Below are 56,039 nucleotides of genomic sequence, written 5' to 3'. Positions count from 1 at the left end.
GGACGGCAAGTGCAAGCATATTCCGTCGCAGGAAGGCGGCACCATTCCCGACCGTCTGCGCCTGACCACTTACGCGGTGCAGGAAGCCTATGGCCTGATCTGGGTGTCGCTCGGCGGTGGAGAGCAAGCGCTGCCCGATTTCCCCGCATGGAACAGCGAAGGGTTCCAGCAGATCTTGCCACCTTCGATCGACATCAAGGCATCCGCGGGACGTCAGACGGAAGGCTTCATCGATGTCGCGCATTTCGCGTGGATTCATCATCGCAGCTTCGCGGACCGGCGCAATCCCGTGGTGCCGAGCTACACGGTCGAGCGGCGCGGCAACGGCATGCGCGCGGAGTATGTCAGCACCGTCAGCAACTTTCCGAAGTCGATGCAGCATCGTGCGCCCGAAGGCTTCTTGTGGCGCCGTATCTTCGAAGTGGATGTGCCGTTCTTTGCACGTCTCACTGTGCTCTTTCCCGAAGGCGGCCGGCTCTCGATTCTCAACGCCGCGAGCCCGGTATCCGCGCGTCTGACGCGTCTGTTCGTGCCGATTGCGCGCAACTTCGACAAGGATCTGCCGCTCGATGATGTCTACGAGTTCAATCGCCAGGTGTTCGAGGAAGATCGCGCGATCGTCGAATTGCAATGTCCCGAAGATCTGCCGATAGACCGCGCCGCCGAAGCGCCGATTCTCGCGGATCGTTCCTCGGGCGCATATCGCCGCGCGCTAGCCGAGATCGGTCTCGGTCAGGCGTACGTCCGCTGATCGCCATGGCGGATACGGAGAGCATCATGAGAATCTGGGAATGCGTGATCTGCGGCTTTCGCTATGACGAAACGCTGGGCTTGCCGGAAGCGGGTCTTGCCGCCGGCACGCGCTGGGAAGACGTGCCGGACGACTGGCTCTGTCCCGATTGCGGAACGGGCAAGCAGGACTTCGAGATGCAGGAGGTGTCGGCATGAGTCACGATATGGATCTACCGGTCATTATCGTGGGAACGGGGCTCGCCGGTTATACGGTGGCGCGGGAGTTGCGCAAGCTCGACGCGCAAGTGCCCATCACGCTCATCAGCGAGGACGACGGCAGCTTTTATTCGAAGCCGACGCTTTCCAACGCGCTTGCCATGAACAAGGCGCCGCACGCGCTCGTCACTTTCGATGCGCGCGCCATGGGCACGCAGCTGAACGCGAGCATTTTGTCGCACAGCAAGGTGGAGCGCATTCTCGCGGATACGCACGAACTCATCGTCGATGGACAATCTTTTCGTTACGGCAAGCTCGTGCTCGCATTGGGCGCGGATGCGCGGCGCATTCCGCTCGCGGGCGATAGCGCAGGCGACGTGCTGTCGGTGAACTCGCTCGACGACTACGTGCGCTTCAGAAAGCGGCTCGAAGGCGCGCAGTCGGTCGCGCTGCTCGGCGCGGGCCTGATCGGCTGCGAGTTCGCCAACGATCTCGCGCTCGCGAATTACAAGGTCACGCTGATCGATCCCGCGGCCACGCCGCTGTCACGGCTGATGCCCGAACGCGCGGGTCATGCGTTTGCACAAGCGCTCGAACGACATGGCGTACGGCTGCGTCTCGGGCGTTCGGTGGCAACGGTGAATCGCGCGGAACGCGGCTACGCGCTCACGCTTTCCGATGGCGAGGAAATCGATGCCGACGTCGTGTTATCGGCGATAGGTCTCGCGCCGCGCACGCAGCTCGCGGAACAAGCGGGCATCGCGATAGAAGGCGGCATACGTACGGACGCCTATTGCCGCACGAGTGCGGCCGATATTTACGCACTCGGCGATTGCGCGGCTATCGAAGGAAAAGTGCAGCCGTATGTGTTGCCGATCATGCACGCAGCACGCGCGCTTGCCCGCACGCTCGCGGGCGAGGCAACGCGCGTCGCGTTTCCGATCATGCCGGTGACGGTTAAAACGCCCGCATCTCCAACGGTAGTCGTGCTGCCCGAGGAAACCGGAACATGGCGCTATGCAAGCAACATATCCGACGAATCGCTCGACGGTCTGCACGCGCTTTGCGAACATGCCACCGATGGCCGGCCACTCGGATTCGCCTTGCTGGGTTCGGCCACGCAAGCCAAGGCCGCGCTTCTCAAGGCGATGACATCGGGCAGTTTCGAGTCCGCTCTACAACGATAACGACGCAGCTTGCCTCTGACCGACCAGCGTCGCGCTTGCCGGTGGCTTGAAGAACCTGTCGCTTCGGTGCCGCACGGTAGACGTTTCGACGCCGCAGCCAAAAGCTTGCGGCGTCGTTTTTCATGGTGCTTATGCGCCGGGTGTGGCCGCGAGCTTGCGCGCAACGTTCGTGACGAGGCGGCGAAGCCATCGCGTGGCCGCGCTGCGATGCGTTCTCTCATGCCATAACTGGTAATACGTGAGTGCGGGCGTTGCGCCGGGAATCGGCTCCATCTTCAAAGGCAAGAGGCGCGCGTAGTGGGAAGCGAGCGCGCGTGTCGTCGTGAAGATGAGGTCCGAGCGCACGAGCACATAGGGCGCCATGCCGAAGTAAGGCAGCGTGGTCGTGACCGTGCGCGTAAGACCGTTGCGCGCGAGTTCCGTATCGATGGTGCCCCACGCGGTCGTGTTGTAGGTCGTGACAGCGAGATGCTCGGCTTTCTCGAAGGCGTCCTTCGTGAGTTCGCCCGGCTTGACCGGATGATTCGCGCGCATCAGGCAAACCAGTTCGTCCTGACACAGCGGTTGCAGATGCAGATGCGCGGGCGGCGTGCGCCAGTTGCCGATCACGAGATCGAGCAAGCCTGTTTCGAGGCCGTTTTCGTAGCCGCCATCGACCATCATGAGATGCTTGAATTCGAGCTTCGCGGATGGCGCCGCTTGATGGAACGCGTCGATCACGGCGGGCACGAAGAACACATCGAGATAATCCGGCGAACCGATTCGAAATGTGCAGTTGCTCGACGCCGGATCGAATTCGGTGTTGGGATGAAGGATCGCGTCGATATGACTGAGCGCCTGCGCGGCAGGCTCGATCAGCGTGAGCGCATGACTCGTCGGCACCATGCGGCTGCCGCTGCGCACTAGAAGCGGATCACCCGTCATTTCACGCAGCCTGCGCAGCGCAATGCTCACAGTCGGCTGCGATTGCCCGAGCAGCTTGGCGGCGCCCGAGACGCTCGACTCCGTGAGGAGCGTATGCAGAACGCGGATCATATGGGAGTCGATGCTTTCCCTGGACATCATGCGGCGTCACCTTTGACATGGGGGATGCGCGGGCGATCTTGTGATTCGTTATGGCGCCCGGCTGCGCAAAATATACGGACGGATATAGCGAAGGTCAACGCTGGGGCAAACGCGTATGTCGCCGCGAAAGCCTTGTGCCGTCTGACTCATGGCACCGCGTTTATGGCGAGAATGGTCGCAGGGTTATGCAAGGCGCGCCGCTGTGTGCACAACGCGCCAGCGCCATGACGTGAAGGATCAGAACGGCTTGTACGGCAGGAACTTGCCGTCGAGCGTGATCACGGCGCGTGATCCGCCTTCGGGATCTTCCACCTTCTTGATGTCGATACGAAAGTTGATCGCACTGATAATTCCGTCGCCGAATTGCTCATGCACGAGCGCCTTCAACGTCGTGCCATACACCTGCACCATTTCATAAAAGCGGTAGATGGTCGGGTCCGTCGGCACGTTGCCCGGAATGCTGCCGCGCAGGGGAATGGTCTGAAGCAGCGCGGCGGCGTCGTCGCCGAGTTCGAGTTTGTCCGCGACGCTCTTTGCGGCTTGCTCCGGCAACGGGTGCTGGCCGAGAAGCGCGGCTGTCACTTAGGGCACGCTGAGGCTCGTTCCTTCCGCGAGTTCGGCGTACGTGAGTCCCTTGCGCGCCTTGGCATCGACGATATGTTCGGTCAGCGTGGAACGCGACAACTGCGAAATCTGCGATTGCATGACGACTCCTTTGCCCGGATGGCCGGTCGGTTGAACAAGCCGACAGTTGACCACGGCAAAAAAGCTCAATCCAGCGGCGGCACGACGCCTTCGTTCAAGGTTTTGAGCAGACGCGCGCGGCGCCGTTCCAGATCGGCGATCTGACGCTCGATCGACACCAGGCGTTCGCGTTGCAATGCGGTGGTCTCCGGACACGTCACCGCGCCTTCGATCAGGCGCATGCAGTCGGGAAACGCGAGGATATCGGCGAGGCTGAAGCCGGTCGCGATCATGCGCTGTATCTGCCTCACCTGAGAGATGGCCGCGTGCGGGAACACGCGATAGCCGTTGCTCGCGCGAACCGAAGTAAGCAGGCCATGCTCGTCGTAGTGGCGAATCGAACGAACGCTCGCGCCGGTTTCGCGAGATAGCTCGCCTATAGTCAGTAGCGTGTGTTCAGCGGATCGTGTCATGCAAAAAGACTAGCACTTTTTCGCTTGACCCTGACACTAGTGTGAGGCGCGAGACTCAAGACTTTCGAATGAATGAGGAGTGTCATCGTGTCTTTTCGCATGGTTCGTTACCTTGTTTCCACGTTGATCGCGACGGGCGCGTTGAGCGCCGTATCGCCCGCTGCGTTCGCGGAAGAGAAAAGTTATACCGTCAATGCACCGGATGGCGTCGCGCTCGCCGTGCAGGAATCCGGCAACCCGGACGGCCCCGCCGTCGTGCTCATTCATGGACTGCTGGGCAGCCGCCTGAACTGGGATGCGCAGGTGAAAAGCGCGCGGCTGAAGGGCTACCGTCTCATCACTTACGACATGCGCGGTCACGGTCGCTCAGGGAAGCCCACGAATGCCGATGCGTATACCGACGGCCGCCGCTGGGCCGACGATCTTGCAACAGTCATCGAAACGTCGCATGCAAGGAAGCCGGTGCTCGTTGGCTGGTCGCTCGGCGGCGCGGTCATCTCGAACTATCTGGCGGCCTATGGTGACGGCAAGATCGCGGGCGCCGTGTATGTGGATGGTGTGATCGAGCTTACGCCCGAGCAGATCGTGGCGCATCCCGATGTCTATCGCGACATGACATCGGCCGATCTCAAGACGCATCTCGACGGCGAGCGCACCTTCCTGAGCCTTTGCTTCGACACGCAGCCGGACAAGGTCACGTTCGAGCGCCTGCTCGCCAATGCCGCGATGGCTTCGTGGGACATGCAGGCTGCCGTTCAGTCGATGAGCGTAGCCGCCGCCGATGGTCTCGGTCAGGCGCATGTTCCGGTGCTGCTGATCTACGGCGCGCGCGATGCGCTCGTCAAGGCGCAACCGGCTATCGCGCGGGCGCGTCAGATCAACCCGAACCTGCGAAGCGTGCTGTATGCGAAGTCGGGCCATGCGCCTTTCATCGAAGAGCCGAAGCGATTCGATAACGATCTTGGTGCGTTCGTCGATTCCGTATCGGGTAAATGAAAAGTTCCCACTCGTGAATAAAAATCTGCACTCTACAGTACGGATTGTTGACACGAAGCACAGCGCAGTTAAACTGTTCCTCTATATGAACGAGGAGCAGCGCATGCGTCGTGAGGAAATCGAAGCCAGCAGCACGGTCAAGTCGGCGGACCGCACACTCGATCTCTTCGAGTTGCTCGCGCGCTGGGGCCGCGAGATGTCGCATGCGGAGATCGCCGAGGCGCTCGACATTCCCAAGAGCAGTCTCACCAAGCTCATCCGCAATCTGACGGATCGCGGCTATCTGCGTTTCGTGCCTGAAACGAAGGGGTATCGGCTGGGCGATGCCATTTTGAAACTCGCGCAGCAGTCGAATCAGTTGCGCAGTTTGATTGCATGCGCCGAGCCGGTCCTCGGCGATATTACGCAGCAAACGGCGGAATCGTGCGCGCTCAATCAACTCAAGGGCGAGCAGGTCGAAGTCGTTGCAACGGTCGTGAGTCAGCAGCGCCTGCAATCGCATATGCGGCTCGGCGACCTCGCGCCCTTGTATGCGGTATCGGGCGGCAAGGCAATACTCGCCTTCCTGCCCGATGTCATGCGCGCCGAATATATGCGCTCGGTGTCGTTCGAGCGCTTCACGAAGAACACCATCGGCACCAAGAAAGCCTTGCTGAACGAGTTGGAATCCGTGCGTGCAAACGGCTTCGCTCATTCGCTCGAAGAATTCACGCCGGGCATCGTGGGTCTTGGCGTGCCCATTTTGTCGTCCACCGGGTTCCCGCTCGGTTCGCTCAATCTCGCGATACCAGCCGTGCGTTACTCGCCGGAAATAGGCGAGCGGTCGATTGCGATACTCAAGGCATCCGCGGTGCGCATCCAGCGTCAATATCTCGCGGAATAGAGTTACTGCGCTTTTGCAAGGAAGCGCTTCATGCTCGACATGATCGTGCGTGCTTGCTCATCGAATGGTTGTCCGCGCAATGCGAGCGTGGGCGCTTCGACGGCGAGCGTCAGGTCGGCGGGCAGCTTAACCAGCACATCGTGCAACGGGAGTTCGCCATCGCCGGGAAGCAAACGCGCGGTGCGTGCTTCGGTTCGCCGGTCGGCCACCGCAACCGGCGAGGCACGCGGTCCATCGCATATCTGCATGTATTCGATAAGCGCGGGGTCGATACTATCGATGTCCTCAACCTTCGCGCCCGAGCGGAAGTACTGCAAGGCATCGATCAAAAGCCGCGCGTTCGGCTGACCGCTTGCCTGGATGGTGGCGAGCGCATCGTCCAGCGTGCCTATGGCGCAATACGTGATCAGCTCCAGGCCAACCGTCATTTCGAAGCGTGCAGCCGCTTCGCACAGCGCCCGAAAGTTACGCATGAGACGCTCGCGGTCCTGATCGAAGCCAACGGTAAGCACATGCTTCGCGCCAAGCCGATGCCCCGCTTCGAGCGCGGGCAAGAGAAGGTCTATGTTCGTGCTCTCTTGCAGCCAGATGGCTTCGATATCGAGCAGGCGAACGCCCGTCGCTTCCATGCGCGCGGCGAGTTCGCGGATGAGCGCCGGATTGCCCGCGACATCGACGATGCTATCCGCCGCCGTGGGCGCCACGACGCGCAAGCCGTAATAGTCGAAGCCACCGGCGTGCGCGGCATCGACGAGTTGCAGCGGATGCGCATCCAGCATGGTGAGGTGATGCAAGGACAGTTTATGCATTGTCGTCTTCGTAAGTCTTTAGCGCCTTGCGGGCAGAACAAAGGGATAAGCAAGGAGGGCCGTGCCCGGCGTGACTTCATGTCCGGCCGGGCTCATGCTGCCTTCTATCGTGTCGAGTCGCGCGATCAGGCCATCCTTCACGCCGAACACGACATCCGAATCCAGATAGCGGTCGCCTTCGATAAATACGTGCGTGACGATCGTTTCGAAGCCCGGCGCGCTGACCTTGAAATGCACATGTGCCGGCCGGTAAGGATGCCGCCCTTGCGCATCGAGCATCTTGCCTACAGGGCCATCGTTCGGAATCGGATAGAAGGCGGGCACGATCGAACGGAACCAGAAACGTCCATTTTCATCGGCGTGAAAACGGGCGCGCATGTCGAGCGCGGTCAGGCCCGCCTCGCGTTGTACGTCGTAGAAGCCGTGATCGTCCGCGTGCCATGTCTCGATGAGCGCGCCCGCAATCGGCTCGCCATGTTGATCCGACACACTGCCTTCCACGATCATCGCCGGCCCCTCCAATGCATGCGAAATGCTCGCGCCCAACGGAAGATCGCGCGCCTCTTCGACATAGAACGGCCCGAGCACGGTGGTCTCGGTGGCGTTGCCCGTGAAGCGATGATTGAGCGCATCGACGAGCATGGACACGCCAAGCGTATCGGAGAGGAGGATGAATTCCTGGCGCGTCTCCGAACACATTTGGCCCGTGCGCGTGAGAAAGTCGATAGCGCCGGCCCATTCCGCTTCGGTCGGTTCGATCTCTTTCAAGAACGCATGCAGATGCCGGACGAGTGCCTCGCTGATTTGCCGCGTCCGTTCGTTCTCGCAACCGCTCAAGCGTTCGAGCACGGCTTGCGTGATGTTGTCTTCGTTGAAATTTCGCATCGAGTGTCCTTATTCGACCAGCGCGGGCGGCAGGCCTTTCCATGCGCGTTCGAGCATGGCGCGAAGCGGTCGGCTTTCGGGCGCGCGCGGATTTGCATAGGCGTTGCGCGTGACGAGGTCGATTGCGTGATCGATGCCCGCTTCAGGCATGCCGATCGCTTCGAGCGAACGCGGCACGCCAAGCGATGCCGCGAGATCGTGGAGACCGGTCCACGCATGCTCCGCGTTCAATGCGCGGGCAATGCGCTTCATTGCGGGCGCGGCGGCATCGGCGTTGAAAGCGGCGACATGCGCGATCATGATGGCATGGGTCTGCGCGTGCGGCAGATCGAATGCGCCGCCAAGCACATGGCAGATCTTGTGATGCAGACCCATGCCGACCGAAGCCAGACACGTGCCGCACAACCACGCGCCATATTGCGCGGTGCGTCTTGCGTCGATCGATTCGGGCGCGCGCGCCACGTCGGGTAACGCCGCCGCCAGCGACGCGATACCTTCCTCCGCCATCAGCGATGTGATCGGATTGCCGTCCGCGGCATAGAGCGCCTCGACCGCATGCGCGACGGCGTTGAGCCCGCTTGCCGCGCTCATCGCAACGGGAAGACTCAAGGTCAGCTCGACATCGTAGATGACGATTTCGGGCAGCACCTTGAGCGTGCGCTGTGTGCGTTTCTCGCCGTCACGCGTCTCGCCGATGATCGGCGTGACTTCGGAGCCCGCATACGTGGTAGGCAGCACGATCTGCGGCAGGTCCGTCTGCAATGCAATGGCCTTGGACAGACCGACCGCCGAGCCGCCGCCAATTGCGATCACACAGTCGGCGTGCGCGCGGTCTACGGCTTGCAAGGCGCGCGCCGTGACGTCCCAGGGCGTGTGCATGGTGGCATCGGCGAAACGGTGTGTCGATTCCGGATCGAACTGCTGCGCGATGGCATCGCCCAATGCGGCCTGTTCGCGCGTCGTCACGATGAGCGGACGCGTACAGTCGAGCCGTGCGGCTTCGGCGGCCGTCTCCGAGCGCCGGCCCGCACCGAAGATCACGCGGGCGGGCAACGCGTTATAAACGAACTCTGTTGCCACGGCGTTCATCACAGCGTGCCTGTATCGAGCCACGCACGGCCACGCGCATAAAGTGCTTCGACCACGGGACCGGTTAGTCCCGGCATGTCGCGCTTGACCTTGTAGCCGATCTTCGTCTGAATGTACGCGAGATGCCGGTAACCCTCGGGAAAGAGCCCGAGTATCTCGGGATCGAGTTCGAGCCGCACACCCGTTTCGACGGGGTCCAGACGGTCTTTCTCGTAGATAGGCTGACGCAGGCGCAAGAGCCACTTGCCGTCCACTTTCTCGTAGAAGTCATAGAAGCGCCCGGTGCAGACGACATCGCAACGATGACCTTCGACCTCGCCGCGCTGCGAGATGGTCATCTTCGTCTGCGCAATGGCACGTGTGCCCTCGAGATCGATAGCCGTGCCGCCGAGGAAGTGAAGAATACTGACGCCGCGCGCCCAGCCTTCTTGCGTCACGCGGATGAATTCCGGCCCCGTGCCTTGAAACCACGTGGCCATCATCACGCCCTCGGGATGCCAGAGCGTGGCGAAGCGTTCCCAGTCGCCCGCGTCGCGCCACACGGCCCAATTCTCGATTGCCTCGCGTATTGCCAGCCGTTCCAGCAGTGTCTCGTTCATTGTGTGACCTCGTGTTCTCATATGGAAAGTGGTTTCCATGGTGAGTGAGCGCAGGCCGTGCCGTCAAGCGTTATCTGGGCTTTGTAGGGACTATCCCTAGTTTGTTCTCATACGGGAATTGTGCGTGAAAACGCGTTGACAGTTTTCGATGTGAGTTTCTAAGATGGAACGAAAATACGGATGAGAACACACTTACATCACCAATGGAGACATCGATGTCCAACGCAGCAGACCATGAGCCGCACGGACGGCATCAGTCGAAACTGGCGGCCGCGAGCGGCTGGATCGGTTCGGCGCTCGAGTACTACGATTTCTTCATTTACGCGCAGGCCGCGGCGCTGATCTTTCCGCAGATCTTCTTTCCGAAGGGCGATCCCAAGGTGGCGATTGCCGCGTCGCTCGCGACTTACGGCATCGGCTACGTTGCGCGTCCTATCGGCGCGGTCGTGCTCGGGCATTGGGGCGATACGCACGGTCGTAAGTCGGTCCTGCTCGTCTGCATGTTTCTGATGGGCTTCTCGACGATGGCCGTCGCGTTCCTGCCCACTTACGATCAGGTCGGCTTGTGGGCGCCCGCGTTGCTCGTCGTGCTGCGGCTCGTTCAAGGCTTTGCGGTGGCGGGAGAAATCTCGGGCGCGAGTTCCATGATTCTCGAACACGCGCCGTTTGGGCGGCGCGGTTATTACGGCAGCTTCGGCATGCAAGGCGTCACTGCCGGGCAATTGCTCGCGGCCGCCGTGTTCCTGCCGCTGAGTCACTTCATGCGCGAGGACGCCTTCAATTCATGGGGCTGGCGCGTGCCGTTCCTGATGAGCGCGCTCGTGTTGGTCGCCGGTTACTTCATTCGACGCAAGGTGCGCGAGACGCCCGCGTTCGCGCAGGAAGGCGAGCGTGGCGCGGTGCCGCATGCGCCCGTCAAGCTCGCGTTCAGGCATTGCTGGGACGACATGCTGCGCGTGATGTGCATGTCGATCATGAACGTCATTCCCGTGGTCACGACCATCTTCGGCGGCGCGTATGCGGTGCAGCAGGCCTATGGCATCGGCTTCAGCAAGAGCCTGTATCTGTGGATTCCGGTGCTCGGCAATGTCGCTGCCATGATCGTCATTCCTTACTGGGGACGTCTGTCGGACAGAGTGGGCAGAAGGCTGCCGATCATCGTCGGGTCGGTCGGTTCCGGGCTGCTTTCGTTTGCGTATCTTTATGCCATCAGCATTCATAGCGTGACGCTCGCCATCGTTTTGTCGATACTGATGTGGGGCCTCGTGTATCAGGGGCAAAACGCGGTGTATCCGAGCTTCTATCCCGAGCTCTTTCCAACGCGCATGCGCGTGACGTCGATGGCCATTTCGCAGAACGTGGGCGTCGCCATTTCGGCGCTGCTGCCGGCGCTGTTCACGACGGTCGCGCCGCCCGGCTCGCAAAACATCTGGCTGATCGTTGGCGGTATCACGTTCGGCATCACGGTGTTGTCCGCGTTTGCGACATACTCGGCGCGCGAGACGTATCGCATCCATATGAACGATCTTGGCCGGCGCGATGCGGTGCCGGTCCCCAAACACGAATACGAACGCCTGCGCGAAGAAGCGACGCAAGAGCGCGCCAATACGGCGAAGCCGCTAAGCGGACAGGAGCGCGGCGCATGACGGCGTTCGACACACAAGAGAAGGCCATGACGACGACATCATCCGGTTTGACCGAGGAAAGGCTGAGGCTCGATGCACCCGCCGACGCGCTCACGCGCCTCTTCCATATCTTCGGCTCGCCGATTGCGCATGTGCGCGCCCCTGTCGTGTGGAGCACGTTGATGAAGCGCTACGGCATCAACGCGCTGATGCTGCCCGCCGATGTCGATAGCGCGCACTTCGATGCCGCGCTCGCCGGCACCAAGGCCATTGCGAACGTGGACGGCGTCATCTTCACCATGCCGCATAAAGTGGCCGCCATGCGTCATGCCGATACGCTCACGGAGCGCGCCGAGCGCATCCGCTCGATCAATCTGCTGCGGCGCTGCGCGGATGGCGGATGGGAAGGCGACAACGTGGATGGCGCGGGCTTCGTCGCGGGCCTGCAGGCGGATGGCGTGCGTCTGGAAGGCGCGCACGTCTATATGCATGGCTGCGGTGGAGTGGGGCGCAGTATCGGCTGGTCGGTCGGGCTGGAGAAAATCGCGAGCCTGACTATCTTCGATATCGACACCGAGCGTGCGCGCGAATTGGCCGATGCCATCGCCTCGGTCAGCGATGCGCGCATCGAAGCCGGCACGCCGGATATGCGCGGTATCGATCTCGCCATTAATGCAACGCCCGTTGGCTTGCATGCGCATGACCCATTGCCCTTCGCGCTGGATGAACTTGCACCGCACGCAGTCGTCGCCGATGTAATCATGGAACCGCGCATGACGGCTCTGTTAAAGGCGGCTCAGGCACACGGTCTGAAGGTTCATCACGGACGCAACATGATGAACTACGCGATGCCCATTTCCGCGTCCTTCTTTGGCTTGCCTGCATCGTTCGACTGGAACGGCAAGTCACTGCAAGGATGAGCCATGAATCAAGCTGCGAATGATTGGTTCGAAGGATTTTCGAAGCTGGATGTCACGGCGGGCGATGTGCACTTCAACGGTATGATTGGCGGCTCTGGCCCACCTGTGTTGTTGTTGCACGGCTATCCGCAGACGCATTTCGTCTGGCGTTACATCGCGCCTGTGCTTGCGCGCTTCTACACGGTGATTGCGCCCGACCTGCCCGGCTATGGCGCAAGTGTCACGCTCGCGCACGAACAACGCTGGACCAAGCGGCGCGTGGCGCACGCTCTCGTCGAACTCATGAGCGCACTCGGTCATGACCGCTTCGCTGTCGTCGGACACGATCGCGGCGCGCGCGCGGGTTATCGGCTGGCGCTGGATCGTCCCGAGCGTGTGGCGGCGTATGCCTCGTTGACGGTGGTGCCGACCATCGACGCGTTCGCATCCGTGAATAAAGCCTTCGCCGTCAACGCTTGGCACTGGTTCTTTCTCGCGCAGCCGGCTGACTTGCCTGAACGCATGCTTGCCGCCGATCCCGATGCCTTCATTGAACGCGCGCTCGGCAAGATGGCAGGCGGCCTCGAACGCATGGATAGCGACGCACTCGATGCCTATCGCCGCGCCTTTCGCAACCCGGACGTGCGCCATGCAATGTGCGAGGACTATCGCGCGGCAGCCGATGAAGACTCGGCGCACGACAGCGCGGATCGCGCGGCGGGCCGCAAGCTCGTGTGTCCCGTCATGGTTCTCTGGAGCCTGGAAGAACGTAAAGGGCAGGCTCATACGCCAATCGAAATCTGGCGCGCATGGGCCGATGAAGTCAGCGGACGCGGCATCGGCGGCGGCCATTTGCAACCGGAAGAATCGCACGAGGAAGTCTTGCATGACCTCGTGCCGTTCCTGCGGCAACACACCTCATCGTGATAGATCAAAAGGTTGGATACATGGAGAAGATTGGAATAGCCGTTATCGGCGCGGGCGTGATTGGCCGGCGTCACGTTCAGGAGATCGCGCGTAACGAGTCGTGCAGGCTCGTGGCTATCGCCGATCCATCGCCCGGGTCGGCGAGTTATGCGGCGTCGTTGTCCGTGCCGCTTTATGCCGATTACCGCGAGTTGCTGAAGCACGAACGTATCGACGCGGCTATCGTGTGCACGCCCAATCACACCCATCTCGAAGTGGGACTCGCGTTTATCGAACGAAAAATTCCCGTGCTGATGGAAAAGCCCATTGCAGACGATCTCGAATCTGCAAACGCGCTTGCGGATGCATCCAAGGAAGCGGGCGTTGCCATGCTCGTCGGGCAACATCGGCGGCACAATCCGGTAGTGCGTGCAGCGAAGGAAGCCGTGGCAAGCGGAAAGATCGGCACGCTCGTCATGGCGAACATCATGTGCCTGTTGTACAAGCCCGATGACTACTTCAACGTGCCGTGGCGCAGACAGCCAGGCGGCGGTCCTATTCTCATCAACCTGATTCACGAGATCGACTTGCTGCGGTTCATCTGCGGCGAGATCGTGTCGGTGCAGGCGGTATCGTCGAACAAGGTGCGCGGTTTCGACGTGGAAGACTCGGCGGCCTGCACGCTGCGACTCGCGAATGGCGCGCTTGCCAACATCAGTCTCTCCGACACGACCGCGACGCCTTGGGGCTGGGACACGGCAGCGGGCGAGGACCGTGAACTCTTCGCTTATCGTCCCGTGCCCACGCATTTTTTCGCGGGCACGAACGGCGCGGTCACCATGCCGGACCTGACGATGTGGTCGTATCAAGGCGCGAAGGGACGCGACCAGCCTATTCACGATGCGCGCCTTGCCGTGCCCGAGGAGAACACGTATGCAAACCAGCTCGAACATTTCGTCGATGTCGTGAGAGGTTCGGTGCGTCCCGTCATAGACGGACACGACGCCGCACGCACGCTTGCGGCAACGCTCGCCGTGGAGGAATCGGCGCGGCTGGGGCGCCTGATCGAACTGAACGTGACCTGATGCGGCACGCTCCTTGCGCCAGACCTCTATATGTCACCACGCCAAGAGGATTGCGCCATGAACGATAAAACCATCGACGATACGAATGCACAAGCCGGCCCGTCCGACGACCCGAAATCGCACCCGACATCGAATGCCGAAAAAGACCCGAGCGATTGGGTTACGGGGGACGAAAAGATGACGGGCGCGCAGGCTTCCTATCTGAAGACGCTTTCCGAGGAAGCAAAAGAAGAGTTCGACCCGTCGCTGACGAAAGCGGACGCCTCGCTCAAGATCGAAGAATTGCAAGCGAAGACGGGGCGCGGCCAAAAGTCTTGAAGTATTCGAACGCTGCCATCTAAACAAAGCATGTTTTGTTGGTTTGCGCGTCGTGACTGCTGAGTGAGAATCGCGGAGTACGGTGCTGGTGTGAACCCAGCGCCGCCTCTAACCGTGCTCTCCCAGCGGAAATCATGATGGCGTCCCTTTTGCACCGCCGGCCCCGTCGCGCCGGAAAGATTCTCGTCGCGGCTTGCGCGGTTGCCGTACTCGTTCTGCAAAGCGGCTGCAAGCCGGACACCGAAAAAGTACAGAACTCGTCGGCATTGGTAGACAAGTCGGCGACGCAGGAAATCACCTACTTCAAGTATCCCGACAACCCCGCGTTCGACCTCGTCTATCTCGCCGACAAGCTCGGCTACTTCGAGAACACGAGCACACGGCCCAAGTACGTCGGCAAAATCTCCGCACCGCAGATCATTCCGCTCGTCGGCACGGGCGAGATCGACTTCGGCACGCGCATGGTGCCGCTCGTCATCTCGGCCATTGCGAGCGGCGCGGACATCAAGGTGGTCTCGGCTGGCGGCGAGACGCTGCCCGATGCACCGCACATGAAGTATTTCTCCCGCGCCGATTCGGGTATTCGCGGACCAAAGGACTTCGAAGGCAAGACGGTGGCGTTCAACAGCTTCGGCGCATGCGCGGAGTTCGTGACGAAGAAGTATTTGTCGCAGCATGGCGTGGATGTCTCGAAGGTGAACTGGCTCGTCGTGCCCGACAATCAGTCGCAGCAGGCGCTCGTAACGAAGAACGTGGATATCGCCATCATTCACCCGCCGTTTTCCGGCGCGGCGGAAGCCGATCCGCAATTGCACAAGTTATGGAGCGATTGGGACGAAGACGGTGGCCTCGGCGGAATGGCGCCGTATAGCGTGAATGGCGCGTTTGCGCGGGCGCATCCGCAAGCGGTGAAGGACTTCGTCACGGCTATTGCGAAGGCGGGGAACTGGGTCAACGCGCACCCTGACGAAGCGCGTCAGCTTACGGCGGAGCGGTTGGGTATCGACGTGAAGCTGGTCGAGCGTTATGCCTATGTGAAGGATCTCGTCGTAACCGAGCCGCCGATCCAGTACTACATCGACATTCTCGAACAGGCTGGCAAGATCCCGAAGGGCAAGGTTGCAGTCAAGGATGTCTACACGAACGACTACAACCCGTACGCTGGCAAGTCGTCGCAAGCGAGCGCCAGCACGCATGCGCAGGGCAATCCGTCATGAGCGAGAAGATCGTCGCGCGTGGCCTCGGCCTCACATATGAAAACGAGGCGACAGGTTCGAGCCTCACGGTGCTCGATAACTTCGATCTGAGCGTGCGCGAGGGAGAGTTTCTCGCCGTGCTCGGACCGAGCGGTTGCGGCAAGTCGACGTTCCTAAGCATTCTTGCCGGCCTCGTGCCGCAGACAGCGGGCGAGATTACCGTGGATGGCGAACCTGTCAGCGCCGCGCGGCAAAAGCTTGGCGTCGTGTTTCAGGGCTACGCGCTCTTTCCGTGGCGCACGGTGCGCAAGAACGTTGAGACAGGGCTCGAGATTCGCGGCGTGAAAGCCGTGCAACGACGCAGCGAAGCCGAACGTTTTTTGCGTCTCGTCGGGCTGCTCGACTTCGCCGATCACTATCCGCATCAGCTATCGGGCGGCATGCGCCAGCGTGTGGCCATTGCGCGCGTGTTGGCTTATGGTCCCGAGATACTGTTGATGGACGAACCCTTCGGCGCGCTCGATGCGCAAACCCGCGAGTCGTTGCAGCAGGAGTTGCTCGCCATCTGGGAGCAAAGTGCAAAGACGGTCGTCTTCGTCACGCACAGCATCGACGAGGCGATTTTTCTCGCGGATCGCGTGGCCATCATGGGACGCGGGCCGGGCCGCGTGAAGGAAATTATCGATATCGACTTGCCGCGTCCGCGCGATGCCTCTTTGCGCCATTCCGCCGCTTTCATGGCGTTGCGGCAGCGTGCATGGGCAAGCCTGAGTCTGGAACTCGGCGAAGCGCTTGTTCCGTCGCGCGAGCAGCACGATGAACTGAACACGGGGGCATTCCGTGCCTGAGCAAAACACCATCCGCAAGCTGCCGGGCCTGATCGCGCCGCAAACGCCGCAAACGGCACAATCGCCCAGGGTTCGCACGGCCGCGCCGCGGCGGAGTATTCGGCTTTCCATGGCCTTCGAACGATCCATCGCGCTTATCGTCTTCGTGCTGCTGTGGGAGTTGTTGCCGCGGCTCGGTGTCGTGAGCACGGCGTATCTGAGTCCGCCTTCGCAAGTGGCGGTTGCCATCGCGCATCTCGTCGATAGCGGCGAAGTGTGGAAGCACCTCGGCGCAAGCGCGCTGCGCTCGCTTAGCGGGCTCTTGCTGGCCGTTGTCGGCGGCGTGGTGTGCGGATTCGCGCTTGGGTGGTTCCGGCGCGCAGAGCGCATCGTCGATCCGCTTTATCAACTGCTGCGGCAAGTTTCCGCGTTCGCGCTCTTTCCGGTGTTCATGCTCTTTCTCGGGATCGGTGAATCGTCGAAGATCGCGATCATCGTATGGGCGGCGTTCTGGCCCGTGCTGCTCAACACCATCTCTGGTGTGAAGCAAGTCGAACGCGTGTTCATCGATTGCGCGCGTTCCATGGGCGCGGGGCAAGGCTTCATCTTTACCAAGGTCGTGTTGCCCGCCGCGTTGCCCGAGATACTGACAGGTATCCGGCTCGCGGGCGCCTACAGCATCACGGCGCTCGTCGCGGCAGAGATGATCGGCGCGCGCTCGGGTCTCGGTTTCTACACGCTCAACTCTCAGGAGACGTTCCAGATTCCCGACATGTATGCGGGCATCGTGCTGCTCGCGCTGTTCGGCCTTCTGATCAACAAGAGCCTTTCGCTGCTCGAACGGCGTTTGCTGCGCTGGCGTGTGGGCCTCGCACAGAATGGCTAGAGCCGGACAAGCGGCGTCGCATGAAGGCGGCTGGCGGCTGTGGATGCCGCTTGCGGCAGTCGCGTTATTTGCCGCGTTCCTGTTGTCGCCCTTGAGCGCAAGCTGGCGCAATTCACTCGCCGATGACCGGCCGTTCGCAGCCGCCTATGCACGCGGCAAGCTGATCGTCGCCGTGCCGTCCCAACCCGCGCCTATCCTGACCGTCGGCCACGTCGACCGTTCCGTGCGCGCACCCGAGGCATACTCCGCCGCGCTCGCCGAGGCACTCGGGCGCCGCGCCGGACTGCCCGTCGAACTCGTGTTAGCCGAACAAGCCGATGCGCGCCACGCCGTGCAAGACGGTCGCGCGGATGTCGCCATCGCCGGGCTGGCGTTTTCGCCGGATGCGTCCGTCGCCTTTGCGCCCGGCAACTACGCTTCGGGGCGAGGCGTTGCGCTCGTTCTTCGGCACGGCAACATTCAGGACTGGCGCGATCTCGAGGGCCGCTCGATCTGCGCGTCGCGCGAGAGTCCGTTTGCGGCGCGCGCCGTGCATCGGTATCGGGCGGCATTGCAGGGCTTCGACAGGCCGCTTGACGCATTGCTCGCGTTTCAGGCGGGAGAGTGCGCCGCGCTCGTGGACGATGAACTCGTCGTGCGCGCGCTCCTCAAGCAAGCCGACTGGTCGTACTACCGGACGCTGCCGGGCGCGGTTGCGCCCGCGCCGGCGTTCATCGCATCGCGTGGCGGCGATATCGCGAGCGCGGCGTTCATCGAACGGACGGTGAACGGGTGGCGGCGCGAGCGCTGGTTCACCACCGTGCGGCAGGATCAGGCCACTCGCCTCGCGTTCGAAATGTTCAACGCACAGAACGATTTGTATTGCCATTGAAGAGTCGACAAACAGGCGACGGTCGCCTCGTCGCGCCCGCCCAGCCTTGTAAGGAGCGGTTTTTGCTGAATGTTCGATGCCTGGATCTACCTGTCATCGATTATGAAAGCCACGATTGTTTCGCACGAGGAGCCGCATGGCTCCGCCGCCGAGATCCACCGCTTCCGCTTTCTGCTGGAAGACGGCAACGAAAAGCCACTTGAGGAAGCCATTTCACTGCGTACGGCACGTGTCATCGTCGAAAATCTCGCCGATGGCAACGCGTTCATCAAGATGCTCCATGCCATTGTTTCCTCGGACCCCGCCGACTACGACGCGCTGATCGGCAAGGCGTTTCCGGATCATTTCCGCGATCAGCCCGCAGCCAACCGCCCGATGCCGGGAAAGGAGAGCGAAGGCCCGTGCCCCTGACCAGGCAAAAAATGCCGCTGCCGTGCCGATTCCGGGAATTACGGGGAAATTCGTCCGTTTATCGGGACTTCGAATTTCCTGGACGTAGCTAGAATTCATTCTGTTGCCACGCTCTTCCACCCCCGGGACGAGCGATTTCCGCGCCGTGCGCTTCTCCTCGCGCACGGCGCTTTTTGTTTTTTTAGCGCCGTCAGGCCGGGTACGAAGTTGCGCGCTCGGCAGGCCCGATGCGTCTGCGTTGCCCTAATTCGACATCAACGAGCGCGCCTGCTCCAGAAGCGCGGCGGCCGCGAGAAATTCCTTGCGGCCTGCCATCGTCAGCGCGGCCATCGCGGAGTCTTTGAAAAGCTCGTCGTTCGAGATCAGCGGTGTAGTCGTTTCTATCAGTCGATGCTGCCGCAAACGAAAGAACGCGAGCGACTGGAACGCGCTCATCTTCTGGTCTTCAGGCATTCCAGAGACGACGAGTTCGGCGGCGCCAATCAGTTGGGCGAGGGCTTGTTCGTAGTCGGTGCGGTTCATCGTCATTCCCTTCGCGGATGAGTTGCATGAGGCAAGGTTAGCATCGTGCGGATGCACTCATGCCAAGCGAACGCAGTGGTGTAAGCAAACCGTTGAACCGCTTCTCCAGCAAGCCTTACCGACTGGCCTGCGGGAGACGCTGAACGAAAATTCGACATCCGCCGAATCCCTGAAAATCCCCCATTCCCAAGCGAAATCGACGCTCGAATACGATAAAGCCGCACCCATCCGTGCCGTTAAAGGAGGCTTAACTGAGTCCATCCATCAGAAGCCTTCGTCGCTCGTCACATGATCTTTTTCGAACACCGGCTGGCTCGCATCGCACGCGTCGCGGTTCTTCTCGGAGGCGTTTTCGCCTCGATGACCGCGCGCGCCGACGATGCTCCCAAAATGTTCACGCTCAGCGGCTTCGGCACGCTCGGCATGACGCATTCGTCTCTCGATACCGCCGACTATGTGAGCAGTCCGCTCGAACCGAACGGCGCGGGTGCATCACGCAAGTACGACTTCGAGAACGATTCGAAGATCGGCTTGCAACTGAGCGCGCGCCTCACGGACAAGCTCTCGGCCGTCGTGCAGGTGATCTCGCAGCATGAATACGACAACACCTTCAAGCCGCGCCTCGAATGGGCGAACGTCAAGTACGCGTTCACGCCCGACTTCAGCGTGCGCGTGGGCCGTATCGAGTTGCCCACCTTTCTGAACTCGGAATATCGCAACGTCGGTTACGCGTTTCCGTGGGTGCGTTTGCCGGTCGAGATGTACAACACGCAACCGCTCACCAATAGCGACGGCGCCGACGTTGCTTATCGCATCGCGGCGCGCGGCATCTCCAACACGGTGCGCTTCGTCTACGGCTACTCGGTCTTTCACGTGAACCCCGGCGCATTCCGCACCGAGGGCAAAAACATTCTCGCCTTCGACGATACCGTGGAGATCGGCAACTTCACGGGTCACGTCGGTTATCAGCACGCGTCGGTCAAGCTCCCATTCCTCGCCGACCAACCCGTGAACGTCTACAGCATCGCCGCCGCCTACGATCCAGGCGCGTGGTTCGTGCAGGCCGAACTTGCACGCGTGACGGTCGAGCAGGTGACGCCTGGCTATATCAGCGGCTACGTCACGGGCGGCGTGCGCTACGCGAAGGCCACGTTTTTCGCGACCTACGCGCAGTCGCACGGGCTCAACCGGCCCACCGCCATTCCCAACTACAACAACGGCCAGCGCGATGTTTCCATCGGTGCGCGCTGGGATGTCGTCAAGAATATCGACCTCAAGGTGCAGTTCGATCATGTCTGGGTGCCGTCCAATTCGACGGGCACGTTCCTCAATCAGCAGCCGGGCTATCAGTTGGGAAGCGGAAGCAATGTCTTCAGCGCCGCGCTCGACTTCGTCTTCTGAGGAGCCCGACATGCCACTCCTCAAACTCATCGGAACAGCGTCGCTCTTCGCGGCCCTTTGTATGTGCACGTCATCGGCGATGGCGGATGTCGTGGTCGTCGTATCGGCAAAAAGTCCGCTCACGTCGCTCAACGAAAGTCAGATCGCGGATATCTTCCTCGGTCGCGTGGGCGCATTCCCCTCGGGCGACGAAGCCGTGCCGCTCGACTTGCCTGACGACTCGCCCTTGCGCGCCGATTTCTATCGCGATTGCACGGGCAAGTCGGCGTCGCAATTGCGCGCGTATTGGTCGAAGCTCATCTTCACTGGCCGCGCGCAACCGCCGCGCGAGATGGCCGACGCAGCCGCGGTCAAGCGTTATCTGCAAGCGCGTCCATCCGCCATCGCCTACATCGACCGCAAGGATGTGGACGCGAGCGTGAAGGTCGTCCTCAGCCTGCGTCCGTGAAGCGCGCCCGTTCATGATCTTCAACATCGACAAGATGCGCGCGATCAAGCGGCTGATCGAACCGGACGCGGCGCGCGGGCCTTCGCACGTGCAAGGCGACAGCCAGGAAGCGCGCTTGCCGCCTTCGCTGCGCCGGGCCATGCGCCGCGCGCTCGAAGCGCACGTGATGATTCCGGTATTCGCGGTCTTTCTGCTGGCGATCATCTGGGTGATCGTGCTGCAACTCGTTCACACGCAACGCATGGCCGCCGAAATCGCCGCGAGCGAACTCGGCCGTGAACTCGCGGATACCTACGAAGCGCAACTGGTGCGCAATCTCGCGACCATCGACCAGACGCTCAAGACCGTGCAGTTCGCGTACGAGACGAACGGCGCCGCAAGCTTCAAGCGCCTCAACGATCAGGGGCTTCTGCCGTCCGCGATCGTGTTTCGCGTCGCTATCGCCGATGCAAACGGTCAGCTCGCCGCGTCGAACCGCTCGGGCATGCCGCTCAGCGTGGCCGACGAGCCGTGGTTCATCGCGCAACGTCAGCGCCAGGACGACGCGCGCGCGCCGTACATGAGTCTCGTCGCGCCTTTTGAACACGCGGACATGCCGGAGATCATCTTCAGTCGCCGTCTGCGCGATGCATCGGGACACTTCGGCGGCGCGGTCATGCTCTCGCTCGACCCCGGTTATCTGACGAGCAACTACGACACGGCGCGCATGGGCAAGCATGGTCTGCTCGCGGTGTTGGGCGCGGACGGCGTCGTGCGTGCGCAGCAGATTGGCGATACGGTCTCGTGGGGCCAACGCTATCCCGACGCGGCATTGCGCGCGGTGCGCGATACGCCGGTCAGCAACGCGGTCGTGCATGAGTGGGACAACGACGCACACCGCTATACCAGCGTGCGTGAACTGAACGGCTACGCGCTGATTGCGCTCGTCGGTCTCGACCAGGACGAACAACTCGCCGATTTTCGCAGCCGCCGGCGCGCCGACTTCATCTGGACGAGCGTGCTGAGTCTCGGCGTCATCGTGATCGCGTTCATTCTCAGTCGTTCGAGCTGGCAACTCGCTGTCAGCCGCCGACGCGAACGGCGCGCGCAACAGACTTACTACGCGGCATCCGAATCGAGCATCGACGCGTTCCTCGTGTTTCGCGACGAGCGCGGTCCGGCAGGCGAGATCGAGAAGTTCATTCTGACCGGCACCAACCGGCGCGGCGTCGAGATTCTCGGCGTGGCGCGCGAACGGTTGATTGGCAGCACGCTCGACGAAGCGTTCGTCGACGCGCGCGACGGCGGCGTCTTCGACGAGTTCGTCGAGGTGGCCGAGACGCTGCAGGTGCGCGAGCACGAATGGCAGTATCGGCGCGCGGATGGCGAGACGCTGTGGCTGCATCGGCAAGTGGTGCCGGTGGAAGACGGCGTCGTTGCCATCGTGCGCGATCTGAGCGCGCGCAAGCGGTCGGAAGCGCGCAGGCAGGAGCAGAGCCGAATCCTCGAAATGATCGCGAAGAGCGTGCCGCTCGAAGAAGTGCTCGTGCGCGTGGTGAGCGTGCTCGAAACGCAGATTCCCGGGTCGCGCTGCGCGGTGCTGCTGCGCGACGGCACGAGCAACTGGCTGCGCGTCGGCGCGGCGCCGAGCATGTCGGAGCGATACCGCGAAGTGGTCGGCCAGTCGCGTATCGACGAAGATGCGTTGTTGAGCGGCAAGGCCATTCATACGCGTCAGACGGTATGCGTGATCGACGTGGCGCGCGACGAGGCCCTGAGCCGCGAACTCGCGCGCTGCGGCCTCGCCGACGTCATGTCGTGCTGGGCCTTTCCCGTGCTCTCGCACGACGGTTCCGCGCTCGGCGTCATCACGCTGTATATGCAGGAGAAGCACTATCCGAGCGAGCCGGAATCGCAGGCGGTTGCGCTGTCGACGCGCATTGCGGGTATCGCGATTCAGCGCAGCGAGGCCGAGGAGCGCATTCGCCATATGGCGAACCACGACGCGCTCACCGGTTTGCCCAACCGCACGCTTCTAAGCGACCGTCTCAAGCAGGTGCTGTTGCAGGCGGAGCGTTATGGGCGCGGCGTGACGGTGATTTTCATCGACCTCGATAACTTCAAGCTCATCAACGATAGCCTTGGCCACCGCGCGGGTGACGATCTCCTGCGCACGGTCGCTTCGCGCATGGTGCAATCGGTGCGCAGCACGGACACGGTCGTTCGTCTGGGCGGCGACGAATTCGTGATCGTGTTGCTCGAAGACGATCAGAGCGGCGCGGGCGTCACGGCCATGGTCGAGCGCTTGCGTCAGACCATTTTGCAGCCTGCGGAATTGCAGGGACAGCATTATCAGGTGAGCTGCAGCATGGGGCTTGCGAGCTATCCGAACGATGGCCGCGACGCCGACACGCTCCTCATGAACGCCGACGCCGCGATGTATCACGCGAAGGAAATGGGCCGCAACAATTATCAGGCCTACACGGCGGACATGAATCAGAAGGTGCATGAACGCCTGCGCTATCAGGAGCAGTTGCGCCACGCGCTTGCCAACGACGAGTTCCGGCTCGTGTATCAGCCGCAGGTGGATCTGGAGACGCATCGCGTATTCGGTGTGGAGACGCTGCTGCGCTGGGAGCATCCGACCGAAGGCCTGATCTCGCCCGCGACCTTCATCCCGATTGCGGAAGAAACGGGTTTGATTCTGCCGATTGGCGACTGGGTGCTACACGCGGCCTGCCGACAAAATCAGGCGTGGCAGGACGAAGGTCTGCCGCCGGTGACGGTGGCGGTGAACGTATCGGCGCGGCAGTTTCTGCAAAAGGAACTCGTGGAACGCGTGCGGCATGCGCTCGACGAAAGCGGGCTCGACCCGCAGTATCTCGAACTCGAGATTACCGAAAGCGTCATCATGCAGGATCTCGATGGCGCCATCGCAACCATGTGCCGGTTGCAGGAAATGGGCGTGAAGCTTTCCATCGACGACTTCGGCACCGGGTATTCGAGTCTCTCGGCGCTGAAGCATTTTCCGATAGCGCGTCTGAAGATCGATCAGTCGTTCGTGCGCGAGTTGCCGGGCGGCGACGACGATCGCGCCATCGTCATGGCCGTGATTTCGCTCGGACGCCAGCTCGATCTGAACGTGATCGCCGAAGGCGTGGAGAGCGAGCAACAGCTGAAGTTCCTGCAGGAAAACGCGTGTTCGGAGATTCAAGGGTATCGATACAGCCGTCCGCTCACGCCCGATGCCTTGAAGACGCTCTTGTTGCAGCCATTCGAGTGGCCCGCCGAAGCGGCTTGAGTGCGGCGCGAACGACTTTAGTCTTGACAGTGTTCCCGGCCTACACAATCATCGTTCGTTGATGCGCGGCGTTTCATCGGCGCGCGCCGACGGTCAACGCAAGGACGACGAATATGGCAAGAGAACTGGAAGGCAAAGTAGCCGTGGTGACGGGCGCGGCCTCGGGCATCGGGCTTGCCAGCACCGATGCAATGCTGGCGGCAGGGGCGCGCGTCGTGCTGGTGGACCGCGACGAAGCGGCACTGACGAAGCTCTGCGCCGAACGCGGCGATGCGGCGCTCGCGCTCGTCATCGACCTTCTCGACCCCAAGGCCTGCGCGACGCTCGCGCCGCGTGTCATCGAGATGGCGGGGCAAATCGACATCCTGCATGCGAACGCGGGCACTTACGTGGGCGGCGATCTCGTCGATGCCGACACGAGCGCCATCGACCGCATGCTCAATCTCAATGTCAACGTCGTGATGAAGAACGTGCACGACGTGCTGCCGCATATGATCGGCAGGCACACCGGCGACATTGTCGTGACGAGTTCGCTCGCGGCTCATTTTCCGACACCGTGGGAGCCGGTTTATGCGTCGTCGAAATGGGCCATCAACTGCTTCGTCCAGACCGTGCGGCGTCAGGTGTTCAAGCATGGCATTCGCGTCGGCTCGGTTTCGCCAGGGCCGGTGATCAGCGCATTGCTGGCCGATTGGCCGGAGGAGAAGCTCAAGGAAGCGAAGGAGTCGGGCAGTTTGCTCGACGCGAGCGAAGTCGCAAACGCCATTCTCTTCATGCTGACACGACCGCGCGGCGTGACCATTCGCGACGTTATCCTGATGCCGACAAACTTCGACTTATGACGCGCGAGACGGACGCGTTCGCTACCAGTCGATGCGATGCTTCTCGTCCGTCTCGCGGTGCCGCCGGTCGTCGTCCATATGCAGATAAAGACTTGTCGTGGCAAGCGATGCGTGCCCGAGGTTGTCGCGCACGAGCCGCAGATCGACTTTCTGATCCGCCATATGTGAACCGGCGCTGTGACGCAGCCAGTGCGCCGACGCCTTCTCCAGCAAGTCCGCGTTTGCGGATGCGCCGTCGCGTTCGCGGAGCCGGGCCGCTGCGCTCGCAAAAATATCCTTCACGATGGAATGCAGCGCGGCGCGCGTGAGCGGCGCGCAAGTCTTCGTGCCGTCGTTCGCGGCCGTTGCGCCGACGGGCAGCACGAGCGGCGTGTCTTCGCTGGGCGAGGGCATTGCGCTCAAGCCCAGATGCTGACGATAGCGCGAGAGCTCCGTCATCATCTCACGCGTGGCGGGCACGAGGCGCTCCTTGCCGCCTTTGCCGAGGACGGTGAGCCACCAGCGCATCGTGCCGTCCGCATCGCGTCGCACGAAAAACTGCCCCATGTGATTGCCGCCGACTTCCGCTATACGCAAGCCCCCAAGGTAGAGCAGCGTGAAGAGCCAACGCGCGCGCGACGCATGGGCGCGAGCGCGGTCAGTTTCGCGCGGCATGGCAGCGATGGTGTCCTTCACTTCCTGCCAGAGTGCCGGTTCCAGATAACGCGTGATGCGCGGCGCGGCATGCTTTGCGCGTTGACGAGACAGCGCGAGCGGATTGCCCGCGAGATAGCCGGCTTGTACCAGCCACGAAAACAGCGCGTTCAAAATGACGACCGCCTGACGCTGACTCGCGGGCGATAGCGGCCCGTAAAACGGCCGCCAGCGCGCGTCGCTGCGCGCATGCTTGCGCCCGCCGCCCGCGACCCATGTCGCCGCCGGTTGCGGGTCGGCGAGAAAGTGCTGATAGCGCAGACAATCCTCGTGCGAGAGCGACGACAGCGGCTTGCCGAGCGTCACGATAGACCAGAGCAGAAGGCGTTCGGCTTCCTTGCGATAGTTCTCGAAGGTGGTCTTCGTTGCGTGGAAGCGCGACAGCCAAGCGCGGATGGCGTCGAGGTCGCTGTCCGCCTCGATTTGCGCGTGCTTGCGAAGCTCGCGGTTCGTGCCGTCGCGGCCATCTATTTCCGCTGGAATTACGAGCGCTTCAAGCGGCATCGGCTGAAGCGCGACGCGGGACGATGCTCGCAGAGTTTGGTTCAAGGTGGGGCGTCGTCGGTGGGTCGAACTGAACGACATTATAGGTGGATGTGCTTGCCCCGATCCATGTTCAGCTCCCGCGATAAGTCCCGAAGCTCCATGGCGAACAGAGCAGCGGCACATGGTAATGCTGTGTCGCGTCCGAGACGGTGAAGCGCACGGGAACGACATCGGCGAAGACATCCGGCGTGCGAAAGTAGTCGGCGACCCAGAAGCGCAACTCGAAGCTCCCGGCGCGCGCCTGAGCGGCGGGCAAAATCGGCGCGTCGGTGCGGCCATCGCGATTCGTCCGCGTCCGCGCGATGAGCGTCGGCGGCTGCGTGGTCGTATCGAATAGCTCGATCTGCATGCCGGCAGCGGGCTTGCCGGTGGATACATCGAGGACGTGTGTGGTGATGCCTGCGGCCATCGTGATGCTCCTGTTCGAAATTACGGAATTAGCTGCCGCGATAATAGTTGTAGCTCCACGGCCCGAAGAGCACGGGCAGATGGATGCGCTGCGAGGCATCGGTGATGCGAAAGCGCAGCGGTATCTTCGAGAGGAACAGCGGCGTCGGCAGCTCGGTCTTGCGCGCGGCGAAGTAGTCGTCGACGTGCAGCAGTAGTTCGTAAGTGCCGACGCGGTAGGTTTCGTCGATCAGAAGCGGCGGTTCGCTGCGGCCGCTTGGGGCGAGCGTGATCGTCTGCATGAGTTTCGGCTGGCCATTTTCAATGCTGAACAGGTCCACGCGCATGCCCGCGGCCGGCGTGCCGTGCCAGGTATCCAGTCCATGCATGGTCAGGCGCGGACTCAGGCCGTCCTGCTGCACGGGACCGGTGTTCTGATTCGGCGCGGACGCGGCCTCCATGCCAGCGGCGTGCGCGGTTCCGGCGAAGAGCACGCTGCTGCCTAGCGCCATAGACTGCAGCGCGAAGCGCCGGCGGCGGGCATCGAAGGCGGGAAGGGTGGTGTCGTCGCTCATGTCATGCCTCTTGTCGTGTGCCGCCAAGCTTGCGGATACCCGCGATGACCAGCACCGCGGCGAGAACTTCGATGATGGCCACGAGATACAGCCCGGTCGTGACCTTGCCGGTGGCGTTTTTGATGAGCCCCATTACATACGGCGCGCCGAAGCCCGCGAGATTCGAGACCGAGTTGATCAGCGCCACGCCGACAGCGGCCGCGCTGCCCGCCAGATAGCGGTTTGGCAACTGCCAGAACACGGGAATGGCGCTCATGGTGCCGGCAAGCGCCAGAGTCATCGCAATGAGCGAGACGATGGCGGGCAGTCCCGGCACGCCCATGAACAACGCGAGCGCGGCCATCGACACGCCGCCTGCTATCGCCGGGCCGCTGAAGTGCCAGCGCACCTCGTTGCGCCGGTCGGAGCGCGCGCCGTTGAAGATCATGCCCGCCGCGCCGCACAGATAGGCCACCGCCGCAATCCAGCCCACGGCAATCGGCGAGATAAAGCCCACGTCCTTGATGATGGTCGGAATCCAGAACGTCAGCGTGGAGTTCGCGCACAGCAGGCAGAAGAAGATCGCGATGAGCAGCCACACCTTGCGGTTGGTCACGAGCGAGCGCCAGTCGTGTCCGCGCTCGCCCATCGAAGCGTTGTCGCGCTGCAGGGCATCGAGCACGACGCGCTTTTCATCTGCCGTGAGCCAGCGCGCTTCATCGGGCTTGTCGGTCATGTAGAAGTACGCGAAGAAGCCGGCCAGCACGGAAGGAATGCCTTCGATGATGAAGAGCCACTGCCAGCCGTGCATGCCGTGAAAGCCGCCCATCGAAGTCATGATCCAGCCGGCGATGGGACCGCCGAGCACGCCCGCAATCGCGGATGCCGACATGAACGTGCCGAAGGCGCGCGCACGGCGCTGCGTGGGATACCAGTAGGTGAGATAGAGGATCACGCCCGGATAGAAGCCCGCCTCGAAGGCGCCGAGCAGAAAGCGCAGGAGATAGAACTGTGTCGGCGTGGAGACGGTCGTCTGCAGCATGCAGATGACGCCCCAGCAGATCGTGATGCGCATGATGGTCTTCTTCGCGCCGATCTTTTGCAAAAGCATGTTCGAGGGCACTTCGAAGAAGAAGTAGCCGAGAAAAAAGATACCGGCGCCGAGCCCGTACACCGCCTCGGAGAAATGCAGTGAGTCCAGCATTTGCAGTTTGGCGAAGCCGATATTCACGCGGTCGAGCCATGCCAGCACCCACAGCACGTCCAGAAACGGCAGCAGGCGCCACGAGACTTTGCGATAAGCGCTGGCCTCCGCGTTCGCGATGACGTCAGCCGTTGCGCTGACCGTTGCGCCGTTCGGCCCATCGGCGTACGCCGGCATGACTTCCTTGATGATCGACATGATGAGTCCTCCAAGCGCGATGAAGTAAGCCGCCGCGGCGGTGCGTTCGATGGAGCCAGTATTGAAAATCAAAAAAAGCTTGGGAACGGCGGGCGTTTGAATAAGCCCGATAGCAACTTCGATATGCGCCGCAAAGCCTTGCGGCGCATGGGTTTGCGGGGTTCGACAGAGGTGCGTTCGCCGTTATGGATTACCCTTGGAGCGCGCGTTCAGGCCTCGTTGCACCGCCTTCGTGCAGGAATCGGCCGAACGCATCGAATTAATTCGGCACGTTGCCCTCGATGCTTCTACACGTTACAACGTCAAACAGGCAAGCGCTGCCCCGACGCTGCGCCGTTCACGGGCCACGGACCTCAAAACATGAATCGCGCAGACGATCCATTCGATACCTATCTGTTGCGCGTGCTTTGCACGTTGATCGCCGAGCGCAGCGTGTCTCGCACGGCCATTCGCATGAATCAGTCGCAGCCGGCCATCAGCAGCGCGCTCAAACGGCTGCGTACGATCTTCAACGACCCGCTTCTCACGCGCGAGAAGAACGTGATGGTCCCGACCGAGCGGGCGCTGCAACTCGCCGAGAACGCGCAAGCCGCGCTCGGCGCGCTGGATAACCTGCTGGTGGCGGACGACCGGTTCGATCCCGCCACCACCGAGCAGACCTTCACGGTCGGCATGCCCGACTATTTGGCGCCGCCGTTCTTCGCGCATGTGGTGCGCGAGTTCCGCCGCACGGCGCCAAGGGCGCGTCTCGTCGCGATGCCGCTGTCCGCGACCTTCAACTACGAGCAGGCGTTGTCGGAAGGCTCGCCGGATATCGTCATCGGCAATTGGCCGAATCCACCGGAGCATCTGCATTTGTCCGTGCTGCTTGAGGACGAGGTGGTGTGCGTCGTGGCCGAGGACAGCGTGCATGCGCGACCCGGCGAGTTCACCGCGCAGACTTATCTGGACGCGGCGCATATCGTGCCGACGCCTTATTCGCGCGATCAACGTGGCGTCGTGGATACTGGACTCAGCACGATGCGCGTGCATCGGGATAATCGCGTGAGCTGTCCGTACTTCAATCTCGCGCCTAGCCTCATTCCAGGCACGGACCTGATCCTGACCACGGGCCGCCACTTCGCCAACTATCACGCGCAATCGCTGCCGGTTGCCGTGCTCGATCCGCCGATCGAGTTTCCGCTCATGCGGTTCTATCAGCTGTGGCATCCGTCGCGGCATCGCTCGGCATCGCATGTGTGGCTGCGCGGCACGTTGACGGCGGCGTCGCAAGCGCTGCGCGAACTGCGCGACATGAAGCGTTAGGGTAGCCGGCGCTCGTTATCGGGTTCTGCTATGCGGTCTATAAGGCCGCGGTTCTCGCCCGCCGCGCTTGCGCTTCCTATACTCGGCCCGTAATCGTCATCCACGCCTGGCCTCGATCAAGCGGGCTTTACGGGAGCACTACATGTCTCAGTCGATCGATCTCGCGCCGATCAATGCGCTCGATCATGCAACCTTCCTGCGCGCCTTCGGGAGCGTCTTCGAGCACTTTCCACAGGCAGCGAGCGGCGCGTGGGAACGGCGGCCATTCGGCTCCGCGCCGGAACTGCATCGAGCGATGATGGGCGTCATCCGCGCGCTAAACGAGCGAGGCCAATGCGACTTTCTGAACTTGCATCCGCTATTGTCGGGTTCGAACATTCGTGCAGGCACGATGACGCGCGATTCGAATGCCGAACAAAAGGGCGCCGGACTGGACGCGCTGACGCCCGCGCAAGAGGCCGCGCTCGACCGGATGAACGCGGACTATCTCGCGCGGCATGGCTTTCCATTCATTATCTGCGTGCGGCATTACACGCGGGAGGGGATTTTCGCGGCGTTCGAACGCCGTATCGGGCGTGACACGCCACAGGAGATGGACGAGGCGCTCGCGCAGATCGAGGCAATCACTCGGGCGCGGCTTTATGAGCGCTTAAGCGCTCTCGTCTCCTGACGATCGGAACGACGAGCGGGGAAAGGAGCCGTTGAGTTTGCGGCTGAACTTGCGGCTCACCTTGAGCGCGAGCAGCGCAGGCTTGGTGATATGCGGACGCAAGATGGCATGCTTGCGCACGTATTTCGGAACGTACCATTCAGAATGGGTCCCGGCATAGAACAGCGCGGCATGGCCTTCGCGCAGCGTGCGCGGTTCCTGACCTTCGGCCGTGATGATGACTTCGCCTTCGATGACGTAGATGGTCTCATCGGCATTGAAGTACCAGTTGAAGCGCCCGGCGGTGCAATCCCAGACCCAGGAAGTCGTGGTCGTGTCGGGACTCTGCGACCACTGACCGCTGCGCGCGACGGGATTGCCCTCGAGTATCCACGCCGGGTCGATCGGGTCGGGCTTGAGCAGAACGTCATCCAGACGAACTGACTCGAAAACGGGAGTGGCCATGAGAGTTCCTTTGCCGGTACTGGCGATCGATTAAATAGGGCAGCAAAAAAAGCGCCTACCCGGCGAATTCATCGCCATGAATTGCGGGAACATGGGTTCGGTCGATGTCGGCGTGCTCGGTCAAGACCATCAACGGATATGCATTGGTCCGCGTGAGCGTTATCCGCAAAGGGTTTTAAGTCTTTGAGCATATCGTGATAGGTTGGTCGGCATGCGCTTCGTATGAACAAACCAAAAGTCATGTTGCGACGCCCGGCAAAGCGTCGACAACTGGCTGGCCATTCGACAACCTACTGAAAATTCTTCCCGATGCCAAGGCTTTGCGTGATGACGTGCATCGCCTCAGGAACGGTCAGACGCTTATATGCCCGCTGAGTTCCGTTTTTGATCAGGGCTGACGCGCACCTTTGTCATGCCGAGCGCTATTTTGAATAACCCGGCGGCAAAATTAAACGACTGCTACACTTCATTTGTCATTCAAGTGCGGTGGCGGCCGACTCTCAATGCCCCGCTCCGGTTTCTCTGGTTATCGCTCAGCGCGGGTGCCGTATGGGATTTTCCCAGCAACGCTTTACCGTGCAAGACCGCGTCAACCGGTCTGCATGGCGCACCCGTAGCGCGCTCCGATGGTACGACAAGCTGAGCGATTGGACCGATCCTGGCGAGGCCGCGGCTATCGCTTATGTGCGCGCGGAAGTACGCGATCAACCTTTGCTCGATGTCGGTGTAGGCGGCGGACGCACGGTGCCGCTGCTGTCGCGGGTGAGCCCGGATTACACGGGTGTCGATTACACGCCCGAGCTGGTCGCGATATGTCAGAGAAATTATCCGAGCGTCCAGGTGCGTGTCATGGATGCGCGCAACCTGGCCGAATTCGAGGACAACAGCTTCGCGCTCGTGATGTTCAGCTTCAATGGCATCGATTCCATCGACAGTGAAGGCAGACGCAAAGTGCTAAGCGAGTTTGCACGCGTGCTCAAGCCAGGCGGTCTCGCATTGTTTTCTACCCACAATCTCGCCGGGCCGGGCTACAGGGAAACGTTTGCGCAAGCTTCGCATGTTTCGCAGGCGGAGAATGTCGTCGAATTCGGCATCAACTGCGCGCGAGCTTTATATAACCTTCCAATGGCGGCGTTCAATTATCTGCGTTATTCGCCTCTCAACCGCGAATACGACGGCTATGCGCTACGCGTCTGCGCCGCTCACAGGTTCGGCATTCTGATCCTTTACACGAATATCCAGACGCAGCGCCAACAATGTGCCGAGGCCGGCCTGCTTACCGAGGCCGTTTTCGGAAGTAATAGCGGCGCTCAAGTATCGGAACTGGCCGACGTTAGCGGCGAGAACTGGCTGCATTTCGTCGCGCGAAAGGTCTAGCGGTTCACTTCTGCGTTGCAATCGATTGATTTTTGGGTCCTCGAACGTCACGCCGTGCAGTCCCTAAGGAACGTGACTATCGTTCGCGTTAGCGGCGATTGCGCATCGGCACGATACCGAAATGACTTTCGATGAGATCGGTGAGTCGCCAGAGCGAACATGGGCGACGGACGTGACCGTCGAAGCCGGCTTCTTTCATCGATGGCAGCGAATCGAGCGGTTGAATGTTGCTCATTGCAATGATCAATAAACCCGCCGTGTGTTCCGTTCGACGCAACTGCCGGACAGTCTCAAAGTCGGGTGGCGTGTCCATTCTCGTGTCGAGCAGCAGCGCATGAGCTTTCCAGTGCTGCAGGAAACGGCGGGCGTCGCCCATTTCGCTTGCGTGTATTGCTTCGAATCCTCTCGTGGACAGAAGAAGCGCAAGTGACTTGCCTATTGGCCTGTCCTTATGCCCGATTACGATTCGCCTTTTGCTGGTCACGACAACCTTGCTGTCGGGCCGCCACAGCGCGAACTCCTGCTCGTCGTCCAACGGTAAGCGCCCTGTCACGATGTGCTCCTCTGACCTGCGTTGATCGACTAATCATTGATTGCGGGTCTTTGCCGATGCGGGCGCCGCGTTGCAACAGACCTCGTCACACAGTGGCGCCATTCTGACCTGATCCAAACCGCGAACCGGTAATGACGTGCATGTCGCGCATTGCTGTTGTAAGTGCTTGCAGCACTCGGAACGAATCCCGGCGTGCTAGGTTAGGCGCTCTGCGTGCGGGGCACAGAGCCAAAGCCGCACTGCTCTTCCTCATTGGTATTCATAGATATCAGATGAGTTCGGAATTGCCTAGATCATTCCTGTTGTCGTTGTCCAACGTGTCGGAGCCCGCGAGCACTTCCACATTAGGTGACTCGCATTCTTCACAACGAAGTGCCTCTTCCGACAATTGCGACGAAAACAATTTCCCGCAAGACTGACAGTGGCACGTGAGCATTAGGCCTCCGAAGTGCGGCGCATACAACGTTCTGAAGAAAGGTTAGCACGTGGTTTCGCCAGTTTCAGATTCTTCTTCTCAATGAAGCAAAACGATTCATGCATTCCAACGAAGTGGGATGTGTGGAAATTCTTAAATAAATAACGTCAGTTGATTGAAGAGGTTGCGCGTGATCGTGAGCGTCGAACGAGCGTTATTGAGCCAGGCAATGAGCAATCGATCTGCATATCGAAGTAATTAGTCTTCTGCCGCTTGTCCGTCGCGCGCGTATTGCGACGGCGAGCGGCCGACATGCCGGGTGAACGCGACGCTGAATGTGCTGGCGGAGCTATAGCCGACACGCTGCGCGATCTCCGCGATACGCCCTTGACTTCGCCGCAACAGATCCTTGGCGAGCGCCATGCGCCACCGGAGCAGATATTCCATCGGCGCTACGCCCACCGCGCGACTGAAGCGCTCGAAAAAAGTCGAGCGGGAAAGCGCGGCCTCTTTCGCCAACTCGGCCACCGTCCACGCGTGCGCGGAGCGTTCGTGCATTCCGCGTAAAGCAGCCGCTAAACGAAGGTCCGACAGCCCACGCACGAGACCCGGTGACGCGTCCGTTCCGGCCGTCGAGCGCAGCGCCTCGATCAGCAGCACTTCGAGCAAGCGAGAAAGCACGACTTCGCGCGCGGGCCGCTGTTCGCGCGATTCCTCGCGAACCAGTTGCACGAGCGTGGCAAGCCGCCGTTCCCCGCGAACATGCACGAAGCGCGGCAACAGCGAAACGAGCAGAGCCGCGTCGGGTGAACCGAAGCTGCAGTGACCTGCCATCATGCGCGCGTCGATCGGGCTATCCGGCGGGCCGATCCTGAACTCGCCATTGCCGAGCGCAACGGGCGATTGCGTTTCGGAACCGGGCGGCGGCGCTTCGAGACTGGACACCGCAACGCCGTAAGCGGCGGGAATCAGCATGAAGTCGCCGGACAACAGTTCGATCGGCTCGTAGCCGTCGATTGAGATACGGCATCCGCCTTCCAGAATCACGCAATAAAAAGGCTGACCTGCGTCCGAGCGGCTGATGTGCCAAGGACTTGCACCATGAACGAGCTTGGAGAAATTGGCAGCCGGTTGAAGCAGCGTCACGACTTCGGCCAACGGATCGATCATTGCCGGACTCCTGCAAATGAAATCTGGATTATCGATTGTAGCGAGTACGAGAGCGGCGATCTATTGTGGTGGCACACGCAAACCACTTCAAAGGAGTCGTCATGCAAACCGTGTTGATCACCGGTTGTTCTTCCGGATTTGGGCTCGAAATCGCCCGTCACTTTCTGAGTCGCGGCTGGCAAGTCATCGCGACGATGCGCACGCCGCGCACCGATGTTCCGCCGCCGTCCGAACACCTGCGCATCTTGCCGCTCGATGTCACGAACGCCGAAAGCATTCGCGCGGCAATCGAAGCCGCGGGACCGATCGATGTCCTCGTCAACAACGCGGGCGTCGGCGCGGCGTCGCCCGCCGAACTCGTGCCCATTGCCACGGTGCGCGACATCTTCGAGACCAACACCATCGGCACCATTGCAATGACGCAAGCCGTGCTGCCGCAGTTTCGCGAGCGCGGGGCGGGCGTCATCGTCAACGTGACGTCGAGCGTGACCATCAAGCCCTTGCCGCTGATCGGCGCATATCGCGCGAGCAAGGCGGCGGTGAACGCCTTCACCGAGTCGATGGCGCTTGAACTCGAACCGTTCGGCGTGCGCGCGCGCCTCGTTTTGCCGGGCCGCGCGCCGGACACGCGCTTCGGCGACAACGCGCGCGCGCATATGCATGGCCTGGAGCACGCGGCCTATGCCGATCTCGTCAAGCGCGTCTTCGAGCAGTTCCAGGACACCGCGTCGCCGACCACGCGCGCGGAGGACGTTGCCGAAGCGGTATGGCGCGCGGCCACCGACCCCTCGGCGCCGATGCGTATTCCCGCTGGCGTCGATGCCGAGGCATGGGCCGCCGAAGCGCGACAAAGGTGAAGCGAAAAATAATCCCAACGAATCGACAGGCTCGAAATGCGCGGGGAGGGTAGTGTTGCCTCGTTCGACGCGGGCGGTCTACGCGTTGGGAAAATCAAACGATTTCACCAAGACGTGATCGTTCGCGATCGAAGCCGGGCCTGACATCGTGCTTCAGTACCGCACGATGTCGGGGCACGAATACATCCAGCGCGCGATCATGGTGCCGGCGTCCGCACTGAAGGACGTCATTAACACGTTGAAATTACCGATTATCCCCACTCCCCGTTGTTTGCATTTCACGCTTATCGCTAAAGAACTCGTAAGCATAATTACAGCCCGTTGAGCAAGCCCTGAAAACGATCATCTTTCGTCTTTCGATATGGACATTACGCTCTGTTACACTGCACTACCAACTAAAAAAAGCTGTCTACTTAGCGATTAAATCGGGGAAACACTCTGTTGGGGGCGGTATGCGTCTTTTTGTTTACCGTCTCGCGGGCGTCTCGACGCTCGGCGATGCGGCCTGCGTCTCTACGTTTCGCGCACCGGGCTTTACAGTTCGGGCTCTTCCACTTCTCATCGCACTTGCATCTGCTGGCAGTTTCCTTCACGCGCCGGGAGCCGAAGCTGCACCGCCTCTTCCTCAAGGCGGTAAATATGTCGCGGGCTCGGGAACCATCGCACAAAGCGGCGGAACCCTGAATATCAAGCAGTCGGGCACGAACGGCATTATCAATTGGACGAGTTTTTCCATCGGCGCGGGCAATACGGTTTCCATCAACAACGGAACCGGCGCAACCCTCAACCGCGTCACCGGCAACGACATGTCGGCTATCTACGGCACGCTCAAGAGCACCGGCAGCGTCTACCTCATCAATCCGCATGGCGTGCTCATCGGGCCGACGGGCGTGGTGGCGACCGGCGGACGCTTCGTTGCATCGACACTCGATACCGATAACGACTCGTTCATGAACAGCCCGGATTACTTCACGCTCGGCGGCAGTTCGAATGCCAGCGTGATCAATCTCGGGAAAATCAGTTCGTCGGGCGGCGACGTCTTCCTCATTTCGGCGAAGAGCGTCATGAATGCCGGATCGATCAGCGCGCCGAAGGGCACGGCCGAACTCGTCACGGCGCGCGAAGTCGTGCTTGCGGACAGCGCATACGGCCAGCAAGTTGGCGTGCAGACGACGGGCACGAGCGGCGACGTGACCAACTCGGGCACGATCCAGGCGGCGCTGATCAGCCTGCAAGCGGCCGACGGCAACATCTTCGCGCTTGCGGGCAAGTCGGGCGCACTGCGCGCCACCGGCACGGAAACGCGCGATGGCCACGTGTGGCTCGTGGCGCAAGGCGGTACGGTGGACGCACGCGGCGCCACCATTTCCGCGCGCAACGCGGATGGCAGCGGCGGCACCGTCGACATGACCGGCAACGCCATCAAGCTGAGCGAGGCGAAAGTAGGCGCGGGACAGTGGAACATCACGGCCCCGACCTTTACCGCCGACGCAGCGCCCGCCCGCACGCTGGCCGCGAACCTGAGCAGCGGAACGTCGATCACGGTCCATGCGAATGGCGCGGATGCCACCAAGGGCGCGGGCGACATCAACGTGACATCGAATATTCGGTGGATCGGGTCGTCGTCGCTGACGCTCGACGCCGGGCATTCAGTGACCATCGCGCCGGGCGCGACCATCGCCAACACGGGCGCGGGCAGTCTCACCTTGCGTGCGGACGCCAGCGCGGTCGACAACGGCGGCAGCGTGACCAATCGCGGCACGCTCGACTGGTCGCACAGCACGGGTATCGTCTCGGCGCTGTACGACATGACCGGCAGCTACACGCCCGGAACCGTGCATGGCAACGCGAGTTGGAGCGCGGCGCCGTTCAGCGGTCTGCTCACGCAGGTCACGGCTTATCAGCTCGTCAATTCGATTGCCGATCTGCACGCCGTGAAGAACAATCTCGGCGGCACTTACGCACTCGGCTCGTCGCTGGAGCTGGATGGCGCAACGGGCCTCTCGGGCATCGGCAGCGCGGCGCAACCGTTCACCGGTCAGTTCGACGGCATGGGGCATCTGCTGAGCGATCTGAACATTCCGAGCGGAGCGAATACGGGCTTGTTCGGCGTGGTCGGCCCGACCGGCATCGTGCGCAACGTACTAGTGGATAGCGCCACCGCGTCGTCGTCGGGCGGTCCGGTCGGTGTGCTTGCGGGCACGAACTACGGCTACCTGGTGAATGTCGCGAGCACGGGCATCGTCAACAAACCCACGGGTACGGCCACGGCAGCGGGGGGGCTGGTCGGCATCAACCGCGGACGTATCGAGCGTTCGTGGAGCGGCGCGCAAGTCAATGGCGATGGCGAAATCGGCGGTCTAGTCGGCGAAAACGATGGTTACATCGGCCAGTCGTACACCATCAACTTCATGACGGCTGCCGCAACAGCGACGATCGGCGGGCTCGCGGGCGTGAACAGCGGCACCATCGAGCAGTCGTATTCGCAGAGCTTCGTGAATGGCGGCGCATATATCGGCGGCTTGGTGGGCAACAACACCGGCACCATTCGCCAGTCGTACAGCACGGCATCGCTTTCGCCGGGCACGGGGTCGCATAAGCCGGGCGCCATTGCGGGCACGAATAGCGGCACGATTGCCAAAGACGTCTTCTGGGACAAGGAAACGTCTGTCGCGACAGCGGGTGTCGGCAGCGGCAAGGCCATGTCCGCTTCGAGTGGTCTGACGAGCGCGCAAATGGCCACGCCAGCGAGCTTCGGTCCTACGTGGGACTTCAGCTCCAAGGGAACGTGGTCGCTTCCGGATGGCACGGAGGAGCCGGTCCTGCGTTGGACCGCCGGGCTGTAAGGCAGAACGGACGCGGGCGGACATCGTTCCGCCCGCGTCGATATCGAGATCGACGTAAGCGCGCATAAGCGTCGTGCCGTCGCGCTAAGTCGTTCTGTCGCGCGCGCCGCTTTCGCACACCGTCATCGCTAAGGTTTCCCCAGGCGCTTGCCGTTATCCAGAGAGGCTCAGGAAAACGGCATGTCAGCGATGGCTCAGACGCACACGCATTACGACAATCTCAAAGTGACGCACAACGCGCCGCCCGAAGTCATTCGCGCGGCGTACAAGGCGTTGAGTCAGCGCTATCACCCCGACAGGAACACGAGTCCGGACGCGACAAAAATCATGAAGATGCTCAACGACGCCTACGCCGTCCTGAGCGATGCCGAATCGCGGCGCGGTTACGACGTGACGATTGCGCAACAGCTTCCGGAATCGGCTGCTTGGGGCGAGGTCGGTTCGCGTTCGTCGATCGGTGAATCGAATGCGACTATCAAGCGCGGGAAGCTGCGCGGCTGGGCGTGGCTTCTGGCCGTTGGCGTCGTCGTGTCGATACAGTGGTCGGTCAGTGAACCGGCGACGCACAAGCCGAGCGTCGCTGCGGCTTCTTCTGGCGAGCAGGTTGCCCGCGTTGCGGCAAAGGCGGATGAACCCGTCGCAACAGTTGGCTACGCCGAGCGCGTCGGACGGCGCGTGCGGACGAATATCGCGTGGACCAATGGCGTGGCTGGACTCGAAACGGTGATCGGCGCGCGCTGTGCGCCCAATGGCGCGTTGCTGTCCGCGTCCATCGTACATTCGAGCGGCAACGCGCAATGGGACGAAACGGCATTGCGCGCCGTTCAACGCCTCGACCCGATGCCTGACGATACGAACGGCGAGACACCCGCCGCATTCGCCGTCACCGTGCGCTCGTCGGGCAATTGACGCGAATTTCTCAACCAGCAACCCTGGCGCGATGTTCCCGCATCGAGCGTCTCTGAGCGCTTGTGCGCTATTGCGGGACTATTGTCGAGCATGTCTGCTCCGCAGATTTCCAAGGCATCGAAGAAAAGCAGGTCTTGCGCAGATCGGGTTATCGTGCGACAGGCGTCGGCGGCTTCTTAGCCTCTACATTCTTTCGACGATAGGGGCATGCGCTTCTCATGCGGCCTGGCGCGCTAAGTCCGTGCTGTTGCCGCCACTAAAATAGCCACCGTGCGAAAGGCCTCTTGCCCAACATCGGTTCGCCTGTTCCGGAGAGTGCATGTTCGAGAATATGCTGCGTGTCGAAAGGGGACCAGACTGGCAGTTCCACGTCTACACGGATAGCTGGCTGGTCGCGGTCATGCTCGTGGCCGCCTTGCTGCTCGCCATTTTGCTGGCGAGCGCGATCTGCTACTACCTCACGCGCTGGATCATGCTCATGATCGTCAGCCGGCTGACGCGCAACGAAGGGCGCAAGTGGTTGATCGCCGCCGAGCGTCATCGCGTGTTTCACCGGCTTGCGCCGCTCGTGCCCGCTGCGATCGTCTATGCATCGGCGCCGACGCTCTCTGGTCTCACGATACCGTTTATCGCGGTGCTCGGACGGCCATTGGGCATTCTCGCCGCTTGCTACATGGTCTACACGCTGCTGCGCGCCGCGCTGGCACTGCGCGACAGCATCGACGAACGCTATAGTCACTTTCCAACTGCGAGCGAGCGGCCAATCAAGAGCTTTCTGCAGATCGCCACCATCGTGGTGTATCTCGTCGCGCTCATCTCCGTGGTCTCGCTCTTGATCGAGCGTTCGCCGGTCTATCTGCTTACCGGCCTCAGCGCGGTGACGGCGTTGCTCATCATCATCTTTCGTGACTCGTTGCTCGGCTTCGTGGCCAGCATCCAGTTGGCAGCCTACGACATGCTGCGCGTGGGCGACTGGATCGAAGTGCCGGGATTCGTCGCGGATGGCACGGTCATCGATATCGCGTTGAATACCATCAAGATACGCAACTTCGACAACACCATCGTGATGCTGCCAAGTCAGCTCTTGCTCACGAACAGCGTGAAGAACTGGCGCGGCATGAGCGAGTCGGGCGGGCGGCGCTTGAAACACGCGATTCATTTCGATGTCGATACCGTGCGCTTCCCCGACGACGCAATGCTCGCGCAAATGCACGACGCCATTCGCTTGCCGGTGGGCGCTTTCGAAGGCGAGCGTCGCACGAACCTTGGGTTGTATCGTCGCTATCTGAGCGCTTATCTTCGCGATCATCCGGCGGTGCGGCGCGACATGCCGCTCGTGATTCGTCATGTCCAGACAGCGGCGCCGGTGGTCGCGCTGGAAATCTGTCTCTATCTCGACGAGATACGCTGGGAGCCGTACGAGGCGATGCTCTCGGATATGCTCGATCACGCGTATGGCGTCGTGCCGTTGTTCGGTTTGCGGTGCTGGCAAGAGGAGCGGAAGGGTTCCGCGGTTTGAAGATGGCGTTGCGATCATGCGGCGTGCGTCTACAGTCAGCGTCGTGCGCGCCGCATGCCTTTCACCCAACGCTCCGGCCAAAACCGCCACACGAGCAACAGCAAGCCAAGCGCTGCCGGAATCCAATTCAGCTTGGTCGGCACGCGTTCCGAATGCGCAAAGCGCGCATCCGTCATGGCCATCAGCAAGTCCTGCGGCAACCGCAAACGTCGATAATCGAAGCCGATTTCTTTCGCAATCGACGCCAGATATCGTCCGCGCAATTCCGACAACTCCTCGTGACTCTCGACTTGCACGCTCGCGCCAGGTTGTGTCGGCACTTGAATGACTTCATCGGCGCGCCAGTAGCCGATACGATTGCCGTCTTTATCCGTTCGCGGGATGGGCGCGGGCTGATCGCCGCCTATGCCGATAAGCCAACCCTTGAGTTGCGAGCGTGGAATGTCGCGCACGCGCTGATCGCCGGGAAGAATGGGCGGTGCTTCCTGGCCGTCCGTGATCATGAGAACACTGGCGTCTTGCCCGATACTGCGCGCCGTACGCACAGCCGCGAAGATACCGCCTTCGGCTACTCGACTCCAGTTGGTCCAGCGCATCGTGCCATCGATACCAGCAAGCGAGGCAAGCAACGCATCGAAGTTGCCGCACACCTCGACGGGCGGCACCAGAAGCAAGGTGCTCTGGCCTGTGAAGATGCTCCAGCCTATCTTCGAGCCGCACGGCAAATGCTCGATGCTTTCGCGCATCGCGGCCCGCGCGAAGTCCAGTCTGCTGATCGGCGCGCCGCCGACGACACCCACGTCCTCGACGCTCATGCTCTGCGTGATATCGAAAGTGACGATATAGCTGAACACGTCGCGTTGGAACATCACGCCGGGCATCCAGACGGCGGCAAGCAGCAACGGCACGGCGGCTACCGTGGTCCAGTGTCGCCGCCGAAGGAACGCAAGTGTCGCCGCGACTGCCTTCATGGCAGATCCTCGCTTTGCGCGCCACGCGCCTTCACCGTGGCCTGATGCTTGTAGTCGCGCTCTTCGTCGCTCGTCTGGCCCTCGGGCGCGAGCCACAACGCGCGTTCGAGGTTATAACGCGCGTCCCAGTCGTCGGGCGTGAGCCGCAGCGCAGAGCGATAGCGTTCCTTGGCTTGTTCGAGCAACGGCAGCGAGCGAACAGGACCGCCCGCATCGGGACCGGCCGCCTGACGCAACGACATGTTGGCAAGATCGAATAGCGCGGCCGTCTGCAACGCGGCATCGTGGTCCTGCACGAGCACGGAGTCGTAAAGCTTCTGCGCGCCCGCATAGTCGCCTGCCTTCGACGATACGACCGCACGCGCCAGCCGAACTTGGGCGGCATCGTCCAGTGACTGCGGCTGCGCGCCTTTGGCGCTTACCGCCGACACCGCGCGCGCGACAGCATGCGCATGCTGCAATGTCGCCAAGTCGAAGAGCGCGACTGCTGCAAACACGAGCGTTGCGCCGCCGAAGGCAAGATGAACGGCCAATCGCTTCATGACCAGCTCCGTACCTGAACCGCGCGCAGCGCAAGCAACGCCGCGCAACCGAGCAATGCGGCGGCATAGCACAACGCGCTTTCGTCTTGCCGCGGCAAGCGCTCGTCGAAAGATACGACCGCGTTGTGCTGCTTGTTGATCTCCGACATGGCGGCGGCCATTGCGCCCGCGTCCTCCGCCTGATACAGCCGATACGGCGAGCCCAGCGTCTGAAAATAGCGATGCAGTTCAGCTTCGGCCGAGGCGTCGTCGGCGGGCGCCATCTTCGTCAGATCGGGGCTGTAGACGCCGCTGCGCAGATACACGAAGTAAAGCGCGATCTGATTGCGCGCAAGGCCCTCGCTGATCGCCGCGCGTGCAGCGGCATCGAGATGCGCGCCGCCATCGGACACCAGCACGATGGCGCGACGGCCCGCGTATTGCCTGCCATCGAACTGTTTGATCGCCGCGATGAGCCCGCGATCGAGCTTCGTATCCGGCATGCCGCGGCCTATTCCCGTGCCTGAGATCGCCTGCGTGATGATCTCGTGATTCGACGTGAACGGTACGGCAAGAACCGGGCTGATGCCGAACATTAGAAAGGCAAAACGGTCGTCGGGTCGCTCGGCGACGAAGCGTTCGAGCGAGTGGCGAGCCACCGCGTTCTTGGACTGGCCGCTCGGTTCGGAGACAGGCGTCTTCGACATCACCGAGTCCATGCTCGCGCTACGGTCCATCAAAATGAGAATGTCGGCCGCCGTGCTCGTGCGCAAGACGTGCAGATGTGAACGTCCCGGTCCCGCGAGACCGATGATGATGGCCAGCATCGCGAGCACCGCGCACGCACGCCGCAGGTGTTCGACGGTCGCGCCGACAGTATCCGCTGGCAGCCAGTTCACCGACGAGAAAGCGAACGCCTCGCTCGGTCTCGGCAACAGCGGCAAGAGCGCGAGTGGCAGCATGAGCAGCAGCCAGGGCCGGAGAAAGTCGATGGGCATGAGGTCATTGCCCTCGCTCGGCCCGATACAGCGCACGCGCGAAGTCACGCAAGTCGAACGGCGCGGGAGCGGCATCGCGGACAAAGAAGCGTTCCTGCGAGCGCGTGTAGAACTCTTCGAGTCGCGGCTTCATCGATTGCAGATACGGCGCGCGCACGAACAACGTCGGTAGCGATGCCGCATGCACGACTTGCCCGGCCGTTTCGTCGAGCGCGCGATGCACGTGAACCCAGGCATCGTCGTTCGCATCGGCATCGGTGCGTATAAGCCGCCATGCGCGAGCGAACGGACGTTGCCTTGCATCGCGGCGGCTCGACCACCACCACCACGCGGCCCAGCTTGCGAGCGTGACGAGCAGTAACGCAAGCATGACGATCATGCGCCGATGAACCGCCGGATCATCCACGGGAATGACGAGCCGATCGGGCCTGAGCGCTTGCAGATCGCCCGCGCGAAACGAGGCGCGCGGCGTCAGCGGCCCGACGCTGATCGGCCATGCAGGCACGCGCAGCACCGCGCCCGCAGCCGGCCTCAATTCGAGCGCGGGCAGTTCGATGTTCGTGAGAGCCTGCGCCGCGTTGGTTATCTGATATTCGAGCACCAGCCACGAGCGGCCCTGCGTGTCCTTGACGATTCGCGACGCACGGCGCTCGAACCACACGCCCACGCGCCCGGCCGATGGCAAGGCGACATCGTGGCCGTCGGTGCTCAAGAGGACGCGCTGCGTCAAGACATCGCCGAGAACGTGGCCGAAGGCGCGCGGCTGCTCGACCGTTGCGTTGACCGTCTGTTCGGCTCGCGCCGGTTTTATGCCGATCAGACCGAAGACGATCAGCATGAACGCGAGGATCATCGCCCGGTTGCCGCGCATCATGCGGACGTTTCCAGGAAGTGGCGCGAGAGGGCTTCGGCATTGAAGGCGCCTTCGACAAAGAAGGGATACGCGCCGCGTCTGCCGAAGGCCGTCTTCAAATCGTGGCGCCGCTTGGCGACGTTATCGCGCCATTGCCGAACCACGCGAGCACGCAGCCAAAGCGTGCGGTTTCTGCCGGTCTCCAGATCGCGGACCGAGAGAAATCGGCCTTGCGCAGGCGGCTCGATTTCGGCCGTATCCCAGATGACCATCGGCACGACTTGCGCGCTGACGAGACGATCCAGCGCCGTGTCGATACGGTCGAGCGGCCAATGAAAATCCGAGACCAGAAAGACGAGACCGCGACGCCCGGCAAGACGTTCGAGTGCGCGCTCCAGCCCGGCGTTTTCTGGCGTGGCGTGCGATGCCCCTTCGAAACCGCGCAGCAGCGCCGCCATGTCGTCGCCGATGCCGCGTCCGTGTCGCGCAGGCATGAAGAGGTCTTCGCGCTCCTGCTCGTCGAACGCGAGCATGCCGACCTGATCGCCCGCGCGAAACGCGCTATAGCCGAGTGCTTCGACGAAATCGGCGGCCAGATCGAGCTTCGAACGTTCTGCGCCGAAGAGCATCGATGCCGATACGTCCACCACGACTTGCACCGGCACCGCGACCCGCTGCAAATGCAGACGCACGAGCCACTGCGGCGGAACGGAGCGCTGGCTTGCGCGCAAGTCGAGGCGTCGCGGGTCGGGATGATCGAAGAGACGCGCGTGCATCGCGAATTCCTGCCCCGCGCCGAAACTCGTGCCGGGATGCGAGCCGGGCCGGAATCCGCTGGCGCGCCCCGGCAGCCGATAGTGGAATTCGACTGGGTTCTTCATGGCATCACGGCACCGCGATTTTCCGCATGATCGTCGCGGTCAATGCCTCGGCGAGTTCCTGCCGACGCATCTCATAGACGGGCGTAAAGAACACGCGATGACCGAGCGCGGGCAGCAGCACCGTATGAACGTCTTCGGGAATGGCGTGCAGACGGCCGTCGAGCCAGGCGTTCACGCGCACGGCGCGCACCAGCGCGCTCATGCCACGCGGACTTGCGCCGGCAAGGATCAGCCGCTCCATGTCGACGCCATCCAGTTGAATGTCGAAGCGCTGAGGCGTTTCCGTCGCCTCCCAGATCTTCAGGATGTAGCTTTCCATGCTCGGACTGAGCGTCACGCTACGCTGGATCGCCGCGCCGATATCGTTGAGACGCGTCGAATCGATCACGGCGGACGGGACGCTTTCGATGAGCGCATCGGCGTCATGGAACGCAGGATCGAAAACGAGCGCGCGACGCACATCGGTGTCCGAAGGCGTCGGCATGTTCAGTTCGAACAGGAAGCGGTCGCGCGCGGCGGAAGCCAGTTCGAAGGTCTCGTCCTTCTCCACCTTGTTGCGGTCCGCGAACACCGTCATATGCGGAAAGCGATATTCGCGGCCGAAGGCGGAGACGGAACGCTCGGCCATCGCCCGAAGCAGGAGCGATTGAACCTGCGGGCGCGACCGGTTGATCTCGTTGAAAAAGAACGTGGTCAGACCTTCGCCGTGCCGCAAGAGCGGACCGGGATCGATGCGCGGTTTGCCGTCGGCCTCGACGAAGGTGTGATAGATGAGATCGCCCGGCATCAGGTCGATGGTGCCTTCGATCCGTTCGAAGTCGCCGCCGGTCGCGCGAGCGAAGGCGCGCAGCAAGGTCGTCTTGCCAACGCCGACGCCGCCTTCGAGCAACACGTGCCCGCGAGCGAAGAGCGCAATCTTGATTAGATGGATGGTTTCACGCTGTCCCACCACGGCGCTCGCCACGGCCAGTTCCAGCTTTTGTGCGGCGCGGCGCCAGTCTTCCAGTTCGGTTTCCGATGCCATGGTCGTTGTTATGAGGCAGTGCGGTCTGTTCAGGATTACCGAAGTGAATGCATAAGATATGCCGATGTAGTCCGGGCTTGGCTTTCAAGCGGAAAGGGGGAGAGTAGAGCGGAGCATAGTGTCATCCATCGACAACACTGTGTGGCAGCGTTTCGGTGTGAAGCGTGTGAGGCGTGTGAGCGTTCAACTCGCCTTCGCAAGCGGCGTTTCAGTCTCGACAGCCGAATCGATCTGCGCGAGCAGGGCTGACGCGACGGCCAGTTGCGCGGGCACCAGATGCCTCGTTTCCAAAATCTGCATGACACGCCGCCGCCAGTATGCAAGCGGCAGCACGCGGTTTCGATCGCGCACTTCGTCCGGAATGACGATGCGCAAGTGCGCCAGGTCGGCGTCCGTCAAGCGCAGTTCGTATGATCCGGTGGGAAATGGGTCGTTGGGTTTCATGCCTGTATATCGGCAAGGAACATGAATTTCCTAAGTGCTTTGGAAGCCTGTCTCCAGCCCAATGACCGGCACTAAAATTTTTACACGGTTGCTGAAATGTTTTTCCGATTACTGGAAATCGCTTTTCGCGTGATCAAACGAAAAAGGCCGCATTCCCTGAGGAAAGCGGCCTTTTCACGCGGCGCACGATGCTGTCTCGCCGCTATCTTCACGCCAGGTTATTGACCCGCTGCCGGCGAAACCACGCTCGGGGTAGCCAGCGTGTTATTGGTCTTCGGTGCGCTCGTGGCCGACGTCGAAGTGCCGTTCGTGCCGCTAGGAAGCCCCGAATTCGGCGCACGAGCGCCCATGCCGCTGTCCGAGTTCGTCACGCCCGGCGTGCCGTAGCCGCCCGTTGCGCGGTTCACCTGATTCGCCGGGCTGGCCGTGCTCCCGGAAGAACCCGCGCCACCGTTCGAACCGCCTGCCGACTGCGCGAAAGCGCCGGCCGACAGGGTGAGTGCGGCGACGGCCGCGACTAAAGTGCTGATTGCTTTGCTCATGATCCGTCTCCTTTAAGGGATTGGAATATGGAAACAGACGAATGCCGCCTGCTTGCTTTTGAGGCAGCAAACAGCGTGCCGCAGGCTTTCAATTCGCATAGAGCAGGCCGGCATCAAGTGAGGAGCTTTTTCAGCATGAAAGCCGTGAAGCCAGCCCCCATGCGACGCCTATCTCATGCATCGATGTTCGATCGTTAGCCAGCTTCAGGCATCCCGTGGCCCATTTCGTCGATGACGTCACAGATTGACGATAGTCAGTGTCGTCATCTCGATTCGCCCACATCCTCCATCAACATCCGCGCGCCTTTCTCCGCCACCATGATCGTCGGCGCATTCGAATTGCCGGACGTGCAACCGGGCAGAACGGATGCATCGATCACGCGCAAGCCTTGCACGCCGCGCACGCGAAGCCGGGGATCGACCACGGAATCTTCGCCGCCGCCCATTCGACACGTGCCGACCAAGTGATACCCCGACACACCACGAGCCAACGCATAGTCGAGGAGCGCATCGTCGGCGATGACGTTATCGCCCGGCAGCGTCTCGTGCTCGATGTATCGCGCAAGCGCGGTCATCGAAAAAATCTTGCGGCCAAGTTTGAGGCCCGCGACGACGGCCGCTTGATCGCGCGAATCCGTGAGGTAGCGTGGAGAGATGACGGGCGCCGCGTGAGCATCGGTCGAAGCGGCGTGCACGCTGCCCTTGCTATGCGGGTACGACTGATAGATGGCGAGTGTCATGCCCGGCTCGCGTTCGAGCGCATACGTGCCCGGCTCGAAGCTCGCGGGCGCGAAGCTCAGTTGCAGATCGGGCGCGTTGGCTTCAGCGCTGCTGCGGGCAAACGCGGCGCACGTGCTTGCGCCGCACGTGAGCAGGCCCTTTCCCGCCACATAGCGCGACAGTTCCTTGAAAAGCGCGACGCCATGCGTGCGTTCGTTGAAGGTCGACTGGCCGCGCACGCGTTGAGTGACACGCACGGAATAGTGATCGCGCAGATTCTCGCCGACATTGTCGCTCTCGTGCACGACGTTCACGCCGAGCTTCTGCATCAGCGAGCCCGGCCCGATGCCCGACAACTGCAATAGATGCGGCGAGCGGATCGCTCCGCACGCCACGATCACCTCGGCACGCGCGCGAACCTTGATCGTGCGTCCCGCTTGCGACACCTGCACGCCAACCGCATGCGTGCCATCGAAGAGAATGCGTTCTGCAAGCGTGTCGGTCATCGACCCGAAATTCGCCCGTTTGCCGATACCCCGAAGATACGTCTGCGCCGGCCCCGCGCGAAACCGTCCCGCGCGATTCTGCTGAAACGGCGCCGCGCCTTCGCGCTCGACGCCGTTATGACTTGCACGGACCGTCATTCCAGTCTGGCCGCACGCATCGAGAAACGCCTGACTGAGCGGATGCGTCTCCATGAAATCATTCACCGGCAAGACGTTCGCCGGGCTCGCACCGCCCGCATTCTCCATCTGTTCGTAGATGGGCAGGATGTCGTCGAAGGACCAGCCCGCGCAACCTTCATCAACCCAACGCGCATGTTCGGCTCTGGCCGAACGCACATAGAGCATGCCGTTCATCGACCCGGTGCCGCCGAGCATGCGCCCCTGCGGATAAGCGATCACGCGCGAATCCATGTGCGGCTGCGGCGCCGACCGATAACGCCAGCTCAGAACCGGATGCTCGATCAGCGAAAGAAAGCCAGCAGGAATATGGATCATCGGATGACGGTCGCGCGGGCCGGCTTCGATGAGAAGCACGCGATGCGCGCCGCTCGCCGATAACCGGTTCGCCAAAACGCAACCCGCGCTGCCGCCACCGACGATCACGAAGTCCGCTTCTCGATCCCATTGCGTCGACATGTGGCCTCAGTAACTCGTCACATTTGCGCGCCTGCCGGCAAGCGGACCCGCAGCCGCGGCTTCGGCGATGAGCGCTTCGCTTGCACGGCGCAACGCACGCGCACGCTCCACGGGCGGCGCGAGATTCGGCAAGCCGTGCATCGGAATCTCGACGGATATCACGGTGTCGGGCGGCAGCGCGCGGACCATCGAGCGCAGATCGATACCGCCATCGCCCGGTGGCAAGCGCGCCTGCCGCGCCTGGAAGATGAGTTCGGCGTCGGTCGTCGGACGTTCGCGCGGCGCATCGCATAACTGAAAATACGCGAGCTGGTTCGCGGGCAATGCTGCGATTTCCTCCGCGCTGCCACCCGAACGATCGACGTGCATGGAATCGACGATGATCGAGCCGGTGCCCGCAAGCGCCAGCACGCGACGCGCGGACGCCATGTTCTTGATGCCTGTCCATGGCATGAATTCGAGCCCCATGCCAATGCCATGACGTGCGCCGAGTTCGAAGAGTCGCGCATAGCGATCCGCGATGGCCGCTTCGTCCGGACTGTCGCCCGCAACCAGCATGTGACGCGCGCCGAGTTCGGCGGCCGCCGCAAGCAAGGGCTCGTGCGCGTCGATGTCGGTATCGGGCAGCAGGCGCACGATTTCGACATCGTGCACGGATACGTTCAGATCGCGCATGCGGGCGAGGGTCTCGCGCATCATCGGCGTGAGCGTGGCGCCGATCATCGGATGCTGATGCTCGCCGGGCGCCACGGGCGCAAGCCGCAGATTCACCGAACGAAAGCCCGCCGCGCTGGCGGCCTCGATCATTTCCGGTGGCGTGAGTTCGATCAGGGTCAGGTGCGCAAGGGAGAGCAAATGCGTCATGGCGTCAGGCGTTCAGGCTGATGGGTTGAATGTCCTGGGCGCTTTCAGCGCCGTCTTCGAGCGTGTCATGCTTGGCGAAAAACGCGAGCGAGCGCGCGACGCCATCCGCGAGCAAGGTCACGGGCAAGCCGGGAAGCACGCGGTTCAAGTCGTCGGGCGGAAGGTCCGCGACAATCGGCAACGGCGGGCCGCTAGCGGAAAGACGCGCGCCGGGCACTTGCCTGCCGATCTCTTCGATGAGCGCATCGGTGCTTTGCACGTCGCCGCATAGATTGAAGACATGCGCGCCTTCGACCACGCGCGTGAGGGCGGCCCAGAAGGCTCCGACGACATCGTCGACATGGATCATGCCGGTGCGGCCGGTGAAGGGAATCGTGTAGAGCTCGCCGCGCGCCGCCGCCTGGCACGCGAGACTCACGCCCGCGCTTGCGCCGTCTTCGCGCCCCGGACCGTAGACCACGAATGGACGAAAGCCCACGCTGGCCACCGCGCGTCCGTCCGGACCGGCGTTGTACCAATAGCTACGCGCGCAGCCTTCCGTGGCGAGCTTGAATGCGCCGTAGTGCGTGGTCGGTTCGGGATACGCCGCGTGCTTCGGTCCGTAGACGCCCGCCGAACTCGTGTAGACCACGCGCGCGATGCCGTGCTTCTTCGCGGCCTCGAAGACGTTCAGCGTGCCGATCACGTTGATGGTCGCGCCGCGCACCGGATCGTTCTGGCAGAAGGGCGTGAGCACGCCGGCGAAATGCGCGACGGCATCGCAAGCCGCGAGCGCCTGATCGACCGCGCGGGTATTGCCGATATCGCCTTGCAACCATTCCACGCGTTCAAGCGATGCACCTAGCAGCACACGAATCAGCTTGCCCGGCGGATTCAGGTCGAACACACGCACCGTTTGTCCTTCGGCGAGCAGGCGTCTGACCAGCCACGCACCGATAAAGCCATTGCCGCCCGTCACGCAGACTCTCATTGCCGCCTCCGATGTCTCGTTCGTTCCTCGATTTCACTGACTAACTAGTAGGTTCGTTAAATCGGTGGTGGTAGATTAATCGATGGAGAAACATGGACACTTGGGGATAACCCCAGTCGCCAGCCATCTACTTGAACGACCCGATGCCATCCGATACCTACGAACCCGTTCCCGCGCCCGAGCCGAAGCGGACGAATCAGCGCGATCTGGCCGCTGTGCGCACGCGCGCCGAGATTCTGCAAATCGCCACGGAAGAGTTCGCGCTGCACGGCTACACGGGCGCGCGCGTGGACGCGATTGCCGAGCGCATGCGCGTATCGAAAGCGATGATCTACTACTACTTCACGAACAAGGACGGGCTCTATCTCGCGGTGCTTGAGCACGTTTATTCGTTGATCCGCGATGCCGAGGAAGCCACGCGTCTCGATCAAGAAAGTCCGGCCGAGCAGTTGCTCTCACGCTATATCGAGAACACGTTCGAGTTTCACGAGAATAATCAGGTGTTCAGCCGCATCATCAGCATCGAGAACATACACAACGCCACGTTCCTGAAGAAGTCGCCGACCATCAAGGCGACGAATCGTCCGGTGCTCGAAACGCTGACGAACATTCTCCATCGCGGCATTGCGGCGGGCACGTTCCGACGCGACATCGGCGCGGTGGATTTGCACTATCTGATCAGCGCGCTGTGCATCTATCGCGTGTCGAACCGGCATACGTTCGGCACACTGTTCGATGTCGACTTCGCCAAAAAGTCGACACGCAAGAAGCAGCGGATGCTCGCGGTCGAGTCGGTGTTGACGTTGCTCATGAAGCCGGCCGCGGATTGACTGGCCGTTCGTAACCGTCGCACGAAATTAACCCCTTGGAACAAAAGTTGCGCCTTCCTTGGGTCTCACGGCCGGCGTTCGGGCGCATGCCTGTCCGTCACCGTCACTCTCCAAAAGAGGCGCAACGATGAGTATTTTGTCCGCAGTAGGTTTGGGTTCGAGCGAGAAAGTCCGCTATGCGATCGTAGGTTTGGGCGACATCTCGCAGGAAGCGATGATGCCCGGCGTGAGTCACACGGATAACTCGGAGATCACCGCGCTCGTTACGAGCGATCCCGAGAAGGCGCGCAAATTGAGCGAGCAATACGATGTAGCGCACACCTATGGCTATGAGCAATTCGATGAGATGCTCGCCTCCGGCAACGTCGACGCCATCTACCTTGCCACGCCGAACTGGCGCCATGCGGAGTTCGTCATTCCGGCGCTGAAAGCGGGCGTGCATGTGCTCGTCGAAAAGCCGCTGGAAGTGTCCACGCAGCAATGTCAGGCGATAATCGAAGCCGCGAAGGCATCGACGGCGAAACTGATGGTCGCTTACCGTTTGCATTTCGAACCCGGCACGTTGTCGACCATCGAACGCATTCGTTCGGGAGAACTCGGCGACATCATTCTTTTCACGTCCACGTTCGTGCAGAAGGTGGACCCGGCAAACCATCGCGCGACGAGCGGCATCACGGCGGGCCCGATCTTCGACATGGGACCGTATCCGCTCAACGCCGCGCGCTACGTGTTCGAGGACGAGCCGACCGAGGTCGTTTCGGCTGTCGGCGTGCGGCATCCGGAAGCCGGTCTCGGCGATTTCGACGACACCGTCGCGGTCACGCTGAAATTTCCCGGCGACCGGCTCGCGCAGTTCGTCGTGTCGTATGCGGCCAACGCAATGGAGTCGTTCTTTGCTGTCGGCACGAAGGGAAGCATCGCAATGCAGCCGTGCTATACGTACGGCAAGCCGCTCGAACAGGCCGTGACAATTGGCCAGGACGAAGAGAATCATTCGTTCAAGAACACGGACCACTTCGGCGGCGAGATGAAGTACTTCTCGGAGTGCATCTTGAACGACACGCATCCGGAGCCCGACGCGGAAGAAGGTTTCGCCGATGTGCGCGTGATCGAAGGCATCGTCAAGGCACTTGAAACCGGTGGACCGGTCAAGCTCGATCCGTTCGTGCGCACACGGCGTATCGACACGTCCGCGCAGTTGCAGACGCTGCGCGCCGTGAAGTCGCCGGAACTCGTGAACACGAGCAATCCGGCCGAAGGCATCGACAAGGTGCCTAAAAATTGAATTCGCGCAAAGAGAAGACTCGACGTGACGCCGATGGCTTTCTGCCGCTCGATGCCTACGGCGCGTTAGGCGATGGCCGCTCCGTTGCGTTGAGCGGAGCGGATGGATCGATCGACTGGTGGTGCGTACCGAGCATCGACTCGCCGCCGCTTTTCGACCGGTTGCTGAACCCGCAAACAGGCGGTTTTTTCGCCATTACGCCCGCCGAACCCTTCGAAGTCAAGCGGCGTTATCGCGACGACAGCAACGTGCTCGAGACCGTCTTCACCACCGCGTCGGGCCGTGCGAAGCTGGTCGAGTCGCACAACAGCGGCGGCGCGGGCAGACTCCCCTGGGCCGAGCTAGCACGGCGCATTGAAGGCATCGAGGGCGAGATGCGATTCGACTTGCGCATCGTCTTCGGGCGTCAGGACGATACGATCAATCCGTATTGTTCGATGATCGGCAAACGCGCGGTGTTTCATGCGGGCCGCGTGTTGGGGCTCTTTCTGCATAGCGAAGGTGTGGTCGTCGACGAACGCGCGGATGCCGGTGTCGTCGCGCATGTGGTCGTGCGTGAGGGACAGCGCGAGACCGTGGCGATCATCGCGGGCGAAGACGAGCCGCTCGTCGTGCCGCCAATCGAGGATATCGACAGGCGCATCGACAAGTCCGACAACGAATGGCGCGAGTGGACCACGAAGCTGCGCTATGACGGGCCGTATCGGCCGCTTCTGATTCGCAGCGCGCTTGCGCTCAAGCTCTTGCTTTTTTCGCCGAGCGGCGCGATTGCAGCGGCCGCGACTACATCATTGCCCGAGCGGATTGGCGGCAAGAAGAACTTCGACTATCGCTACGCCTGGATACGCGACGCGGGCTACACCATCAAGGCGTTTTTGCGCATGAATGCGCAGGAAGAAGCGAAGGCGGCCTTTACGTGGCTGCTGAAGCGGATCGAGACGCAAGGCGCGCGCGTGTTGTTTTCATTGTCGGGCGACGTCGTCGCGGATGTGCACGAGACCGGCCTTCCCGGTTACATGAATTCTGCGCCGGTCATCACAGGCAATGCCGCGACCAATCAGCATCAGCACGGCATTTACGGCGATATTTTCGGAACGGCCGCGGTTTTCGTGCGCGCGGGGAATATCCTCGATTCACAGAGCGCTCAGACGCTCTCGCGTCTCGCGGATCAATGCGCCGACCGCTGGCGTCTCAAGGACGCGGGCATTTGGGAACTCGAAGAGGCGCAGCATTACACGATGTCCAAACTCAGCGCGTGGGAAGCGCTCGCGCGTGCGGTCGAACTGGCCGATAGCGGGCAGTTGCCGACCACATGCCGCGATAGATGGGCGCGTGAGCGCGATCGCATCGAGCAATGGATCGACGAACATGGCTGGTCCGAAGAGAAGGGCGCATATGTGATGTATCCGGGCAGCGACAAGCTCGACGCGTCCATGGCGCTCGCCACACGCTTTCGCTACGACGGCAAGGAACGCGCCGAACGTACGCTCGACGCCATTCAACGCGAACTGGGCGAAGGCGCATATCACTATCGATACAGCCGTGCTTCCGAAGAAGAAGGGTGCTTTCTCGCGTGCACGTTCTGGCAGATCGAAGCTCGCGCGTTGCTGGGACAGAAAGACCGCGCGACGAAGGCCTTCGATGCGGTCATCGAAGCGCTCGCGCATGGCGTCGGAATCTACCCTGAGATGGCGGACCCGCAAACCGGCGAGTACCTCGGGAACTTGCCCCAAGGGTTGACGCATCTCGCGATCATTCAGGCTCTTACGGCGTTGCAATCATCGGGGCGAATGGAGGACGACATCTAATTCGTGGCGAACGGTGCCGTATCCGACCGTCAGCGCGGGCATTCACCTATGTCATTGCGTTTATTAGACCCATACTGTGGGACATCACCGAGGGTCGTGTCAGAGACACCCCGTTCCTGACGCGCGGTGTTTCTCCGGTAGGCAGAGAGTCGTCAATGACCCGCCATGGAACACGCCCGCGACGGGTCCGTCGCGGGCGTTTTTTTATCGCTGCTCATGCGGCGGGCTTCATCGTGATGCGCCGCTGAGTTTGTGCCCGGCATCCCGCGAGAGCTTCACGTAGCCGTAGATCGACACGAGCGTCACCACGCCCGCAGCGAGAAACGCAAGACGGAAGTCGTCGAGTGTGAAGGTGTGCGCGTGCGCGCCGTCCTTGCCGTGATAAGCCGATGCCGTGCGCAACGCCAACGCGCCGAATGCAATGCCGAGCCCGATGCTCATTTGCATCGCCGCGTTCCACATCGTGTTGGCGGCGCTCATTTGCTGCGTCGGTACATCGGCGTAAGCGAGCGTGGCGAGCGAGGTGAACTGCATCGAGCGCGTCACGCCATAAACGAAGATCACGAGCAGCGTGAGTACGAGCGGCGACGCCGGCGTGAGCAGACCGCATGCAATGGTGAACGCGCCGCATACCGCACAGTTGATGATCGCCACGTTCCTGAAGCCGTGGCGCTTGAGGATGCCGGTCGTGAGCGCCTTCATGCCGAGATTGCCCAGAGCGCTTGCAAGCAGTAACAAGCCCGACTTGAACGCGGACAGCCCGAAGCCGATCTGAAACAGAAGCGGCATGAGATAAGGCACGGCGCCGATGCCGATACGCGTAAACGTGCCTGTCACCACGGTCACCGAGAACGTGGGGATACGCAGCGTCGTCACGTCGATGAGCGGATGCCGCGCGACGAGCGCATGCCGATAAGCGATCACGCCGATGACGAGACCAACCGCGACCACGGCCAGTCCGACCCACGGATTGGTATCCGGCTGACTTGCCATATCGGCGCCATAAAGGATGGCGGTGAGCGACAGGCCGCTCAGGATGAGCCCGGTGACATCGAACGGCCGGCGTTCGCCGCTGCGCAGATTCGGCACCCACTTCAGCACGGCTAGCAATACGACGAGGCACACCGGAAGATTGAGCAGGAAGATCCAGCGCCATGATGCATACGTGGTGATGAAGCCGCCGATGGGCGGCCCGACCACCGGCGCGACGATGCCCGGCCACGTGATGGTAGAGATGGCCTGCATCAACTGCTTCTTGTCGACGCTGCGCACCACTGTCAAGCGGCCGACCGGCACCATCAACGCGCCGCCGATGCCTTGCAGAACCCGGGCCGCCGTGAACTGCTCCACGTTTTGCGAAATGCCGCAGAGCAAGGACGCCAGCGTGAAGGTCACGATCGCGCT

Annotated in this window: 55 protein-coding genes and 1 pseudogene (2 of these 56 only partly in view); 29 read left to right on the top strand and 27 right to left on the bottom strand. The window is 61.9% G+C overall.

The genetic code is table 11. The annotated features are described in order from the left end of the window. The 3 genes in view from P9292_RS39900 to P9292_RS39890 are tightly spaced (at most 26 nt apart) and all read left to right on the top strand, a layout consistent with a single transcriptional unit that may run on beyond the window. Nucleotides 1-751 carry the 3' portion of an aromatic ring-hydroxylating dioxygenase subunit alpha gene (locus P9292_RS39900; protein WP_250528186.1) on the top strand. 305 nt of this gene lie to the left of the window's left edge, so the window shows 751 of its 1,056 coding nt (coding positions 306-1,056); the start codon falls outside the window, past its left edge; it ends in the stop codon at nucleotides 749-751. A 26-nt stretch (nucleotides 752-777) separates the two neighbouring features. Further along, entirely contained in the window at nucleotides 778-948 is a 171-nt protein-coding gene (locus P9292_RS39895; protein ID WP_244831637.1) for a rubredoxin, read from the top strand. Continuing rightward, on the top strand, nucleotides 945-2,135 hold the full coding sequence (locus P9292_RS39890; protein ID WP_309965160.1) for an FAD-dependent oxidoreductase: 1,191 nt from the start codon (nucleotides 945-947) through the stop codon (nucleotides 2,133-2,135). Before P9292_RS39895 ends, P9292_RS39890 begins: the two co-directional genes overlap by 4 nt. Nucleotides 2,136-2,264: 129 nt before the next feature. On the opposite strand, the gene P9292_RS39885 is transcribed toward P9292_RS39890, so the two are convergent. From P9292_RS39885 to P9292_RS39875, 3 genes and pseudogenes are all read right to left on the bottom strand, one after another. After that, nucleotides 2,265-3,200, bottom strand: a complete 936-nt coding sequence (locus tag P9292_RS39885; protein ID WP_250494850.1) for a LysR family transcriptional regulator — start codon at nucleotides 3,198-3,200, stop codon at nucleotides 2,265-2,267. Between the two features lie 237 nt (nucleotides 3,201-3,437). Further along, a pseudogene (cynS, locus tag P9292_RS39880) lies at nucleotides 3,438-3,905 on the bottom strand (cyanase). Nucleotides 3,906-3,970: 65 nt separating this feature from the next. Continuing rightward, a complete protein-coding gene (locus P9292_RS39875) occupies nucleotides 3,971-4,357 on the bottom strand; it encodes a MerR family transcriptional regulator (RefSeq protein ID WP_250494848.1) in 387 nt (128 codons plus the stop codon). Nucleotides 4,358-4,444: 87 nt separating this feature from the next. On the opposite strand from P9292_RS39875, the gene P9292_RS39870 reads away from it, so the two are divergent. After that, nucleotides 4,445-5,353: an alpha/beta fold hydrolase gene (locus P9292_RS39870; RefSeq protein WP_409015542.1), complete on the top strand. Its 909-nt coding sequence runs from the start codon at nucleotides 4,445-4,447 to the stop codon at nucleotides 5,351-5,353. A 103-nt stretch (nucleotides 5,354-5,456) separates the two neighbouring features. Further along, complete coding sequence (locus tag P9292_RS39865; protein ID WP_250511321.1) at nucleotides 5,457-6,236, top strand: IclR family transcriptional regulator; 780 nt, start codon at nucleotides 5,457-5,459, stop codon at nucleotides 6,234-6,236. A 2-nt stretch (nucleotides 6,237-6,238) separates the two neighbouring features. Here the strand turns inward: P9292_RS39865 and P9292_RS39860 are convergent, their stop codons facing one another. The 4 genes from P9292_RS39860 to P9292_RS39845 are packed head-to-tail and all read right to left on the bottom strand — an operon-like array spanning nucleotide 6,239 to nucleotide 9,618. Further along, nucleotides 6,239-7,045: a TIM barrel protein gene (locus P9292_RS39860; RefSeq protein ID WP_309965155.1), complete on the bottom strand. Its 807-nt coding sequence runs from the start codon at nucleotides 7,043-7,045 to the stop codon at nucleotides 6,239-6,241. 18 nt (nucleotides 7,046-7,063) lie between these two features. After that, a complete protein-coding gene (locus P9292_RS39855; protein WP_309965152.1) occupies nucleotides 7,064-7,930 on the bottom strand; it encodes an intradiol ring-cleavage dioxygenase in 867 nt (288 codons plus the stop codon). Between the two features lie 9 nt (nucleotides 7,931-7,939). After that, on the bottom strand, nucleotides 7,940-9,019 hold the full coding sequence (locus P9292_RS39850) for a maleylacetate reductase (protein ID WP_309965148.1): 1,080 nt from the start codon (nucleotides 9,017-9,019) through the stop codon (nucleotides 7,940-7,942). Beyond that, complete coding sequence (locus P9292_RS39845) at nucleotides 9,019-9,618, bottom strand: nuclear transport factor 2 family protein (protein ID WP_250494843.1); 600 nt, start codon at nucleotides 9,616-9,618, stop codon at nucleotides 9,019-9,021. The genes P9292_RS39850 and P9292_RS39845 overlap by 1 nt, the downstream gene beginning before the upstream one ends. Before the next feature lie 215 nt (nucleotides 9,619-9,833). On the opposite strand from P9292_RS39845, the gene P9292_RS39840 reads away from it, so the two are divergent. The 10 genes from P9292_RS39840 (at nucleotide 9,834) to P9292_RS39795 (ending at nucleotide 18,642) form a co-directional block, all read left to right on the top strand. Then, nucleotides 9,834-11,264, top strand: coding sequence for an MFS transporter (locus P9292_RS39840; protein ID WP_250528192.1), 1,431 nt, complete (start codon nucleotides 9,834-9,836; stop codon nucleotides 11,262-11,264). Then, nucleotides 11,261-12,163 (top strand): shikimate dehydrogenase, encoded by a 903-nt coding sequence (locus tag P9292_RS39835; protein ID WP_309965145.1) that lies wholly within the window; start codon nucleotides 11,261-11,263, stop codon nucleotides 12,161-12,163. Before P9292_RS39840 ends, P9292_RS39835 begins: the two co-directional genes overlap by 4 nt. A 3-nt stretch (nucleotides 12,164-12,166) precedes the next feature. Continuing rightward, complete coding sequence (locus P9292_RS39830) at nucleotides 12,167-13,069, top strand: alpha/beta hydrolase (RefSeq protein WP_309965142.1); 903 nt, start codon at nucleotides 12,167-12,169, stop codon at nucleotides 13,067-13,069. Between the two features lie 20 nt (nucleotides 13,070-13,089). Next, on the top strand, nucleotides 13,090-14,133 hold the full coding sequence (locus P9292_RS39825; RefSeq protein WP_309965140.1) for a Gfo/Idh/MocA family oxidoreductase: 1,044 nt from the start codon (nucleotides 13,090-13,092) through the stop codon (nucleotides 14,131-14,133). Nucleotides 14,134-14,190: 57 nt separating this feature from the next. Beyond that, complete coding sequence (locus tag P9292_RS39820) at nucleotides 14,191-14,451, top strand: DUF3072 domain-containing protein (RefSeq protein WP_244831600.1); 261 nt, start codon at nucleotides 14,191-14,193, stop codon at nucleotides 14,449-14,451. 149 nt (nucleotides 14,452-14,600) lie between these two features. Further along, nucleotides 14,601-15,668, top strand: coding sequence for an ABC transporter substrate-binding protein (locus tag P9292_RS39815; RefSeq protein WP_309965137.1), 1,068 nt, complete (start codon nucleotides 14,601-14,603; stop codon nucleotides 15,666-15,668). Next, complete coding sequence (locus P9292_RS39810; protein WP_244831593.1) at nucleotides 15,665-16,495, top strand: ABC transporter ATP-binding protein; 831 nt, start codon at nucleotides 15,665-15,667, stop codon at nucleotides 16,493-16,495. Before P9292_RS39815 ends, P9292_RS39810 begins: the two co-directional genes overlap by 4 nt. A gap of 109 nt (nucleotides 16,496-16,604) precedes the next feature. Next, nucleotides 16,605-17,360, top strand: coding sequence for an ABC transporter permease (locus tag P9292_RS39805; protein ID WP_244831955.1), 756 nt, complete (start codon nucleotides 16,605-16,607; stop codon nucleotides 17,358-17,360). Then, nucleotides 17,353-18,231, top strand: a complete 879-nt coding sequence (locus P9292_RS39800; protein ID WP_309965134.1) for a transporter substrate-binding domain-containing protein — start codon at nucleotides 17,353-17,355, stop codon at nucleotides 18,229-18,231. Before P9292_RS39805 ends, P9292_RS39800 begins: the two co-directional genes overlap by 8 nt. A 69-nt stretch (nucleotides 18,232-18,300) precedes the next feature. Continuing rightward, a complete protein-coding gene (locus tag P9292_RS39795; RefSeq protein WP_309965131.1) occupies nucleotides 18,301-18,642 on the top strand; it encodes a hypothetical protein in 342 nt (113 codons plus the stop codon). Nucleotides 18,643-18,885: 243 nt separating this feature from the next. On the opposite strand, the gene P9292_RS39790 is transcribed toward P9292_RS39795, so the two are convergent. Beyond that, nucleotides 18,886-19,164, bottom strand: coding sequence for a hypothetical protein (locus P9292_RS39790; protein WP_244831587.1), 279 nt, complete (start codon nucleotides 19,162-19,164; stop codon nucleotides 18,886-18,888). A gap of 390 nt (nucleotides 19,165-19,554) precedes the next feature. On the opposite strand from P9292_RS39790, the gene P9292_RS39785 reads away from it, so the two are divergent. From P9292_RS39785 to P9292_RS39770, 4 genes are all read left to right on the top strand, one after another. Next, the gene (locus tag P9292_RS39785; protein WP_244831576.1) at nucleotides 19,555-20,565 is read left to right on the top strand and encodes a hypothetical protein; all 1,011 of its coding nucleotides are present in this window, start codon (nucleotides 19,555-19,557) and stop codon (nucleotides 20,563-20,565) included. Nucleotides 20,566-20,575: 10 nt separating this feature from the next. Then, on the top strand, nucleotides 20,576-21,013 hold the full coding sequence (locus P9292_RS39780) for a phosphate ABC transporter substrate-binding protein (RefSeq protein WP_244831575.1): 438 nt from the start codon (nucleotides 20,576-20,578) through the stop codon (nucleotides 21,011-21,013). A 13-nt stretch (nucleotides 21,014-21,026) separates the two neighbouring features. Then, nucleotides 21,027-24,293: an EAL domain-containing protein gene (locus P9292_RS39775; RefSeq protein ID WP_250469592.1), complete on the top strand. Its 3,267-nt coding sequence runs from the start codon at nucleotides 21,027-21,029 to the stop codon at nucleotides 24,291-24,293. A 113-nt stretch (nucleotides 24,294-24,406) separates the two neighbouring features. Beyond that, entirely contained in the window at nucleotides 24,407-25,135 is a 729-nt protein-coding gene (locus tag P9292_RS39770) for an SDR family oxidoreductase (protein ID WP_250494836.1), read from the top strand. Between the two features lie 21 nt (nucleotides 25,136-25,156). On the opposite strand, the gene P9292_RS39765 is transcribed toward P9292_RS39770, so the two are convergent. The 4 genes from P9292_RS39765 to P9292_RS39750 all read right to left on the bottom strand — a co-directional run bounded on the left by P9292_RS39765 (nucleotide 25,157) and on the right by P9292_RS39750 (nucleotide 28,717). Beyond that, a complete protein-coding gene (locus P9292_RS39765) occupies nucleotides 25,157-26,332 on the bottom strand; it encodes a tyrosine-type recombinase/integrase (protein ID WP_309965428.1) in 1,176 nt (391 codons plus the stop codon). A 112-nt stretch (nucleotides 26,333-26,444) separates the two neighbouring features. Continuing rightward, a complete protein-coding gene (uraH, locus tag P9292_RS39760) occupies nucleotides 26,445-26,783 on the bottom strand; it encodes a hydroxyisourate hydrolase (protein WP_244831569.1) in 339 nt (112 codons plus the stop codon). A gap of 28 nt (nucleotides 26,784-26,811) precedes the next feature. Beyond that, nucleotides 26,812-27,336, bottom strand: coding sequence for a hydroxyisourate hydrolase (locus P9292_RS39755; protein ID WP_309965125.1), 525 nt, complete (start codon nucleotides 27,334-27,336; stop codon nucleotides 26,812-26,814). A 1-nt stretch (nucleotide 27,337) separates the two neighbouring features. Further along, nucleotides 27,338-28,717, bottom strand: a complete 1,380-nt coding sequence (locus P9292_RS39750) for an MFS transporter (protein WP_309965425.1) — start codon at nucleotides 28,715-28,717, stop codon at nucleotides 27,338-27,340. Nucleotides 28,718-29,077: 360 nt separating this feature from the next. On the opposite strand from P9292_RS39750, the gene P9292_RS39745 reads away from it, so the two are divergent. Together P9292_RS39745 and uraD are read left to right on the top strand one after the other, a co-directional pair. Further along, a complete protein-coding gene (locus tag P9292_RS39745; RefSeq protein WP_309965122.1) occupies nucleotides 29,078-30,022 on the top strand; it encodes a LysR family transcriptional regulator in 945 nt (314 codons plus the stop codon). A 142-nt stretch (nucleotides 30,023-30,164) separates the two neighbouring features. Next, on the top strand, nucleotides 30,165-30,692 hold the full coding sequence (gene uraD, locus P9292_RS39740; RefSeq protein ID WP_309965119.1) for a 2-oxo-4-hydroxy-4-carboxy-5-ureidoimidazoline decarboxylase: 528 nt from the start codon (nucleotides 30,165-30,167) through the stop codon (nucleotides 30,690-30,692). On the opposite strand, the gene P9292_RS39735 is transcribed toward uraD, so the two are convergent. Beyond that, nucleotides 30,672-31,136, bottom strand: coding sequence for a cupin domain-containing protein (locus tag P9292_RS39735; protein ID WP_244831561.1), 465 nt, complete (start codon nucleotides 31,134-31,136; stop codon nucleotides 30,672-30,674). The genes uraD and P9292_RS39735 overlap by 21 nt on opposite strands. Before the next feature lie 549 nt (nucleotides 31,137-31,685). Between P9292_RS39735 and P9292_RS39730 the strand changes: the two genes are divergently transcribed. Continuing rightward, a complete protein-coding gene (locus P9292_RS39730) occupies nucleotides 31,686-32,513 on the top strand; it encodes a class I SAM-dependent methyltransferase (RefSeq protein ID WP_250494831.1) in 828 nt (275 codons plus the stop codon). 88 nt (nucleotides 32,514-32,601) lie between these two features. Here the strand turns inward: P9292_RS39730 and P9292_RS39725 are convergent, their stop codons facing one another. Together P9292_RS39725 and P9292_RS39720 are read right to left on the bottom strand one after the other, a co-directional pair. After that, nucleotides 32,602-33,066 (bottom strand): histidine kinase, encoded by a 465-nt coding sequence (locus P9292_RS39725; protein WP_309965116.1) that lies wholly within the window; start codon nucleotides 33,064-33,066, stop codon nucleotides 32,602-32,604. A 673-nt stretch (nucleotides 33,067-33,739) separates the two neighbouring features. Then, entirely contained in the window at nucleotides 33,740-34,651 is a 912-nt protein-coding gene (locus P9292_RS39720; protein WP_250469587.1) for an AraC family transcriptional regulator, read from the bottom strand. Nucleotides 34,652-34,752: 101 nt separating this feature from the next. Here P9292_RS39720 and P9292_RS39715 point away from each other — a divergent pair, with 101 nt between their 5' ends. The 4 genes from P9292_RS39715 to P9292_RS39700 all read left to right on the top strand — a co-directional run bounded on the left by P9292_RS39715 (nucleotide 34,753) and on the right by P9292_RS39700 (nucleotide 40,782). Then, nucleotides 34,753-35,508: an SDR family oxidoreductase gene (locus P9292_RS39715; RefSeq protein WP_309965113.1), complete on the top strand. Its 756-nt coding sequence runs from the start codon at nucleotides 34,753-34,755 to the stop codon at nucleotides 35,506-35,508. Between the two features lie 452 nt (nucleotides 35,509-35,960). Continuing rightward, nucleotides 35,961-38,354, top strand: coding sequence for a filamentous hemagglutinin N-terminal domain-containing protein (locus P9292_RS39710; protein WP_309965110.1), 2,394 nt, complete (start codon nucleotides 35,961-35,963; stop codon nucleotides 38,352-38,354). A gap of 180 nt (nucleotides 38,355-38,534) precedes the next feature. Further along, a complete protein-coding gene (locus tag P9292_RS39705; protein WP_250511302.1) occupies nucleotides 38,535-39,263 on the top strand; it encodes a TonB family protein in 729 nt (242 codons plus the stop codon). Between the two features lie 319 nt (nucleotides 39,264-39,582). Further along, complete coding sequence (locus P9292_RS39700; protein WP_250469583.1) at nucleotides 39,583-40,782, top strand: mechanosensitive ion channel family protein; 1,200 nt, start codon at nucleotides 39,583-39,585, stop codon at nucleotides 40,780-40,782. Between the two features lie 35 nt (nucleotides 40,783-40,817). Here P9292_RS39700 and P9292_RS39695 read toward each other — a convergent pair whose 3' ends face one another. The 11 genes from P9292_RS39695 to P9292_RS39645 form a co-directional block, all read right to left on the bottom strand. Beyond that, complete coding sequence (locus P9292_RS39695; RefSeq protein ID WP_309965107.1) at nucleotides 40,818-41,753, bottom strand: vWA domain-containing protein; 936 nt, start codon at nucleotides 41,751-41,753, stop codon at nucleotides 40,818-40,820. Beyond that, nucleotides 41,750-42,295: an MxaL protein gene (locus P9292_RS39690; protein WP_250469581.1), complete on the bottom strand. Its 546-nt coding sequence runs from the start codon at nucleotides 42,293-42,295 to the stop codon at nucleotides 41,750-41,752. The genes P9292_RS39695 and P9292_RS39690 overlap by 4 nt, the downstream gene beginning before the upstream one ends. Continuing rightward, nucleotides 42,292-43,272, bottom strand: a complete 981-nt coding sequence (locus P9292_RS39685; protein ID WP_250469580.1) for a VWA domain-containing protein — start codon at nucleotides 43,270-43,272, stop codon at nucleotides 42,292-42,294. Before P9292_RS39685 ends, P9292_RS39690 begins: the two co-directional genes overlap by 4 nt. A 4-nt stretch (nucleotides 43,273-43,276) precedes the next feature. Further along, a complete protein-coding gene (locus P9292_RS39680; RefSeq protein ID WP_309965104.1) occupies nucleotides 43,277-44,146 on the bottom strand; it encodes a hypothetical protein in 870 nt (289 codons plus the stop codon). After that, nucleotides 44,143-45,006 carry a DUF58 domain-containing protein gene (locus tag P9292_RS39675; protein WP_250528208.1) on the bottom strand — a complete coding sequence of 288 codons (864 nt, stop codon included), beginning with the start codon at nucleotides 45,004-45,006 and terminating at the stop codon, nucleotides 44,143-44,145. Before P9292_RS39675 ends, P9292_RS39680 begins: the two co-directional genes overlap by 4 nt. Before the next feature lie 4 nt (nucleotides 45,007-45,010). Continuing rightward, nucleotides 45,011-46,030, bottom strand: coding sequence for a MoxR family ATPase (locus P9292_RS39670; RefSeq protein WP_309845922.1), 1,020 nt, complete (start codon nucleotides 46,028-46,030; stop codon nucleotides 45,011-45,013). A gap of 183 nt (nucleotides 46,031-46,213) precedes the next feature. Further along, on the bottom strand, nucleotides 46,214-46,474 hold the full coding sequence (locus P9292_RS39665; protein ID WP_244831535.1) for a hypothetical protein: 261 nt from the start codon (nucleotides 46,472-46,474) through the stop codon (nucleotides 46,214-46,216). Between the two features lie 218 nt (nucleotides 46,475-46,692). Continuing rightward, complete coding sequence (locus P9292_RS39660; protein WP_244831533.1) at nucleotides 46,693-47,016, bottom strand: hypothetical protein; 324 nt, start codon at nucleotides 47,014-47,016, stop codon at nucleotides 46,693-46,695. A gap of 263 nt (nucleotides 47,017-47,279) precedes the next feature. Further along, complete coding sequence (locus P9292_RS39655; protein ID WP_309965102.1) at nucleotides 47,280-48,878, bottom strand: GMC family oxidoreductase N-terminal domain-containing protein; 1,599 nt, start codon at nucleotides 48,876-48,878, stop codon at nucleotides 47,280-47,282. Between the two features lie 6 nt (nucleotides 48,879-48,884). Continuing rightward, nucleotides 48,885-49,742 carry a TIM barrel protein gene (locus P9292_RS39650; protein WP_309965099.1) on the bottom strand — a complete coding sequence of 286 codons (858 nt, stop codon included), beginning with the start codon at nucleotides 49,740-49,742 and terminating at the stop codon, nucleotides 48,885-48,887. Nucleotides 49,743-49,746: 4 nt separating this feature from the next. Continuing rightward, complete coding sequence (locus P9292_RS39645; protein WP_309965096.1) at nucleotides 49,747-50,712, bottom strand: NAD-dependent epimerase/dehydratase family protein; 966 nt, start codon at nucleotides 50,710-50,712, stop codon at nucleotides 49,747-49,749. Nucleotides 50,713-50,855: 143 nt separating this feature from the next. Here P9292_RS39645 and P9292_RS39640 point away from each other — a divergent pair, with 143 nt between their 5' ends. From P9292_RS39640 to P9292_RS39630, 3 genes are all read left to right on the top strand, one after another. Next, entirely contained in the window at nucleotides 50,856-51,542 is a 687-nt protein-coding gene (locus tag P9292_RS39640; protein WP_309965093.1) for a TetR/AcrR family transcriptional regulator, read from the top strand. Nucleotides 51,543-51,669: 127 nt separating this feature from the next. Next, nucleotides 51,670-52,827 carry a Gfo/Idh/MocA family oxidoreductase gene (locus P9292_RS39635; protein ID WP_309965091.1) on the top strand — a complete coding sequence of 386 codons (1,158 nt, stop codon included), beginning with the start codon at nucleotides 51,670-51,672 and terminating at the stop codon, nucleotides 52,825-52,827. After that, entirely contained in the window at nucleotides 52,824-54,635 is a 1,812-nt protein-coding gene (locus P9292_RS39630; protein ID WP_309965088.1) for a glycoside hydrolase family 15 protein, read from the top strand. Before P9292_RS39635 ends, P9292_RS39630 begins: the two co-directional genes overlap by 4 nt. A 228-nt stretch (nucleotides 54,636-54,863) precedes the next feature. Here P9292_RS39630 and P9292_RS39625 read toward each other — a convergent pair whose 3' ends face one another. Next, nucleotides 54,864-56,039, bottom strand: the 3' portion of a protein-coding gene (locus P9292_RS39625; protein WP_250511290.1) for a DHA2 family efflux MFS transporter permease subunit. The gene runs 246 nt beyond the window's last position; the window shows 1,176 of its 1,422 coding nt (coding positions 247-1,422); its start codon lies off the right edge, out of view; its stop codon occupies nucleotides 54,864-54,866.

Origin of the sequence: Caballeronia sp. LZ001, from assembly GCF_031450875.1 — a bacterium.
Taxonomy (GTDB): Bacteria; Pseudomonadota; Gammaproteobacteria; order Burkholderiales; family Burkholderiaceae; genus Caballeronia.
This window is presented reverse-complemented; position numbering and strand designations above follow the sequence as displayed.

Coding starts and splice junctions, on each gene's coding strand:
- P9292_RS39825 (WP_309965140.1), top strand. CDS start 13,090: ATGGAGAAGATTGGAATAGCCGTTATCGGCGCGGGCGTGATTGGCCGG.
- P9292_RS39800 (WP_309965134.1), top strand. CDS start 17,353: ATGGCTAGAGCCGGACAAGCGGCGTCGCATGAAGGCGGCTGGCGGCTG.
- P9292_RS39645 (WP_309965096.1), bottom strand. CDS start 50,712: ATGAGAGTCTGCGTGACGGGCGGCAATGGCTTTATCGGTGCGTGGCTG.
- P9292_RS39710 (WP_309965110.1), top strand. CDS start 35,961: ATGCGTCTTTTTGTTTACCGTCTCGCGGGCGTCTCGACGCTCGGCGAT.
- P9292_RS39690 (WP_250469581.1), bottom strand. CDS start 42,295: ATGAAGCGATTGGCCGTTCATCTTGCCTTCGGCGGCGCAACGCTCGTG.
- P9292_RS39715 (WP_309965113.1), top strand. CDS start 34,753: ATGCAAACCGTGTTGATCACCGGTTGTTCTTCCGGATTTGGGCTCGAA.
- P9292_RS39785 (WP_244831576.1), top strand. CDS start 19,555: ATGTTCACGCTCAGCGGCTTCGGCACGCTCGGCATGACGCATTCGTCT.
- P9292_RS39665 (WP_244831535.1), bottom strand. CDS start 46,474: ATGAAACCCAACGACCCATTTCCCACCGGATCATACGAACTGCGCTTG.
- P9292_RS39840 (WP_250528192.1), top strand. CDS start 9,834: ATGTCCAACGCAGCAGACCATGAGCCGCACGGACGGCATCAGTCGAAA.
- P9292_RS39745 (WP_309965122.1), top strand. CDS start 29,078: ATGAATCGCGCAGACGATCCATTCGATACCTATCTGTTGCGCGTGCTT.
- P9292_RS39865 (WP_250511321.1), top strand. CDS start 5,457: ATGCGTCGTGAGGAAATCGAAGCCAGCAGCACGGTCAAGTCGGCGGAC.
- P9292_RS39845 (WP_250494843.1), bottom strand. CDS start 9,618: ATGAACGAGACACTGCTGGAACGGCTGGCAATACGCGAGGCAATCGAG.
- P9292_RS39860 (WP_309965155.1), bottom strand. CDS start 7,045: ATGCATAAACTGTCCTTGCATCACCTCACCATGCTGGATGCGCATCCG.
- P9292_RS39685 (WP_250469580.1), bottom strand. CDS start 43,272: ATGCCCATCGACTTTCTCCGGCCCTGGCTGCTGCTCATGCTGCCACTC.
- P9292_RS39655 (WP_309965102.1), bottom strand. CDS start 48,878: ATGTCGACGCAATGGGATCGAGAAGCGGACTTCGTGATCGTCGGTGGC.
- P9292_RS39795 (WP_309965131.1), top strand. CDS start 18,301: ATGTTCGATGCCTGGATCTACCTGTCATCGATTATGAAAGCCACGATT.
- P9292_RS39855 (WP_309965152.1), bottom strand. CDS start 7,930: ATGCGAAATTTCAACGAAGACAACATCACGCAAGCCGTGCTCGAACGC.
- P9292_RS39895 (WP_244831637.1), top strand. CDS start 778: ATGAGAATCTGGGAATGCGTGATCTGCGGCTTTCGCTATGACGAAACG.
- P9292_RS39775 (WP_250469592.1), top strand. CDS start 21,027: ATGATCTTCAACATCGACAAGATGCGCGCGATCAAGCGGCTGATCGAA.
- uraH (WP_244831569.1), bottom strand. CDS start 26,783: ATGGCCGCAGGCATCACCACACACGTCCTCGATGTATCCACCGGCAAG.
- uraD (WP_309965119.1), top strand. CDS start 30,165: ATGTCTCAGTCGATCGATCTCGCGCCGATCAATGCGCTCGATCATGCA.
- P9292_RS39890 (WP_309965160.1), top strand. CDS start 945: ATGAGTCACGATATGGATCTACCGGTCATTATCGTGGGAACGGGGCTC.
- P9292_RS39640 (WP_309965093.1), top strand. CDS start 50,856: ATGCCATCCGATACCTACGAACCCGTTCCCGCGCCCGAGCCGAAGCGG.
- P9292_RS39700 (WP_250469583.1), top strand. CDS start 39,583: ATGTTCGAGAATATGCTGCGTGTCGAAAGGGGACCAGACTGGCAGTTC.
- P9292_RS39675 (WP_250528208.1), bottom strand. CDS start 45,006: ATGAAGAACCCAGTCGAATTCCACTATCGGCTGCCGGGGCGCGCCAGC.
- P9292_RS39810 (WP_244831593.1), top strand. CDS start 15,665: ATGAGCGAGAAGATCGTCGCGCGTGGCCTCGGCCTCACATATGAAAAC.
- P9292_RS39765 (WP_309965428.1), bottom strand. CDS start 26,332: ATGCCGCTTGAAGCGCTCGTAATTCCAGCGGAAATAGATGGCCGCGAC.
- P9292_RS39695 (WP_309965107.1), bottom strand. CDS start 41,753: ATGAAGGCAGTCGCGGCGACACTTGCGTTCCTTCGGCGGCGACACTGG.
- P9292_RS39680 (WP_309965104.1), bottom strand. CDS start 44,146: ATGATGCGCGGCAACCGGGCGATGATCCTCGCGTTCATGCTGATCGTC.
- P9292_RS39875 (WP_250494848.1), bottom strand. CDS start 4,357: ATGACACGATCCGCTGAACACACGCTACTGACTATAGGCGAGCTATCT.
- P9292_RS39830 (WP_309965142.1), top strand. CDS start 12,167: ATGAATCAAGCTGCGAATGATTGGTTCGAAGGATTTTCGAAGCTGGAT.
- P9292_RS39730 (WP_250494831.1), top strand. CDS start 31,686: ATGGGATTTTCCCAGCAACGCTTTACCGTGCAAGACCGCGTCAACCGG.
- P9292_RS39780 (WP_244831575.1), top strand. CDS start 20,576: ATGCCACTCCTCAAACTCATCGGAACAGCGTCGCTCTTCGCGGCCCTT.
- P9292_RS39770 (WP_250494836.1), top strand. CDS start 24,407: ATGGCAAGAGAACTGGAAGGCAAAGTAGCCGTGGTGACGGGCGCGGCC.
- P9292_RS39660 (WP_244831533.1), bottom strand. CDS start 47,016: ATGAGCAAAGCAATCAGCACTTTAGTCGCGGCCGTCGCCGCACTCACC.
- P9292_RS39885 (WP_250494850.1), bottom strand. CDS start 3,200: ATGATGTCCAGGGAAAGCATCGACTCCCATATGATCCGCGTTCTGCAT.
- P9292_RS39820 (WP_244831600.1), top strand. CDS start 14,191: ATGAACGATAAAACCATCGACGATACGAATGCACAAGCCGGCCCGTCC.
- P9292_RS39735 (WP_244831561.1), bottom strand. CDS start 31,136: ATGGCCACTCCCGTTTTCGAGTCAGTTCGTCTGGATGACGTTCTGCTC.
- P9292_RS39705 (WP_250511302.1), top strand. CDS start 38,535: ATGTCAGCGATGGCTCAGACGCACACGCATTACGACAATCTCAAAGTG.
- P9292_RS39755 (WP_309965125.1), bottom strand. CDS start 27,336: ATGAGCGACGACACCACCCTTCCCGCCTTCGATGCCCGCCGCCGGCGC.
- P9292_RS39790 (WP_244831587.1), bottom strand. CDS start 19,164: ATGAACCGCACCGACTACGAACAAGCCCTCGCCCAACTGATTGGCGCC.
- P9292_RS39720 (WP_250469587.1), bottom strand. CDS start 34,651: ATGATCGATCCGTTGGCCGAAGTCGTGACGCTGCTTCAACCGGCTGCC.
- P9292_RS39635 (WP_309965091.1), top strand. CDS start 51,670: ATGAGTATTTTGTCCGCAGTAGGTTTGGGTTCGAGCGAGAAAGTCCGC.
- P9292_RS39650 (WP_309965099.1), bottom strand. CDS start 49,742: ATGACGCATTTGCTCTCCCTTGCGCACCTGACCCTGATCGAACTCACG.
- P9292_RS39850 (WP_309965148.1), bottom strand. CDS start 9,019: ATGAACGCCGTGGCAACAGAGTTCGTTTATAACGCGTTGCCCGCCCGC.
- P9292_RS39805 (WP_244831955.1), top strand. CDS start 16,605: ATGGCCTTCGAACGATCCATCGCGCTTATCGTCTTCGTGCTGCTGTGG.
- P9292_RS39835 (WP_309965145.1), top strand. CDS start 11,261: ATGACGGCGTTCGACACACAAGAGAAGGCCATGACGACGACATCATCC.
- P9292_RS39750 (WP_309965425.1), bottom strand. CDS start 28,717: ATGTCGATCATCAAGGAAGTCATGCCGGCGTACGCCGATGGGCCGAAC.
- P9292_RS39670 (WP_309845922.1), bottom strand. CDS start 46,030: ATGGCATCGGAAACCGAACTGGAAGACTGGCGCCGCGCCGCACAAAAG.